Annotated in this window: 47 protein-coding genes; 26 read left to right on the forward strand and 21 right to left on the reverse strand. The window is 71.9% G+C overall.

Annotated features, from left to right (window positions below):
* The 14 genes from G495_RS0111615 to G495_RS18895 form a co-directional block, all read left to right on the forward strand.
* The coding region (locus tag G495_RS0111615; RefSeq protein ID WP_028587947.1) for a methyl-accepting chemotaxis protein at positions 1–752 on the forward strand (752 nt) is incomplete at its 5' end.
* A gap of 240 nt (positions 753–992) precedes the next feature.
* Complete coding sequence (locus G495_RS0111620; RefSeq protein ID WP_028587948.1) at positions 993–1871, forward strand: alpha-1,2-fucosyltransferase; 879 nt, start codon at positions 993–995, stop codon at positions 1869–1871.
* Positions 1868–2941 (forward strand): glycosyltransferase family 2 protein, encoded by a 1074-nt coding sequence (locus tag G495_RS20470; protein ID WP_051445322.1) that lies wholly within the window; start codon positions 1868–1870, stop codon positions 2939–2941. The genes G495_RS0111620 and G495_RS20470 overlap by 4 nt, the downstream gene beginning before the upstream one ends.
* Positions 2938–4143 (forward strand): glycosyltransferase family 4 protein, encoded by a 1206-nt coding sequence (locus G495_RS0111630; RefSeq protein ID WP_028587949.1) that lies wholly within the window; start codon positions 2938–2940, stop codon positions 4141–4143. The genes G495_RS20470 and G495_RS0111630 overlap by 4 nt, the downstream gene beginning before the upstream one ends.
* A 77-nt stretch (positions 4144–4220) precedes the next feature.
* Complete coding sequence (locus G495_RS18875) at positions 4221–5414, forward strand: glycosyltransferase family 4 protein (RefSeq protein ID WP_035251948.1); 1194 nt, start codon at positions 4221–4223, stop codon at positions 5412–5414.
* Positions 5411–7708, forward strand: coding sequence for a glycosyltransferase (locus G495_RS0111640; protein WP_028587950.1), 2298 nt, complete (start codon positions 5411–5413; stop codon positions 7706–7708). Before G495_RS18875 ends, G495_RS0111640 begins: the two co-directional genes overlap by 4 nt.
* A complete protein-coding gene (locus G495_RS0111645) occupies positions 7698–8732 on the forward strand; it encodes a glycosyltransferase family 9 protein (protein WP_028587951.1) in 1035 nt (344 codons plus the stop codon). The genes G495_RS0111640 and G495_RS0111645 overlap by 11 nt, the downstream gene beginning before the upstream one ends.
* 67 nt (positions 8733–8799) lie before the next feature.
* A complete protein-coding gene (locus G495_RS20475; protein WP_051445323.1) occupies positions 8800–9954 on the forward strand; it encodes a glycosyltransferase family 4 protein in 1155 nt (384 codons plus the stop codon).
* The gene (locus tag G495_RS18885) at positions 9951–11189 is read left to right on the forward strand and encodes an MraY family glycosyltransferase (RefSeq protein ID WP_051445324.1); all 1239 of its coding nucleotides are present in this window, start codon (positions 9951–9953) and stop codon (positions 11187–11189) included. Before G495_RS20475 ends, G495_RS18885 begins: the two co-directional genes overlap by 4 nt.
* Before the next feature lie 183 nt (positions 11190–11372).
* Complete coding sequence (locus G495_RS0111660; protein WP_028587952.1) at positions 11373–12269, forward strand: ExeA family protein; 897 nt, start codon at positions 11373–11375, stop codon at positions 12267–12269.
* A 107-nt stretch (positions 12270–12376) separates the two neighbouring features.
* Positions 12377–13435 (forward strand): HD-GYP domain-containing protein, encoded by a 1059-nt coding sequence (locus G495_RS0111665; RefSeq protein ID WP_028587953.1) that lies wholly within the window; start codon positions 12377–12379, stop codon positions 13433–13435.
* On the forward strand, positions 13432–14589 hold the full coding sequence (locus G495_RS0111670; RefSeq protein ID WP_028587954.1) for a polysaccharide biosynthesis/export family protein: 1158 nt from the start codon (positions 13432–13434) through the stop codon (positions 14587–14589). Before G495_RS0111665 ends, G495_RS0111670 begins: the two co-directional genes overlap by 4 nt.
* Positions 14590–14595: 6 nt before the next feature.
* Positions 14596–16737, forward strand: a complete 2142-nt coding sequence (locus G495_RS0111675) for a GumC family protein (protein ID WP_028587955.1) — start codon at positions 14596–14598, stop codon at positions 16735–16737.
* A gap of 33 nt (positions 16738–16770) precedes the next feature.
* Complete coding sequence (locus G495_RS18895) at positions 16771–18246, forward strand: O-antigen ligase family protein (protein WP_051445325.1); 1476 nt, start codon at positions 16771–16773, stop codon at positions 18244–18246.
* A gap of 133 nt (positions 18247–18379) precedes the next feature.
* Here G495_RS18895 and G495_RS20480 read toward each other — a convergent pair whose 3' ends face one another.
* Positions 18380–19120, reverse strand: a complete 741-nt coding sequence (locus G495_RS20480) for a lipid-binding SYLF domain-containing protein (protein ID WP_051445326.1) — start codon at positions 19118–19120, stop codon at positions 18380–18382.
* Between the two features lie 103 nt (positions 19121–19223).
* On the reverse strand, positions 19224–20144 hold the full coding sequence (locus tag G495_RS0111690) for a YceI family protein (RefSeq protein ID WP_028587956.1): 921 nt from the start codon (positions 20142–20144) through the stop codon (positions 19224–19226).
* 116 nt (positions 20145–20260) lie between these two features.
* Here G495_RS0111690 and G495_RS0111695 point away from each other — a divergent pair, with 116 nt between their 5' ends.
* Positions 20261–21091 carry an MBL fold metallo-hydrolase gene (locus G495_RS0111695; RefSeq protein WP_028587957.1) on the forward strand — a complete coding sequence of 277 codons (831 nt, stop codon included), beginning with the start codon at positions 20261–20263 and terminating at the stop codon, positions 21089–21091.
* A gap of 81 nt (positions 21092–21172) precedes the next feature.
* On the opposite strand, the gene G495_RS20485 is transcribed toward G495_RS0111695, so the two are convergent.
* Positions 21173–21592 (reverse strand): hypothetical protein, encoded by a 420-nt coding sequence (locus tag G495_RS20485; RefSeq protein WP_169734383.1) that lies wholly within the window; start codon positions 21590–21592, stop codon positions 21173–21175.
* Positions 21593–21761: 169 nt separating this feature from the next.
* Between G495_RS20485 and G495_RS18910 the strand changes: the two genes are divergently transcribed.
* Positions 21762–22439 (forward strand): YkgJ family cysteine cluster protein, encoded by a 678-nt coding sequence (locus G495_RS18910; RefSeq protein WP_051445328.1) that lies wholly within the window; start codon positions 21762–21764, stop codon positions 22437–22439.
* A 118-nt stretch (positions 22440–22557) separates the two neighbouring features.
* Here G495_RS18910 and G495_RS0111710 read toward each other — a convergent pair whose 3' ends face one another.
* The 4 genes from G495_RS0111710 to G495_RS0111725 all read right to left on the reverse strand — a co-directional run bounded on the left by G495_RS0111710 (position 22558) and on the right by G495_RS0111725 (position 28543).
* Positions 22558–23673 (reverse strand): AI-2E family transporter, encoded by a 1116-nt coding sequence (locus G495_RS0111710; protein ID WP_028587958.1) that lies wholly within the window; start codon positions 23671–23673, stop codon positions 22558–22560.
* A 22-nt stretch (positions 23674–23695) separates the two neighbouring features.
* A complete protein-coding gene (locus tag G495_RS0111715; RefSeq protein WP_028587959.1) occupies positions 23696–25111 on the reverse strand; it encodes a hypothetical protein in 1416 nt (471 codons plus the stop codon).
* Complete coding sequence (locus G495_RS0111720) at positions 25108–27096, reverse strand: DUF2339 domain-containing protein (protein ID WP_028587960.1); 1989 nt, start codon at positions 27094–27096, stop codon at positions 25108–25110. Before G495_RS0111720 ends, G495_RS0111715 begins: the two co-directional genes overlap by 4 nt.
* A gap of 187 nt (positions 27097–27283) precedes the next feature.
* The gene (locus tag G495_RS0111725; RefSeq protein WP_051445329.1) at positions 27284–28543 is read right to left on the reverse strand and encodes a BPL-N domain-containing protein; all 1260 of its coding nucleotides are present in this window, start codon (positions 28541–28543) and stop codon (positions 27284–27286) included.
* A 108-nt stretch (positions 28544–28651) separates the two neighbouring features.
* On the opposite strand from G495_RS0111725, the gene G495_RS0111730 reads away from it, so the two are divergent.
* The 5 genes from G495_RS0111730 to G495_RS0111750 all read left to right on the forward strand — a co-directional run bounded on the left by G495_RS0111730 (position 28652) and on the right by G495_RS0111750 (position 35621).
* Complete coding sequence (locus tag G495_RS0111730; RefSeq protein WP_028587962.1) at positions 28652–31309, forward strand: valine--tRNA ligase; 2658 nt, start codon at positions 28652–28654, stop codon at positions 31307–31309.
* A gap of 345 nt (positions 31310–31654) precedes the next feature.
* The gene (gene cobA / locus G495_RS0111735) at positions 31655–33166 is read left to right on the forward strand and encodes a uroporphyrinogen-III C-methyltransferase (protein WP_028587963.1); all 1512 of its coding nucleotides are present in this window, start codon (positions 31655–31657) and stop codon (positions 33164–33166) included.
* Positions 33167–33184: 18 nt separating this feature from the next.
* Positions 33185–33859 carry a phosphoribosylglycinamide formyltransferase gene (gene purN, locus G495_RS0111740; protein WP_028587964.1) on the forward strand — a complete coding sequence of 225 codons (675 nt, stop codon included), beginning with the start codon at positions 33185–33187 and terminating at the stop codon, positions 33857–33859.
* A gap of 295 nt (positions 33860–34154) precedes the next feature.
* Entirely contained in the window at positions 34155–34751 is a 597-nt protein-coding gene (gene amrA / locus G495_RS0111745; protein ID WP_051445330.1) for an AmmeMemoRadiSam system protein A, read from the forward strand.
* A gap of 588 nt (positions 34752–35339) precedes the next feature.
* Positions 35340–35621 carry an HU family DNA-binding protein gene (locus G495_RS0111750; protein WP_035251954.1) on the forward strand — a complete coding sequence of 94 codons (282 nt, stop codon included), beginning with the start codon at positions 35340–35342 and terminating at the stop codon, positions 35619–35621.
* A 58-nt stretch (positions 35622–35679) separates the two neighbouring features.
* Here the strand turns inward: G495_RS0111750 and G495_RS18915 are convergent, their stop codons facing one another.
* Entirely contained in the window at positions 35680–36471 is a 792-nt protein-coding gene (locus tag G495_RS18915; RefSeq protein WP_051445331.1) for an RNA methyltransferase, read from the reverse strand.
* Between the two features lie 17 nt (positions 36472–36488).
* Positions 36489–37499, reverse strand: a complete 1011-nt coding sequence (locus G495_RS0111765) for a DUF933 domain-containing protein (RefSeq protein WP_028587967.1) — start codon at positions 37497–37499, stop codon at positions 36489–36491.
* 341 nt (positions 37500–37840) lie between these two features.
* Between G495_RS0111765 and aroC the strand changes: the two genes are divergently transcribed.
* Entirely contained in the window at positions 37841–38893 is a 1053-nt protein-coding gene (gene aroC, locus G495_RS0111770; protein WP_028587968.1) for a chorismate synthase, read from the forward strand.
* Between the two features lie 171 nt (positions 38894–39064).
* Here aroC and jag read toward each other — a convergent pair whose 3' ends face one another.
* From jag to rpmH, 5 genes are all read right to left on the reverse strand, one after another.
* The gene (gene jag / locus G495_RS0111775) at positions 39065–40087 is read right to left on the reverse strand and encodes an RNA-binding cell elongation regulator Jag/EloR (RefSeq protein WP_028587969.1); all 1023 of its coding nucleotides are present in this window, start codon (positions 40085–40087) and stop codon (positions 39065–39067) included.
* A 63-nt stretch (positions 40088–40150) separates the two neighbouring features.
* Positions 40151–41785 (reverse strand): membrane protein insertase YidC, encoded by a 1635-nt coding sequence (yidC, locus tag G495_RS0111780; RefSeq protein WP_028587970.1) that lies wholly within the window; start codon positions 41783–41785, stop codon positions 40151–40153.
* Positions 41778–42053, reverse strand: a complete 276-nt coding sequence (gene yidD, locus G495_RS21155) for a membrane protein insertion efficiency factor YidD (RefSeq protein WP_084458192.1) — start codon at positions 42051–42053, stop codon at positions 41778–41780. The genes yidC and yidD overlap by 8 nt, the downstream gene beginning before the upstream one ends.
* An 11-nt stretch (positions 42054–42064) precedes the next feature.
* A complete protein-coding gene (rnpA, locus tag G495_RS20490) occupies positions 42065–42457 on the reverse strand; it encodes a ribonuclease P protein component (RefSeq protein WP_084458194.1) in 393 nt (130 codons plus the stop codon).
* Complete coding sequence (rpmH, locus tag G495_RS21160; protein ID WP_084458196.1) at positions 42445–42582, reverse strand: 50S ribosomal protein L34; 138 nt, start codon at positions 42580–42582, stop codon at positions 42445–42447. The genes rnpA and rpmH overlap by 13 nt, the downstream gene beginning before the upstream one ends.
* Before the next feature lie 417 nt (positions 42583–42999).
* On the opposite strand from rpmH, the gene G495_RS0111790 reads away from it, so the two are divergent.
* Complete coding sequence (locus tag G495_RS0111790) at positions 43000–43665, forward strand: lactate utilization protein (RefSeq protein ID WP_028587972.1); 666 nt, start codon at positions 43000–43002, stop codon at positions 43663–43665.
* Between the two features lie 18 nt (positions 43666–43683).
* Here the strand turns inward: G495_RS0111790 and G495_RS0111795 are convergent, their stop codons facing one another.
* From G495_RS0111795 to G495_RS0111820, 6 genes are read right to left on the reverse strand one after another with little or no spacing between them, the layout of a single operon-like run.
* A complete protein-coding gene (locus G495_RS0111795; protein WP_028587973.1) occupies positions 43684–44097 on the reverse strand; it encodes a hypothetical protein in 414 nt (137 codons plus the stop codon).
* Between the two features lie 29 nt (positions 44098–44126).
* The gene (locus G495_RS0111800; protein ID WP_028587974.1) at positions 44127–45200 is read right to left on the reverse strand and encodes a protein-tyrosine phosphatase family protein; all 1074 of its coding nucleotides are present in this window, start codon (positions 45198–45200) and stop codon (positions 44127–44129) included.
* Positions 45201–45207: 7 nt separating this feature from the next.
* A complete protein-coding gene (locus G495_RS0111805) occupies positions 45208–47700 on the reverse strand; it encodes a PEP/pyruvate-binding domain-containing protein (protein WP_028587975.1) in 2493 nt (830 codons plus the stop codon).
* A 28-nt stretch (positions 47701–47728) separates the two neighbouring features.
* Positions 47729–48088, reverse strand: coding sequence for a response regulator (locus G495_RS0111810; RefSeq protein ID WP_028587976.1), 360 nt, complete (start codon positions 48086–48088; stop codon positions 47729–47731).
* A gap of 1 nt (position 48089) precedes the next feature.
* Positions 48090–50210, reverse strand: coding sequence for an ATP-binding protein (locus tag G495_RS0111815; RefSeq protein ID WP_028587977.1), 2121 nt, complete (start codon positions 50208–50210; stop codon positions 48090–48092).
* Positions 50207–51199 (reverse strand): phosphate/phosphite/phosphonate ABC transporter substrate-binding protein, encoded by a 993-nt coding sequence (locus G495_RS0111820; RefSeq protein ID WP_084458197.1) that lies wholly within the window; start codon positions 51197–51199, stop codon positions 50207–50209. The genes G495_RS0111815 and G495_RS0111820 overlap by 4 nt, the downstream gene beginning before the upstream one ends.
* A gap of 282 nt (positions 51200–51481) precedes the next feature.
* Between G495_RS0111820 and groES the strand changes: the two genes are divergently transcribed.
* Entirely contained in the window at positions 51482–51772 is a 291-nt protein-coding gene (groES, locus tag G495_RS0111825) for a co-chaperone GroES (RefSeq protein WP_028587979.1), read from the forward strand.
* Between the two features lie 49 nt (positions 51773–51821).
* Positions 51822–53459 (forward strand): chaperonin GroEL, encoded by a 1638-nt coding sequence (groL, locus tag G495_RS0111830; RefSeq protein WP_028587980.1) that lies wholly within the window; start codon positions 51822–51824, stop codon positions 53457–53459.
* Between the two features lie 259 nt (positions 53460–53718).
* On the opposite strand, the gene G495_RS0111835 is transcribed toward groL, so the two are convergent.
* Entirely contained in the window at positions 53719–54213 is a 495-nt protein-coding gene (locus tag G495_RS0111835; protein WP_028587981.1) for a rubrerythrin family protein, read from the reverse strand.
* A 243-nt stretch (positions 54214–54456) separates the two neighbouring features.
* On the opposite strand from G495_RS0111835, the gene G495_RS18925 reads away from it, so the two are divergent.
* Positions 54457–56904 (forward strand): cyclic nucleotide-binding domain-containing protein, encoded by a 2448-nt coding sequence (locus G495_RS18925; protein ID WP_035251957.1) that lies wholly within the window; start codon positions 54457–54459, stop codon positions 56902–56904.
* The last annotated feature ends 43 nt before the right edge of the window (positions 56905–56947 follow it).

Consider the following 56947-nt stretch of genomic DNA (forward strand, 5'->3'; position numbering starts at 1 on the left):
TCTCCTCGTCCATGGAGCAGATGACGGCCAACATCCGCCAGAACGCCGAGAACGCGCGCCAGACCGGCAAGATGGCCCAGCAGGCCGCCGAGGACACGGCCCAGGGCGGCCAGGCGGTGACCCAGACCGTGCACGCCATGAAGGAAATAGCCACGAAGATTACCATCATCGAGGAGATCGCGCGCCAGACCAATTTGCTGGCGCTCAACGCCGCCATCGAGGCCGCGCGCGCGGGCGAGCACGGCAAGGGCTTCGCCGTGGTCGCCGCCGAGGTGCGCAAGCTGGCCGAGCGCAGCGGGTCCGCCGCCGCCGAGATCAGCGAGCTGTCCTCGGGCAGCGTGCGCGTGGCCGATGAGGCCGGGCAGATGCTTGCGCGCATCGTGCCCGACATCCGGCGCACCGCCGACCTGGTGCAGGAGATCGCCGCCGCCTGCGCCGAGCAGGACGCCGGGGCCGCGCAGATCAACAAGGCCATCCAGCAGCTCGACCAGGTCATCCAGCAGAACGCGGGGGCCTCGGAGGAAATGGCCTCCACCTCGGAGGAGTTGTCCAGCCAGGCCGAGCAGCTGCGGGTGACCATGGGCTTCTTCCGCATCGGCACCCAGGCCCCGGGGGCGCAGCGGGCCGTGGCGGGCCGCAGCCCGCGCAAGGCCCTGCCCGGCCCTGCGGCCCCGGCCCCGGCCAAACCCCGCGAGGGCGTGCGCATCGCCCTGGACCAGGGCCAGGACGACGACGGCTTCGAGCGTTTCTAGGTCAGGAGGGACCGGGAGGCCGGGCCGCGCCCGGGCGGGCGTGGCGCATCCGATGCCTTGGGCCGCCCTGCTGCGCCCTTCGCCCCGCGCGGGCGGGCCCGGTCGGCAGCGCCCTTCGGAGAGGCCCCGCGCCCGGTCGTGCCTGGGGTGTGGCTTCCCGGGGCGCGGTAGGGTAGTATCGCCCCCGGCGGGCCCGGGCCGGAGCTGTTCCGGCCCCCGGGGCCGCAGGGGCGGAGGGCCATGATCGCAGTCAGGCTCATGGGCGGGCTGGGCAACCAGATGTTCCAGTACGCCGCCGGGCGGGCGCTTGCCGCGCGCACCGGGGGCGAGCTGGTCTTCGACCTGTCGGCCCTGCGGGCGGACCCCCGGCGCGGCTACGCCCTGGGGCCGTATCCCGTGCGCGGGCGCGAGGCCGCCCCCGGGGAGCTGGAGCGCTTTCCGCCCCGGCCCCCGGCGCGCGGGCGGGCCTGGGCCCTGGCGGCGCGGCTGCGCGCGGCCCTGGCTCCGCGCGGGGCGGGCCCCGTGCGCTTTGACGAACCCCACTTCCACTACGCTCCGGCCTTCGCGGCCCTGGCGGGCGATGTGTACCTGGACGGCTACTGGCAGTCCGCGCGCTATTTCGCGCCCGTGGCCGAGGCCGTGCGCGCCGAGCTGACCCTGCCCGCCCTGAGCCCTGCGGCGGCGGAGCTGGCCGCGCGCATCGCTGCCGGGCCCTCGGTGGGTCTGCATGTGCGCCGGGGTGACTACGTGAGCGATCCGCGCATCGCCCGCACCCACGGCGCCCTGCCGCCGGACTACCACCGCCGCGCCTTGGCCCTGGCCGCCGAAGGCCTGGGGCGGCCCGAGGTCTTCGTGTTCACCGACGACCCCGGCTGGGTGGCCACGGGGCTGGACCTGGGCGCGCCCTTCACCCTGGTGCGTGGACTGTCGGCCCACGAGGACCTGCATCTGCTCTCCTTGTGCCGGGGCCGGGCCATCGCCAATTCGTCCTTCAGCTGGTGGGCCGCGTGGCTGGGCGGGCCGGGGCGCGTGGTGGCCCCGGCGCGCTGGTTCGGCCCCGAGCGCATGCGCACCCGGCGCCTGGACGACCTCTGCCCCCCGGGCTGGGTGCGGACGTGAGCGGCGCGCCCCGGGCCACGGTGCTCACCGCCGTGTACAACGGCGCGCCCTGGCTGGCGCAGTCCCTGGCCAGCGTGCTGACCCAGGATTTCGCGGATTTCGAGTTCGTGGTGGTGGACGACGCCAGCAGCGACGAGAGCCCGGCCATCCTCGCCGCCGTGGCCGACCCGCGCCTGCGCGTGGTGCGCAACCCGCGCAACCTGGGCCTGACCGCCAGCCTGAACCGGGGCCTAGAGCTGGCCCGGGGCGATGTGGTCCTGCGCCACGACGCCGACGACCTGTCGCTGCCCGGGCGCTTCGCGCGGCAGATGGCCCTGCTGGACGCCCGGCCCGAGGTGGGCGTGTGCGGCGGCTTCGCGGCCATGGTGGACGGGCAAGGTAGGTCCCTGGATATCTACCGCGTGCCCGTGGGCCACGGGCCCATCGCCTGGGCCGTGGGTTTCGGCCACGCCTTCGCCCACCCCGCCGTGGCCGTGCGCACCGGGCTGCTGCGCGCCGTGAGCGGCTACGACCCCGCCTGGCGCGTGGCCCAGGACCAGGAGCTGTGGACGCGCCTGGTCTGGACCACGCGCATGGCCAACATTCCCGAGCCGCTGGTGGAATACCGCCAGCATGCGGGCATGGCCTCGCGGGTGCGCGGGGCCGAGCAGCGCGACGGCGACCTGCGGGCGCGCGGCCGGTTCCTGGGCCGCCTGCTGGGCCGCGAGGTGCCGCCGGAGCTTTTGCGCTGGAACAGCGTGCCGCCCCTGCCCGGGGCCCCGGGGCGCCCGCCAGGGGCCGACGCCCGGGAGATTGCGGGCTTTGCGCGGGTCGTCGCGGGCGCCCTGGGCGCGTTGCGCCGCCAGTTCTGCGCCACGCGGGCCGAGGCCCGGGCCGTGGGGAGGCTGGCCGGGCGCAAGCTGCACGCCCTGGCCGCCGGAGCCGCCGGGGCGGGCGCGGCGCTGCTGGCCGCGCGGCTGCTGGCCCGGGCCGTGACCCTGGACCCGTCGCTGCTGGCCTCCGCCGAGCTGGCCCGGGCCGCGCGCGCGGCCCGGCGCGCCCTGGGCGCTCCGGGGAGAGGGCGGGCGTGAAAATCCTGCACGTGGCGCCGCAGCTGTCCGGCGGGGGGCTCGAAGTCTACCTGCACGAGGCCGTCCGCCGCCTGGCGGCCCTGGGCCATGCTTCGGCAGTGCTCCATGGCCGCGCGGGGGGCGCGCTGCCCGCCGGTCTCGCGGCCCGGGCGTACCATGTGCCCGGGGTCACGGACCTGGGCTGCCCCGGGCTGGCCGCGCGGCTGGCCGAGGTGCGCGAGGTGCTGCGCGCCGGGGCGCCGGACGTGATCCTGGTCCACGGCGCCACGCAGCACTGGCTGGTGCGCCTTTTGGCCGGGGCCGCGCCCCTGGTGCGCTTCGTCCACGACACCCACTGCCTCTGCCCCGGGGGCGGCAAGACCCTGCGCCGGAGCACGGCCTCGGGCGGGCCCGAGCCCTGCCCGCACCCTCTGGGCCTCGCCTGCCTAGGCCGGGCCTGGACCCGCCGCTGCACGGCGCGCGACCCGCGCGTGGCCCTGCCCCTGCTGGCCCACCTGCGGGCGAACCTGGCCCTGTACCGCCGCCGGGCGGCCATGGCCTGCCCCAGCGTCTTCATGCGCGGGCTGCTGGCGCACAACGGCTTCGACCCCGCGCGGGTCGCGGTGCTGCCGCATTTCACGACCCTGCCCGCCCAGGCCCCCCCGGCCCCGGGGGCCTGCGGGCCCGTGGTGCTCTATGCGGGGCGCGTGCATTGGGGCAAGGGCCTGGGGGAGCTGCTGCGGGCCCTGGCCCTGCTGCCGCCCGAAGCCAGCCTGGACCTGGCCGGGGACGGGCCGGACCTGGCGGGGGTCAAGGATTTGGCGCGCAGCCTGGGCCTGGAGGGCCGGGTGCGCTTCCACGGCTGGCTGGACCCCCCGGCCCTGGGCGCGCTGTATGCCCGGGCGGCGGTGGTGGCCGTGCCGTCCCTGGTGCCCGAGGCCTTCTGCATGGCGGGTATCGAGGCCATGGCCTACGGGCGGCCCGTGGTGGGGGCGGATTCCGGGGCCATCGGCGAATGGCTGGAGCACGGGGTCACGGGCTGGCTGGTGCCGCCGGGGGATACGGCGGCCCTGGCGGCCCGGCTGCGGGAAATTCTTTTCAGCACGGAACTTGCAGAAGAAATGGGCACAGCGGGGCGTGAGCGCGCGGAGCGCGATTTCACCCCTGGCGCGCACGTCTCCGGGTTGGTCCAGCTATTGGAGCGGACAGCCCGGGGCGGCTGATCCGCCCGCAACCGGCAGCGGGCCTCCCGCACCGGCAACCGGGGCCGACCGAAAAGGATTTTTGGACAGCCCGAACCATGCGCATTCTCGTCCTGACCCCCACCTTCCTGCCCGTGGTCGGCGGAGCGGAACTCCTGCTGCTGCACGTGTTCCGGCGTCTGGCCGCGCGGCATGACATCCTGCTGCTGACCCCGCACCTGGCCCCGGAGCTGCTGGCGGCCCACGGCAATCCCGAATACGACGCCCTGGTGAATTTCGAGGTCCGGCGCTACGCCGACCGCGTGAGCCTGATGCGCATCCCCGGCCACCGGGCCTCGCGGGGGGCCATCCCGCCGTTCTCCCTGTCCGCCGTGGGCGCCGTGGTGCGCGCGGCGCGCCAGTTTCGGCCCGAGGTGCTCAACGTGCACTACTGCATGCCCACGGGGCTGGCGGCCTGGGCCGCCCAGCGCCTGCTGGGCCTGCCCACGGTGCTCAGCCTGACCGGGCGCGACGTGCCCGGGCCGGGGGTGCCGCCGCTGTGGGGTGTCTGGCACCGCCTGGTGGGCCGGGCCTGCGCCGGGCGGACCTACGTCACCGACTACTGCCGCCGGGCGGTCTATGGGCCCGGGGCGGGTGCCGGGGCCGGGGTGGTCATCGCCAACGGGGTGGACGACGCCCCGCCCAGCCCGCCGGGAGCCGTGGCGGCCCTGCGCGCGGAGTTGGGCGTGCCGCCGGACGGGACGCTGGTCTTCGCCCTGCAACGCCTGGACGCGGTCAAGCGCGTGGACGTGCTGCTGCGGGCCCTGCCCCTGGTGCTGCGCGAGCACCCGCGCACGGTGCTGGCCGTGGGCGGCACGGGCCCCGAGGCGGGCGCCCTGCGCGCCCTGGCCCGCGGGCTGGGGGTCGCGGGCGCGGTGCGCTTCACGGGCTTTCTGCCCGCCGCCGCCGTGCCCCTGCACATGGACGCCGCCGATCTTTTCGCCTTCCATTCGACCTACGAGACCTTCGGCATCGTGCTGGCCGAGGCCATGATCCGGGGCCGGGCCGTGGTCTCCGTGGCCGACCCGGCCATCGCCGAGGTGGTGGACCACGGGCGCACCGGGCTGCTGACGCCCGTGGGCGACCACGAGGCCCTGGCCCGCGCCCTGGGCGACCTGCTGGCCGACCCCGCGCAGCGCGCGGCCATGGGCGAGGCCGGGCGGGCCAAGGCCCGGGCGCTCTACGGCTGGGACGCCCTGGCCGGGCAGTACGAGGCGGCCCTGGCCCGGGCGGCGGGCGGGGGCGGGCCATGAGCGCGGCCCCGGCTCCCGGGCTGCCGCTGCGCGTGGCCTATCTCTTCGGGCACGACCATTTCATGGGCGGCGGCGAGCGCAGCACCGCCGAGCTGATCCGGGCCCTGGACCCGGAGCTGGTGCGGCCCCTGGTGCTTGTGCCCGGCCCGGGGGAGCTGCGCGAGCATTTCGCGGCGGCGGGGGTGGACACGGCCCTGGCGGCCCTGCCGACCCTGCGCGCGCCGCTGTCGCCCGCGCCGTGGCGGGCCGTGGGCGCCCTGGCGCGGCTGCTGCGCCGCCAGGGGGTGGCCGTGGTCCATGCGGGCACGCCCCGGGCCGCGCTCTACGCGGGGCTGGCCGGACGGCTGGCCGGGGTGCCCGTGGTCTGGCATGTGCGCGAATCCCTGCGCGACCTGCCCTGGTACGACGCCCTGCTCGCCGGGCTGGCCTCGCGGGTCGTGTGCGTGTCGGCGGCGGTGCGCGAGGCGCGGGTGCGGCCCCTGGGGGCCTGGGCCGCAGCCCGGGCTGTGGTCATCCACAACGGCGTGGACACCGCGGCCCTGCGCCCCGATCCCCACGCCCGGACGGCCCTGCGCGTGCAGCTGGGCCTGGGGCCGGACGCGGTGCTTGTCGGGCTGGTGGGCAACGTCATCGCCCGCAAGGGCCACGACGTGTGCCTGGAGGCTCTGGCCCTGGCCCTGGAGGCTGCGCCGGGGCTGCCCGTGCGCCTGCTGCTGGCCGGGCGCCAGGAGCCCGAGCCGCAGTTCGCGGCCCGGGTGCGCGCCCTGGCGGCGGCCCCGGAGCTGGCCGGGCGGGTGCTGGTCATGCCCTTCACGACGGACGTGCGCGCCCTGTATTCCGCCCTGGACGCATTGGTGCTGCCCACGCGCAGCGAGGGCTTCAGCCGCGCGCTCATCGAGGCCATGAGCATGGGCCTGCCCGTGGCGGCCTCGGACCTGCCCGAGGTGCGCGAGGCCTTGCCCGGGCCGGAGCACGCCCTGCTGGCGCCCCCGGGCGACGCGCAGGCCCTGGCCGCGCACCTGCTGACCCTGGGCCGCGACGCGGCCCTGCGCGCGCGCCTGGGCGCGGCGGGCCGGGCCCGGGCCGAGGCGCATTTCGACCTGCACGGGCACGCCCGGGCCGTGCAGGACGAGTATTTCCGCCTGCTGGCCGGGCGCGGGCGCACCTTGCGCCGGGCGGCCAAGGGCGCCTGGCTGGGCGCGCGCGGGCTGCTCGTGCGCGCGGCGCCGCGCACCCGGCGGCCCCTGGGCCCCGGGCCGGTGCTGCTGCTGGCCCCGCCGCGCCTGGGCGACGCGGCCCTGGCCCTGGGGGTTCCGGCACTGCTGGTGGGCGCCGGGCGGCGGGTGGAGGTTCTGGGCCGGGGTCCGGCCCTGGACGTGCTGGCCCTGTCGCCCCATGTGGCCGCCGTCCACGGATGCGGGCCCGGGCCCGGCGGGCTGCTGCGCGCGGCGCGCGGGCTGCGCGGGGCGGGCTTCGGCGCCGTGCTGGACCTGGACCTGGACTGGCGGCTTTGGTCCGCCCTGGCCGCGCGGGCCACGGGCGCGCCCTGCGCGGGCTGCGCCGTGGCCGGGCGGGCCCCGCTTTACGACCTGGCCCTGCCCTGCCCGGGCGAAGAACCCATTGGCGACGTGTACGCGCGGTTGGCCCGGGCCCTGGCCGGGCCGCAGACTCCCGCGCCCGGCGGGCCGCTGCTGGCCGTGCCCGGGGCGGCGCAGGAGGCCGTGGCCCGGCGGCTGGCGGCGGCGGGCATCGGTCCGGACGAGCCGCTGGTGGTGCTGCATCCCGGGGCCACGCATCCCACCCAGCGCTGGGGGGAGGGGGCCTTCGCCGCCCTGGCCGGGGCCCTGGCCCGCCGGGGGGCGGCCCGGGTGGCCCTGGCGGGCGGGCCCGGCGACGCGGCCCTGGTGGCCGGGGTGCTGCGGGCCATGGCCCAGGCCGGGGACCCGCCGCCCGCCCTGGCGGCCACGGACCTCGCCCTGCCCGGGCTGGCCGCGCTGCTGGCGCGGGCCACGGTGTTTGTGGGCAACAATTCCGGGCCGCTGCATCTGGCGGCGGCCCTGGGGCGGCCCACGGTGTCCACCCTGGGCCCCACGGTGGCCGCGCGCTGGACCCCGCAGGGCCCGGGGCACACGGTGCTGCGCGCCCGGGGCCTGGGCTGCCTGGGCTGCGCCCTGGCGGCCTGCCCCCTGGGCCGGGCCGCGTGCATGGAGCGCATCGCCCCGCAGGCCATGCTGGAAGCCGTGCTGGCCGCCCTGGCCTGGGCGCGGACCACGGAGGGCGGCCATGACGCGTGAGGTGCGCGCGTGGGGCGCGGCGTTGCCGCCCGGGCCGGTGCTGGCCGTGCTGGTGGCGGGCATCGGCGATCTGGTGCTGGGCCGCGACGCCCTGCGAACCCTGCGGGCAGGTTTTCCGGCACGGGAAATGCATGTCCTTGTCAACGCCCAGGCCCTGCCCCTGGCCCGGGCCATGGACCTGGCCGATGGGCTGCACGGGTTCCCCATCCGCGAGCTGCGCGGCGGGCCCGGGGCCCTGGCCTGGGCGGCGCGCGCCGTGGCGGGCTTGCGGCGCCTGAAGCCGGCCCTGGCCGTGAATCTCTACCCGCCCGCGTCGCGGGCCGGGGCGTTGAAAATGGGCCTGCTGCTGCGCGCCACGGGCGCGCCCGCCCGGGCGGGCGTGGCGGCCCTGGGCCTGGGTCCGTGGCTGACCCGGGGCGTGCCCCCGGCGGAGCTGGCCGGGCTGCACGCGGCCCGGGCCATGGAGCGCGTGGCCCTGGCGGCCGGAGGCGCGGACCCCGGCCCCGCCGGCCCCCTGGACCTCGCCCTGCCTGGGGGCTGCGCCCACGACGCCCTGCTGGCCGGGCCCGGGCCCCTGGTGGGCCTGAACTCCGGCACGGACCAGCCGGGTAAGCGCTGGGCCCCGGAAGCCTTTGCCGCCGTGGCCGACGCCCTGGCCGCCTCCCACGGGGCGCGCGCGGTGATCCTGGGCGGCCCGGGCGAGGAGAGCGCGGGCCGGGCCGTGGCCGGGGCCATGGCCGCGCAGGCCACGGTGCTTACCGGGCGCATGACCTTGCCCGAGTTGGGGCATGTGCTGGCGCGGCTGGACCTCCTGGTGACCACCGATTCCGGGCCCATGCACATGGCGGCGGCGGCGGGGGTGCCCCTGGTGGCCGTGTTCCACGGGTCGGATCCCGCCCGCTTCGGGCCCCTGGGCGCGCCAGGGCGCTGCCGGGTGCTGGTGTCCGGACCCGGCAAGGCCGTGGGCCCGCAGGCCGTGATCGAGGCCTGCCACGAATTTTTGCCCGCAGGGGAGGAGAAATGAGAATTTTCGTTTCCCGGCCCCTGCAATTCGGTTATTATTATTGCTCCCGCAATGGGAGGCGCTGCCGGTGAAAAAACGGGTCCTGCACATCCACACCCTGCCCGTGGTCAGCGGGTCGGGCCTGAACACCTTCCTGTCCATGCGCGGGCTGGACCCCGCGCGCTGGGAGGCGGTGCTGGCCTGCGCCCCGGGCGGGCGGCTGGAGGACTTGGTGCGCGAGGCGGGCCTGGGCTTCGTGCCCGTGCCGGACCTGGTGCAGCCCGTGGACCCGCTGCGCGACGTGCGCGCGGTGCTGACCCTGGCGGCGCATCTGCGCCGCGAGCGCTACGACGTGGTGCACACCCACAACTCCAAGGCCGGGTTCGTGGGGCGGCTGGCGGCGCGACTGGCCGGGTTTCCCCGCGTGGTGCACACGGTGCACGGGTTCGCCTTCCACGACAGCGAGCCCGCCCACCGCAGGGCGCTGTTCCGGGCCCTGGAGCGGCGCGCGGCGCGCTGGTGCGCGCGGATGATCTTCATCTCGCGTCCGCTCATGGACTGGGCCGCGCGCGAGAACATCGCCTGCCCCGGCGGGCACGCGCTGATCCCCAGCGGCATCGAGCTGGAGCGCTTCCGGCCCGTGGCGCCCGGGGAGCGCGAGCGGCTGCGCGCGCGCTGGGGCATCGCGCCGGGCGCGCCCGTGGCGGGCATCGTGGCCAAGCTCTGGGAGGGCAAGGGCCACGACACGCTGCTGGACGCCTTCGCCGCCGTGCGCCGCGAGCTGCCCGGGGCGGTGCTCATGGTCGTCGGCGAGGGGCATCTGCGGCCCGGGCTCGAAGCCCGCGCGGCGGCCCTGGGCCTGGACGGGGCCGTGGTGTTCACGGGCTTTCTGGACGACGTGACCCCCGCAGTGGGGGCGATGGATGTTTCGGTGCTGCCCTCGCTGTTCGAGGGCCTGGGCCGGGTGCTGCTGGAGGCCATGGCCATGGGCCTGCCGGTGGTGGCCTCGCGGGTGGGGGGCATCCCCGACGCGGTGGCCGACGGCCAGACGGGGCTGCTGGTGCCCCCGGGCGACGCCGGGGCCCTGGCCTCGGCCCTGTTGGCCGTGCTTGGCGACCCGGCCCTGGCGGCGCGCATGGGCGCCGCCGGGCGGGCGCGGGTGGACGAACGGTTCGGGGCGCGGGCCATGGCCGCGTCCATCGAGCGGGAGTATCTGACCCTGCTCGGGGAGGTTCAGGCATGAAGAGCGTGACGGGCAAGATCATCCTGGCCGGGGCCCTTGTGGTCCAGGCCCTGCCGACGGTGCGCGGCTATTATTTCGACGCCGGAATGCGCTGGCAGTACATCCTGCTGTTCGCCTTCCTTGTGGCCTACCTGGCCTCGCCGCTGTGCGCGGCCCTGGCCCGGCGCCTCAACGTCATGGACCGCCCGGACCTGCGCAAGATCCACAACCGCGCCACGCCGCTCTTTGGCGGGGTGGCGGTGTTCGTGGCCCTCAACGCCGCCTTGTTGATGAACGGGGTGCTGCTGCCGGGCATGGGCGTGCTCATGGCCGCCGGGGCGGTGATTTTCGCCGTCGGGCTGGTGGACGACGTGCGCAGCCTTTCCCCGCGCGTGCGGCTGCTGATCCAGGTCGGCGTGTCGTTGCTGGTGATCGTCTGGGGCGGGCTGCACCTGACCGTGGCCGTGGGCGGGCCCTGGACGCTGTGGATCAACGTGCCGCTGACCCTGCTCTGGCTGGTGGGGCTGACCAACGCCATGAACTTCTTCGACGGCATCGACGGGCTGGCCGCTGGGTTGTCCATCATCACCTCGCTGTTCCTGGGCATCCTGGCCTTCAAGACCAACCAGCCCGCCCTGGGCTGGCTGGCCGTGGCCATTACCGGCTCCTGCCTGGGCTTCATGCCCTACAATTTCCTGCTCGGCCGCTCGGCGCTGCTGTTTCTGGGCGACGCGGGCAGCACCTATCTGGGCTTCATGCTCGCGGGGCTGGCCGTGCTGGGCGAGTGGTCCACCACCAGCCATTTCGTGTCCCTCACCGCGCCGGTGCTCATCTTCGGGGTGCTGATCTTCGACATGGTCTACATCACCCTGTCGCGGATCAAGAACCGCCGGGTGCGCAACGTGTTCGGCCCCCTGGCCACCCCGGGGCGCGACCACCTGCACCACCGGCTGCTGTTCATGGGCTTCGCGCGCAAGGAGGCGGCCTTTGCCATCTTCACCATCGCCGTGTGCTTCGGGGTCAGCGCGCTGATCATCATGGACGGCCAGCCCGAGGACGCCGTGCTCGGCCTGCTCCAGGCCGGGCTGATCCTGGCGGTCATCGTGGCGCTGATGTGGAAGGGCCGCGACGTGCCGGGGGCGCGGCGCAAGGCGGCCGAGGCGCCGCTGCCCGCGCCCTGGTGCGCGCCCCTGCGCCCGCTGGATGTGGACGGCGCCACCCAGGGGCTCCGGCGCCTGGGCGAGCGCACCCACTAGCCGCCCCGGGCAGCTTTTGCCGCCCTCGCCGGGCGCCTCGGGCGGGCGGCGGCACGAAAGCGCAGCGATGCCGGGGGCCTGGGGCGGGCGCCGCGCGCACGGGTTTGCTGGCCTGGACCTTGCAACGACGCCGGAAACCGGAACCGGGAGCCACCGCCGACCACGGAAACAAGGACGCCACGGATGAACAGCCTGGACTTCTTCGGACTTCGCACCAAGCCCTTCGAGGGCAATACCAACGTGCGGTTCTTCTACATGAGCCAGGGCCACGGCGAGGCCCTGGCGCGCCTGCGCTACCTGGTGCGCGACCGCAACATGGGCATCGGCGTGCTCACCGGCGAGATCGGCAGCGGCAAGACCATCACCCGCTGCGTGCTGGAGCGCATGCTGGCCGTGTCGTCCTTCACCACCGTCAGCCTGGAGAGCTCCAACCTGCCCTTCGGGCATCTGGTGGCCGAGTTCGTGCGCCAGCTCTCGGGCGCGCCTATGGAGCTTGCGGGGCTGACCAAGTACGAGCTGCTGTTCCGCTTCAAGAAGCTGGTCTGGGACAAGGTGGCCAGCAAGGGCGGGCATCTGGTGATCTTCCTGGACGAGGCCCAGCAGATGGCGCCGCGCACCCTGGACGAGCTCAAGAACCTGACCAACCTCTCCAGCGGCGGCGACAATTACCTGACCCTGATCCTGGTCGGCCAGCCCGAATTCCGCGATATCCTGAACGACCTGCCCCAGCTCGACCAGCGCGTGAGCCTGCGCTTCCACCTCAATTTCCTGGCCCGCGACGAGATGGGCCTCTACATCGCCCACCGCCTGCGCATGGCCGGGCTGCCCGAGGGCGCCACGCTTTTCGACGACGAGGCCTGCGCGCTGATCTACCGCGAGACCCAGGGCATCCCCCGGCTGGTGAACAGGATCTGCAAGCTGTCCCTGGATCAGGCATATTCGTTGCAGCGGCGGTTCATCGGGGCGGACCTCGTGACGGGGATCATCGAGGACGTGCACCTGCAAAAGGGCGAGGACGGCACCTCGCGCGGACGGAAATGGTACTGCGCCGCCGGGACGGACGGCGCGCAGCTGGCCTAGCCGGCTGCTGAAAAATCAAACTTCGCAGGTCGTCGAAGAACGGCCTGCGAGGCGGCCCGGCCCCGGGCGGCGGGCCCCCTCGCCACAGGACGTGCGAGCAGGGGAACATGGAAAGCAATTTCAGCATTTTCGACCTGGAGCGCAGGAAGCAGGAACTGGCCAGGGAGCAGGGCTCCCGGGCCGGTGCGCCCGCTGGCGTCCCGCAGCCGGGCCCCGCAGGGCCCGGGGCCGAGGCCGAGGGCGCCCTGTCCGTGGCCGGGCTGCCCGGTGCCCTGGGCCTGGCCCTGGAGGGCATCGTGCGTGCCGTGCGCGGCGGGCAGGAGCCCGACCCCGCGCCCCTGGTGGCCGCCCTGGCCCGGGCCGTGGACGCCGCCCAGCCCGACCGCCTCTACGAGCACGCGGCCCTGGCCTGCTCCGGCGCCGGGCATGTGGAGCGCGCCGTGTTCACGGCCCTGGCCGCCCTGAAGATCGGCGCGGGGCTGGCCTTCGGGCCTGAGCGGCTCATGCGCCTGGGCCTGACGGCCCTGTGGCACGACATCGGCCTGTGCCGCCTGCCCGAGCGCCTGGCCCTGGCCTCCGACCCCCAGGGCCCCCAAAGCCCGCAGGACAAGGCCAAGCTGCGCACCCTGCCCCAGGTCAGCGCCCAGATTGTCAGCCGCATGGGCCCGGAGTTCGCCCCCGTGGCCGAGGCCGTGGCCCAGGTCGGCGAGCGCGTGGACGGCAGCGGGCATCCTGCCGGGCTGCGCGACAAGCAGATTTCCGAGGCCGCGGCCATCGTCGGGCTGGTGGCGCACATCATCTCCCTGCGCCAGCCCCTGGCCCGGGCCAACCCCTACCTGCAGCCCGGGGCCATCCGCCAGGTGGTCAACGCCGAGAAGCAGCGCTTCCCGCGCCGGGTGCTCAAGGAATTCCTGGACCAGATCTCCCTGTTTCCCGTGGGCACCCTGGTGCGGCTGAACAACGACTCCATCGGGCGGGTCGTGGCCACCTTCAGGAGCCAGCCCATGCGCCCGACCATCGAGCTGCTCTACGACGGCCTGGGCAAGCGCAAGGACGCGCCCAAGGTCGTGCACCTGTCCAGCTTCCCCCTGCTGCACGTGGTGGGCGAGGTGGACGCCGCGCAGCTGGCCGGGGCCCGGGCCCAGGCGCCCCAGGAGGCCCCATGAGCCGCCGCGCGCCGCGTCGTCTGCCGTGGCTGGCCGCCGGGCTGGCCGCCCTGGCCTGGGCGCTGCTGGCCGCAGGCTGCGGCGGCACCCTGGCCGCCAAGGGCACCCCCGTGGCCGAGGTGCAGAGCCTGCACGTGGAGCGCCGGGCCCTGGCCGAGCGCTCCCAGGCCGAGCGCGAGGAGCTGGAGCGCATGAGCGCCGCCACGCAGAACAGCGTGTTCAAGACCGTGGACGGCCTGCCCGAGTACCGCATCGGGCCGCTGGACGTGCTGGAGATCGCCTCGCGCTTCGGCGAGGAGGTCCGCGTGGCCGAGGTGGTGGTCAACAACCGCGGGCTCATTTCCTATTCCTTCGTGGACGACCTGCCCGTGGCCGGGCTTACGGCCAGCGAGACCGACGAGCTTTTGACCCAGCGCCTGGGCGACTACCTGCGCAACCCGCGCATCGACGTGCTGGTCAAGGAGCACCGCAGCCGCAAGGCCTCGCTGCTGGGCGAGGTGGCCTCCCTGCGCCAGACCAATTCCAACGTGGCCCTGCCCAGCGGCAAGATCACCCTGACCGGGCGCACGACCCTGGTGGAACTCATCTCGCGCGCCAGCGGCTACACCCAGAGCGCCGACCTGCGCAACGTGCGCCTGATCCGGGACGGCAGGTCCTACGACATCAACGTCTACGACATCATCGAGCAGGGCAAGGACTGGCTGAACGTGGTCATCGACGATGGCGACGTGGTGGACATCCCCGAGCTGCCCGAGGGCGGGCGCAAGGTCTTCGTCATGGGCGAGGTGGCCTACCAGGGCGTGTACGACGTGAAGAAGGCCGACACCCTGCTGGCGGCCCTGGCCGTGGCGGGCATGCCCACCCGCCAGGGGCGCAAGGAGAGCACGCTGGTGGTGCGGCCCGACCCCGCCGGGGGCACCCCGCTGGTCATGTCCGCCAACGTGTCGCGGCTGCTGGAGCAGGGCGACCTGTCCCAGAACGTGACCCTGCGCGAGGGCGATATGGTCTACGTGCCGCGCGAGATCATCGGCGACATCAACGAGTGGATCGTCAACCACACCCCGCTGCTGGACTTCATCATCGAATACCCCAAGGGCGTGCAGGACGTGTACTTCTATCGCAACTACCTGAAGCTCGACAGCAAGAAGCAATAGGCCGCCGTGGAACAGTACGACGTGAACCTGCGCGAATACTGGCGCATCTTCCGCAAGCGCAAGATCACCGTGCTGCTGGCCACGGTGCTGCTGGGCGCGGCCAGCGCGGCGTTTGCCGTGTTCCTGGGGCCGCCGCCGCTGTTCGAGTCCATCTGCAGCGTGCAGTTCTCGCGCGAGCAGCCCGTGGAGGGCGTCTACGAGCAGACCGTCTCCTGGGGCGCCGAAACCAGCCTGCAGGCCCAGATATCGCTCATGACCAGCTACCAGGTCATGCAGGAGGTGGCCGAGCGCCTGGGGTCCGTACCCCCGGGGCTGACCGAGGCCGACCTCCAGCGCCAGCCCGGCCATGCCCAGGTCATCGACGCCCTGCGGGGCCGGGTCAGCGTCTTTCGCGAGCGCAACACCAACATCATCAACATCGCCGCCACGGACCCCGACCCGCGCATGGCCCAGCGCACGGCGGACACCGTGGCCCAGACCTACCAGGACTTCTACCTGCGCGACCAGGGCCGCCGCCAGCAGCGCGCCCTGGCCTACCTCGCCTCCGAGCTGGACAAGACCCGCGCCGAGCTGCGCACCGCCGAGGACGAGTTCAACGACTTCACCCGCGTGCACCAGCTGGTGTCCATCGACCTGCAAGGCGAAGGGCTGCTCACGCGCACCCGCGAGCTCCAGGCCGCCCGCCAGGAGGCCGAGACCGCCAGCGCCGAGCTGGGCGAGCTGCTGGTGCGCCTGGAGCGCTTCGTGGACGCGCCCACGGGCTACGGCGGCGACCTGTATTCCACCTACGCCAACGCCGAGTACGAGACCGTGCGCGCCCGGCTGGTGGAAGACCTGCTGGCCCGCGACAGCCTGCTGGAGGAGTACACCCCGAGCCACCCCACCGTGGTGGCCATGAACCGGCGCATCGTGGAGACCGCGCGCAAGATGGCCGTGGTCGCCCAGGCCCAGCGCGCCAGCCTGGCCAACCAGATGCAGCGCCAGGAGCGCGCCCTGGCCGAGGTCGAGGACAAGATCAACGTGCTCATGGAGCGCCGCCTGACCTACGAGCGCCATCAGCGCCGCGTGGAGTCGTACAACGCCAAGGTGGCCATGCTGGAGGAGAAGAACCGCGAGGCCGCCCTGCGCCAGGCCGAGAAGCCCGACGAGGTGCGCATCGTCAAGCCCGCGTTTCTGCCCTCCACGCCCGTCAACCCGCCCAAGGTGGCGGCCATCGCCTCCATCGGCGTGTTCGTGGGGCTCATCCTGGGCATGATCGCGGCCCTGGTGCGCGAGGCCTTCGACACCTCCGTCGGCGCCACCGACGAGGTGGAGGAGACCGTGGGCGCCAAGGTGGTGGGCGTCATCCCCGACGAGGGCATCCGCGAGATCCGCGAGCTGCTGCGCGAGGGGCGCATGCGCGCCGACGGCTCGCCCCTGCGCCAGACCATGCACCTGGTCTCGCATTTCGTGCCCAAGTCCATGGTCGCCGAGAGCTTCCGCGCGCTGCGCATCAACGTGCAGTTCCTGGGCAAGGAGCGCGGCATCAAGACCCTGGCCGTGACCAGCGCCACCCCCCAGGAGGGCAAGACCGTGGTCTCGGTCAACCTGGCCGTGAGCATGGCCCAGGCGGGCAAGCGCGTGCTGCTCGTGGGCGCGGACCTGCGCAAGCCCATGGTTTCCGAGGCCTTCGGGGTGGACCTGAGCCCCGGCTTGACGGACATCCTGCTGGGCAACTATTTCTGGCGCGACGCCATCAAGACCATCACCGACCTCATGCTCGGCGAGATGGGCATCGACGACGTGATGGCCAACCCCGGGCTGGACAACCTGCACCTGATCACCGCGGGCACGACCTACGCCAACCCCTCGGAACTCATCGAGTCCAAGCTGCTGGGCGAATTCCTGGCCGAGGTGCGCCGCGAGTACGACGTGGTGGTGCTCGACACGGCGCCCATCCTCTCCACGGCGGACCTTTCGGTGCTGGGCACCCTGGTGGACGGCGTGCTGCTGGTCTACCGCGTGGGCGGGGTCTCGCGCGAGCTGTTGCGCCGCGCGGCGGGCGAGCTGGTACGCGTGCGTTCCAACCTGCTGGGCGTTGTGCTCAATGGCATGAAGGCCGGGGCCACCCCCGACTTCGAGGACTTCAAGGCCTTCAAGTACTACTAGGCGCGCGGGCGCGCCGTGCCCCGGGGGCCGACCATGGCGCAGGACTTCATCGGGCCGGGCGGACGCGGCCCCTCCCTGGTGCAGCTGGCCCTGCCGCTGCTCATCCTGCTGCCGCTGGCCCTGGCCTTCGGCTGGTTTTTGCCGCACCTTTCGCCCACCCGGGCCATGGCCTTCGGCGGCGGGCTGGCCCTGCTGGCCGTGTGCCTGTTCAGCACGCGGGCGGCGCTGCTGATCGTCGTCTTCTCCATGCTCCTGGGCCCGGAGTTCAACGTGGGCGGGCTGTCCGCCCAGGGCACCCTGGGCCGCGGCGTGACCCTGCGCATCAACGATTTCGTGCTGCTGGTGGTGGGCTTCGGCTGGCTGGCCAAGATGGCCATCGACAAGCGCCTGGGCCTGTTCCTCAGGACGCCCCTGAACATGCCCATCGCCCTGTACACCCTGGTCTGCGTGCTCAGCTCCGCCCTGGGCACGGTCATGGACCGCGTGGTCATCAAGTCCACCTTCTTCTACGTTCTCAAGTACTTCGAGTACATGTTCGTCTACTTCATGGTCGTGAACCACCTGCGCACCCGGCGCGACATGGAGCTGTTCCTGTGGGCCCTGCTGGCCACCTGCGTGGCGGCCTCGCTGGTGGGCATCGCCCAGATTCCCGGCGGCGGGCGCATCACCGCGCCCTTCGAGGGCGACCAGGGCGAGCCCAACACCTTCGGCGGCTACCTGGTGTTCATGGTCGCCCTGGCCTCGGGGCTTCTGGCCAACACGGCCTCCCTGCGCCGCCGCCTGGGGCTGGGGCTGGTCATCGTGCTGGCCCTGGCGCCGCTGCTGCATACGGGCTCGCGCGGGTCGTACCTCGGGCTGGTGGGGGCCATGGGCATGCTCGTGCTGCTCACGCGGCGCAAGGCCCTGGCCCTGGGCGTGGCGGCCCTGGGGCTTTTTGCGGTGCTGCTGCTTGCGCCGGACATCGCGCGCGAGCGCGTGGAGTTCACCTTCGAGCAGGGCAAGGCCCGGGCCGACGTGGAGGAGGTCATGGGCGTGAAGCTCGACACGTCCTCGTCGGAGCGCATCAAGAGCTGGAAGGACGTGGCCGTGGACGTGCTGGAACACCCCATCCTGGGCTACGGGGTCACGGGCTACAAGTTCATCGACGGTCAGTATTTCCGGGTGGTCATCGAAACGGGGCTGGTGGGCCTGGCGCTGTTCGCGTTTTTGCTTGTCCGGGCCTGGGTGGTGGCCCAGGGGGTGTTCTCCCGGGCCCGCGACGAGCTGGAGCGCGGGCTGTGCATGGGCTTCCTGGCGGGCTTCGCCGGGCTGCTGGTCCACGCCCTGTCGGCCAACACCTTCATCATCGGTCGGATCATGGAGCCGTTCTGGTTCGTGCTGGGCATGGTGGTCATGATCCCCCGGCTGGTGGACGCCCGGGGGCGGCGCCTGTGGGCGGCAGCCCCGGAGCCCGCCCCGGTGTCCGCCCCGGACGCTGGTCCCGCACCCGGCCCCGCACCGCGCGGCTAGGGCCTGCGCCCGTGCGCCCTGGCGGCGCGGGGCGCAACGGGGCGTCGGATTTTCCCCGCCCAGCAAAAAATTCGGGGCTGCCCTCGCGCGCGAGGGCAGCCCCGTTTTCAGGCCGGTCGGACGCCGCAAGGCCCTAGCGCGCGGCGTTTTCCAGCACGCGCAGCAGCCGCGCCGCGCCCGGGGCCGGGGCGTGCCCGCGCTCCAGGGCCAGGGTCCGGGGCGTGGCCCCGGGGGCATAGAGCGCCGCGTTGGCCTCGGTGTCGGGGAAGATGCCCGTGCCGTCCAGGGCCACCCCGGCGAACAGGCCGTCCACCTGGGAGAAATAGGCCGCCCCGCCGTCGTAGGTCATGGACGAGGCCTGCCGCTCCAGGCCCTTGCCCGGGGCTGCGGCCAGCATTTCGGCGTCGAAGCTGAAGCCGTTCTGGAGCATGGCGACGAAGGTGGCGTCGTCCAGGGCCACCAGGGCGAAGGCCGTTTCGGACACCCCGGCCTGGAAGCCCGCGCTGCCCCCGGCCAGGCGCACCAGGGCCGGGGCGCTCCAGGTGCCGTCCGTGTCGCGGCCCACCAGCACGGCGTCGCCTCCGGCTCCGCCGAAGATGAACCCCGCCTTGATGAACCGCGGGGCCACCAGCACGCCGCGGCTTTGGGCCAGGGCCTGGCGCAGGGCCGGGCCCTGGGCGCCCTGCAGGAGCACGTCCAGGGTTCCGGCGGCCAGGTCCATGGTCCGCTGGCCGCGCACGGCGGCCCCGGGAGAGGGGTCGGTGGCGGCGGAGTTCCCGCCGCTGGTGACGCAGGCGGCCAGGGTCAGGGTCAGGGCCAGGGCCAGGATCAGGCCCGGGATGGCGCCCGGGGCCGGGCGGAGGGTGCGGGGCATGGCGAGGGGCTCCCTGTGGAGGTTGCGGTTGCGGGTTTGGTTCCTTGCAGCCGTCCGGGCCGGGGGGGGCGGACGGCCCCGGCGCGCCCGGCGCTGCTTCTGCCTAGCGGGCCACCAGGGTCACGTCCAGGCTGATCATGTCGTGCACCAGGTGCATCCCCAGGCGGCGGAAGAGCTTGCCCGAGCCGTAGTCCATGCCCCAGCGGGTGCGGTCCAGGTCGAAGTGGGCCTTGAGGCTGACCCCGCCGTCCAGCGGCGCGAGGGTCAGGGGCAGGGCCAGGGGCTCGATGCGCCCGCGCAGCAGCAGTTCGCCGCGCACGTGGTAGTTCGCCGCGCCGGGGCTGGCCCCGTCCAGGAATTCCGACTGCACCACCGTGAACTCCGCCCGGGGGTGGCGCTGGGCAAAGAGGAAATCGTCGGACAGCAGGTGGCGCACCAGCATGGCCCGCAGGCCGGGGTCTGTCAGGTCGTCGTCGGCCAGCGAATCCAGGGGCATGCTGAAGCCCCCGCCGACCTTGCCGTCCACCACGCGGATGGTGCCCTGGTCCACGGCCAGGGTGCCGGTGTGCCGGGAGGTGGCGCTGCGCCCGGTCCAGACCACCACGCTCTGGCCGGGCACCACGGTCCATGAGCCGTCGGGCGGCAGGGCCCGGTGGTCCTCGGGCAGCGCGCCGTGGCCCTCCACGGGCAGGCCCAGGCGCATCCAGTCCGCAATGCCCCCGGCCAGCATGTAGACGCGGGTGAAGCCCATGCGCACGAGCTTGGCGGCAGCGGCGGGCGCGTCGCGGGTCTGGTTGTCCTCGCCGTAGACCACCACGGGCACGTCGCTGCCGGGGTCGGCCCCGGCGGCGGCCACGCGCTCGGGGAAGGCCACCTCGAAGACGCAGGCCGGGTGCGCCCCGGGCAGGCGGCGCGCGGCGTGGACCTCGGGCGGCAGCACGTCGAGCAGGACCATGGGGCGGCCCTGGTCCTGCCACTGCTTGAGTTCCTGGGAGGCGATGCGGGTGAAATTGGTATCCTGCATGGGGGCGTTCCTTGGCTGGTTGCGGGGGGCGGCGGCGCGGGGCCGGGGCTTGCTTTCGTTGGCGTCCAGTGTAAGCATTCGCCCGGCGTTTGACCAGCGCCGCAGCGGAGGGTCCCGTGAAACTGTGCGTGCTCGTGGACAATCAGGCCGTCATCGACAGGTACCTGCTGGCCGAACCGGCCCTGGCCGTGCTCGTGGAGCACGGCGGGACGCGGGTGCTCTTCGACGCCGGATATTCCGACGTGCTCACGCGCAACGCCCGGGCCCTGGGCGAGGACCTGGGCCGCCTGGACTGGGTGGCCCTGTCCCACGGGCACCAGGACCACACCTGGGGCCTGCACGCCCTGATCCGCGCCCAGGGCGATGCCGCCGCGCGCACGGGGCGCCTGCCCCGGCCCCGGCTGGTGGCCCATCCCGGGGTCTTCGACTCGCGCAGCGCCGACGGCCTGCCCGAGATCGGCGCCCTGCTGACCTGGGACAAGGCCGCCCGGCATTTCGAGCCCGTGCCCGAGGCCGGGCCGCGCGAACTGGCCCCGGGGCTGTTCTTCCTGGGCGAGGTGCCCCGGGTGCTGGGCTTCGAGCCGCCCGTGGCCCTGGGCCGGCGCGAGGACGGCGCCCCCGACCTGGTGCCCGACGACACGGCCCTGGCCTGCGTTACGCGGCGCGGGCTGGTGGTGCTGACGGGCTGCGCCCATGCCGGGGTCTGCAACACCGTGCGGCACGCCCAGGCCGTGACGGGCAAGCGCAAGGTCCGCGCCGTGGTCGGCGGGATGCACCTGCTGGGTGCACCTGCCGCGCGCCTGGAGGCCACGGCGGACTTTCTGGCCGGGCTGGAGCTCGAAGTCCTGTGCCCCTGCCACTGCACGGACCTGGCGGCCCGGGCGGCCCTGGCCCGGCGCTGCCCGGTGCGCGAGGTGGGCGTGGGCGAGCGGCTGGAATTTTCCTGAGCGCCGGGCTTGGTTTTACGGATTCTCGAAAGGTGACACCGAACCGGAAACAGGCTAGGATGGGGCGGACAGGTTCCCACTTCAGCCCTTCCCAGCCAGGAGAGAGCCATGTGCCAGAATTGCGGGTGCGGCCCCAAAAAGCCGAGCAAGTACGAGCAGCTTATGAATAAGCACGACCATGACCACGAGCATGAGCACGACCACGGGCACGACCATGCCCACACCCACGCCCATCCCCACGCCCACGCCCACACCCATGAGCACGAGCACGGCGGCGAGGCCCACGCCCACGAGCACGTCCACGAGCATGCCCACGACCACGAGCACCACCATCACCACGAGCACGACCACGGCCACAGCCACGGGCATCACCACGGGCACGACGAGGACCATGGCCACCACCATCACCATGGCCACGACCACGAAGACCATCACCACCATCACCACCACGATCACGACCACGACCACGACGCGGACCACGCCCACCAGGGCTCGGACCACGACCACAAGCACTAGCCCGCGCCCGGCGCGGACCAGGGCCCCCCGAGGCGCGCGGCGCCCCGGGGGGCCTTCGCGTTGGGCCTTGCCCGGGGCGCCGGGTTGATGTAACCCCCTTCGGGACGCCGCCGCGCGCGGCCCCCGACGCTCAACCGCAGGCCCAGGAGGACACGTGGACGAACTCGAACGCATCAAGAAGCGCACCTACTGCGAGCGCTGCGGCCACTGCTGCGACAAGGGCGGCCCCGCCCTGCACCACGAGGACCTGGCGCTGTTCGAGCGCGGGGTGCTGGGCTACGCCCAGGTGTTTACCCTGCGCCGGGGCGAGCTGGTGGAGGAGTCCGTGGAGGGCGGCCTGCTGCCCCTGGACGCCGATCTGGTCAAGGTGCGCGGCCAGGGCAACCGCTGGACCTGCCTGTTCTACGACGACGACGGCAAGCAGTGCACCATCTACGACGACCGGCCCGCCGAGTGCCGGGCCTTCAACTGCTGGGCGCCCGACGAGCTCAAGGCCATGTACCGCGCCGGGCGCATCGGCCGGGCCGATCTGGTGCCTGCGGGCAGCGCCCTGCGCGAGATCATCGACGAGCACGAGGCGCGCTGCTCCTGCCTGCGCGTGCAGGAGCTGGCCCTGGCCTTTTTGGGCGGCGACGCCGGGGCCGGGCGCGAGCTGGTGGACACCATCACCTACGACGCGGCCTTCCGCGCGGCGTTCGCCGAGCGCGCCGGGGTCGGCGACGAGGAGATGAACTTCCTTTTCGGCCGCCCGCTGCATGTGGCCGTGGGCCAGTACGGCCTGGAGGTCGGCCGCGAGAACGACCGCTACTTCGTGCGCAAGGCCCCGCAGTGACGCCCGGCCGGTGAGGGCAGGGGCGCGGGGCCGCGCCGCAAGGCCGGGCCTGCCAAACGCCAGGGGGCGTCCGCACACCGTGCGGGCGCCCCCTGTGTGTTGGCTGCCCGGGCGGAGATCAGGGCGCGGGCGGCGGGGCCTCCCCGCCGGTGATCAGCCGCTGGTACCACGCCCAGCACAGGCAGGTCATGGGGATGGCGATGAGCAGCCCGAGCATGCCCAGCAGCTGGCCCCACACCGACAGCGACAGCAGGATGAACGCGGGCGACAGCCCCGTGGCGTTGCCCATGATGCGCGGCACGAGCACCGCGTCCTGGATGAGCTGAACCACGGCGAACACCGCCAGGATCAGCAGCATGACCGTCCACAGGTTCGTGCCCGTTTCCAGGGCGTGGACCGCGCCCAGGAAGAAGGCGGGGATGAACCCCGCGATCTGCAGGTAGGGCACCATGTTCAGCAGGCCGATGAACAGCCCGAGCAGGATGCCCAGGGGCAGGCCGATGAGCGCGAAGCCCACGGCGAACAGCACGCCCACCAGCGCCGCCACCAGGGCCTGGGCCCGGAAGTAGAGGCCCATGGCGAGGCGGAAGTCCTCCACCAGGGCCGTGATCCAGCCCCGGTGCCGGGGCGGCAGGGCCCGGGTCCACTGCCCGCTCAGGCGCTCGTAGTCCAGCAGCAGGAAGATCAGGTAGAGCAGTACCACCACCAGCCCGGCCAGGGCCCCGGCCAGCCCTGCCGCCCCGCGCAGCACCCCGCGCACCCCGGGCAGCACCTTGGCCAGCATGGCCTGGGCCAGGGCCAGGGGGTCGCCGCCCAGGAACATCTCCTGCACCTCGGGCCGCGCGGCCAGGTCGCGCACGGCCTGCCACACGTCGGGCGGCAGGCGGTCCGCCGCGCGGGCGGCCAGCTCCGAACCCTGCACCAGCTCGCGCAGCAGCGCGCCCATGTGGCGCACCTCGGCGCCCACCAGCGGCGCCACAACCAGCACCAGCAGCACCCCGGCCAGCCCCACCAGGGCCAGGGCCGCGAACACGGCGGGCCCCCGGCGGCGCAGCAGCCGCGCAAGCCGCTCCACCAGCGGGTTGATCAGGTAGGCCGCCAGCAGGGCGGCGGCAAAGGGCACCAGCACGTCGGCCAGGGTCCCGGCCAGCCAGACCAGGGCCCACACGGCCCCGGCCCCCAGGGCCAGGCGCACCAGCCGGTCGAGGGTGTAGGGGGTCTGGTCGTTGATCATGGCGTCTGGCTCCTTGGGTTCATTACCGTGGTGTGTCCTGGTCGCCCCGGCGCAGCAGCAGGACCAGCCAGCCCAGCAGTGCCGCGCCCAGCACGGCGCAGACCGCGTACAGCAGGAGCGTGTAGTCGCGGGGGGCGGGGGGCGCGGGCGGGGCCAGGGTGTCGGGGGCGTCGGGGTTGGGCGTGGCCTCGGCCAGGGTCAGCTCCGTGCAGAGCATCTCGTCCCAGCGGTCGGGGCTGATGAGCCGTCTCGTGTCGTAGTCGGGCTGGGGCAGGCTGGACACGCCGGGCAGGCCGAAGTGCAGGGTGTAGGGCGCGGCGCCCTCGGTGGCGTAGAAGAAGAGGTTGCGCCCGGTGTGGGTCAGCTCCACGGCCTCCACGGCCAGGGGCGGGCTGTCCCCGTTGTGGATGACGAAGTGTACTTCGGCGTAGTGCCCGGAGGGCAGCGGGACGCTGGTCTGCTCGCCGCCACCGGGAACGCGCCAGATTTCCGCCCTGGCAATGGTGCTGGGCGCCCCGCCGCCGCGCTGGGCCCGGACCTCCACCTGGCGCCGGAAGGCCGGGTCCTGGACCAGCAGGCGCGCAGCCTCCAGGCGGCGCGGCCCGGCCAGGGTCAGCGTGGTGGCGCCCGCGTCCGTTTCGACGCTGAAGTCCGTGACGCGGGAGGATGCAGTGGCCCGCCAGGCCTCGTTGCCGGGCAGCACGGCGCGCAAGGCGTCGATGCGGAAGGGCTGCTTGCCCTCGCCCAGGATCAGGGCCCGCAGCTGCTCCGCCGCCAGCCCCAGGCTGCGCAGCTCGTCGGGAACGTGATCGGCGATGCTCAGGCGCAGGCGGTAGGCCGTGTGGTGCGAGGGCGGCAGGGCGATGCGCGTGCGCCGCAGGTCCACCCGGCTGGAGAAGTCGTACACCGGGCCTTCGGCCAGGGGTTCCCAGGCGCCTTCGGCCTGGCCTTCCACGGCGGCCCAGTAGGCGAAGTCGCGGTTGGCGCTGGCGATGTCCAGGGCGATGATGCCGTCCGGCCCGGGGCCGTGCCCCGGGGGCAGCGCGCCCACCACCGTGAAGGACCGCCCGTATTCCACGAAGGACTGGACGACCAGCGGCACGGCGCGCTCCGGGCGCCGGGGCACGGCGGCGGGCAGCAGGGCGAAGGGCGTCTCGCGGCCCTGGGCGTCGAAGAGGCGCAGCGCGCCCAGGTCCGGATGCAGCCCGCCGTCCAGGAAGGCCTCGGGAAAGGCCGCCCGGTAGAGCCCCCCGGGCAGGAAGCCCCCGGGCGGCGGGTTGACGGCGGCGGTGTACAGGAAGTCGCCGGGGACGGGGCGCAGCGGCTGGGCCGGGGCGGGCGCGGCCTGCGAGGCCTGGGCCGGGGCGGGTGTGGCGGGCAGGGCCAGGGCCAGGGCCAGCAGCGCCAGCCGGGCCAGATGGGCCAGTGGTGTGCTCATGCGGCCTCCCGGGCGCCGTCCTCGTTCTCCGGCGCGGGCAGGATGCGGTCCTTGTAGCGGTAGTAGAGGAACGAGGCCCCGATGAGCAGCAGGCCGAGGGCGATGAAGGACACGATCCGGTAGGGCGTGGAGAAGTTCCAGACATCCGAGCCGAAGACCTTGAGCAGGGTTATTCCGAACAGCAGCAGCGAGAGCGTGCGCATTCCGGCGTGGCGCAGCCGGAAGCCGCCGACCATGAGCGCCACGGCGAACAGCGCCCAGAGCACGGAGATGGCCGTGGCCCTGGCCCCTGGCAGCATATCCCAGAACAGGGCCGAGACCTCGATGTGCAGCACCGCGAACAGGTAGACGCCCAGCACCCCGGCGTACAGGGGCAGGGCCTGTGCGGGCCGGACCGGGGAGGCCGGGGCCTGCCGCGCATGGGCCGCGAGGGTGCGCACCACGAACCACAGCGCCAGGCCCACCAGGGCCTCCGTCACCGAACGTTCCGGCCAGGTTTCGAAGAATCCGTGGCGGAAGAACGTGAAATGCATGTTCAGGAAGAGCACGGGGTGGTCGTACCAGAAGAGCTTGACCAGGGCGGCCCCCAGGGGCAGCCCGGCCCAGACCGTCAGGCGCCTGTCTTCCAGGCGCAGCCCGGCCCACAGCAGCCCCGCGCCGATGACGGCCCAGGCCGAAGTGACCCAGCCGCCGGAGAGCAGCAGCGGCGGGGTCAGGGCCAGGAACAGCGCGGCGCTGACCAGGGCCAGGGGGAAGGAGGGCGTGTCACGCCTGCTGCGCCGGTGCAGGGCCGTGCCCAGCAGCAGGAACAGGGTGCAGTAGGCCAGGCTGGCTATGGCCGCGTATTCCCTGCCGAATTCCTGCCACAGGAGCATGGCCGTGAAGCCGAACCCGGCCAGGGCGTTGAGCGGGGACAGCAGGGAGACCTTGCGGTTCGGGTTGTCCAGCCCCCGCAGGTCGCTCAGGGCCGGGGCCATGGCCAGCAGCAGCATGTAGCCCTGGATGAAGGGCAGGGCCAGGGCCACGGGGCCCAGGCCCCAGTGGGCGGCGTACAGCCAGGTGCCGATGGAGGCTATGGTCAGGGGCTCGGTCCAGCGTTTGCGCGCGGCCAGGGCCGGCGCCGTGGCGGCCAGCAGCAGGATGTAGGTGTTCATGGTCAGGCGGTCCATGTCGTGCAGGCCCAGCATGACCGGGCTGAGGAAGCCGCCCCCCAGCCCCAGGGTGGCCAGGCCCATGGAATTGTAGACCAGGGCCAGGGCCACGGCCAGGGCTGTGGTCAGCACCGCGAGCCCGAACGCTGCGGCCTCGGGCAGCAGCGCGTAGATGCCCACGCTGGCGAAGCAGGCGAAGTAGAGCACGCCGATGCCGCCGCCCGCCAGCCACAGCCCGTAGCGCCGGTAGCCCCGGCGCCGGGCCAGCTCGCCGCCGCCCAGCAGGGCCATGCCCCACAGGAAGGCCCCGGCCACGCGCCCGGCGGGCCCGACCCAGCCCTGGTCAAAGGAATACTTGAGGAAGAAGCCCACGCCCAGGAGCATGACCAGGATGCCCATGGCCAGGAGCAGCTTCTGGCCCAGGCGGATTTCCAGGGCGCTGTCGGCGTGGGCCTTTTTTACGCCCCAGGGCGACGCGGTGATTTCCTCCTCCAGGGACCGGGCCGGGCCGCCGGGCCCGGGCGGAGCAGGGGCCGCAGCCGCGCGGGGCGCCTCGGGGCGGGCGGCCTTTTGCGCGGGGGGTGCCGTGGGCAGGGGAGCCTCCTGCGCGGGGGGCGTCTCGAAGAGGAAGGTCCCTTCCTGCGGCTGCGCCGGGGCGGGGGCGCCCGCCGGGGGCGCGGCCACCGGGGCCGCAGCCGCAGCCTGGGCCGCAGCCTGGGCCGTGCCGCCCTGGCCCAGGGCCGTGGCGAAGTCCGTCAGCTGGGCGTCCAGCGCGGCGAAGCGGTCGAGGATATCCCACTGCGCGGCCCTGAGGGCGCGCAGGGTGTCGTGCATGGCCGCCAGGCGTGCCCCGGGGTCAGCCCCCAGGCCCTTGCCGCAGTTCGGGCAGAGGTCGGCCCCCGGGTCCGGGAGCGGTGTTGCGCAGTGCGGGCAGTTCAAGGTTCCCCCCTCTTTGTGCATGCTCCGGCGCAAAGGTTGTGTGCGTTCTGTCCCCCGGAGCGGGGCGGACGCAGGCGGCGGTCTACCCGCCGCCCTCGGTGATGGTCGCGGCGAACAATTCGTCCATGGTCTCCAGCAGCGGGGCGAAGAGTCCGCCGAAGTCCATGTGCGCCCCGAACAGCGCCAGGCGCTGGCCCGTGAGCACCTCTTCGGGGATGGCGTTGATGGTGCCCGACATGGTCATGGCCAGCCTCTCGGCCAGCAGGTAGCCCGCCAGCCCGTGGCGGAACAGCTCCAATTGCTCCAGGAAATCCGCCTGGCCCTCGTGCCACAGCCGCGCGGCCCCGGGCCCGGGTTCCAGATTCTGCACCTGGCAGACCAGCGAATACAGCGCGTTGAGCGCGCCGCCCGGGATGCCCCGGCGCCAGCCGAACAGCCAGGCGTTGCGCCGGAAGAACAGCAGCTGGTCCAGCCCCTGGCGGAAGCTGGCCTCCAGCCCGGCCTTGGCCGCGGCCAGGGCCTCGCCGCCCGCCTCGTCGGGCCAGCGCCGGGTCAGGGCTTCCAGGTCCCAGGCCGGGGTGGGTCCGCCGTGGGCCGGGGCCAGCCCCGTGAGCGTGCGCACCAGATGCGCCAGCCAAGCGTTGGCCTGGGGCGAGGCCGGGGTTTCCAGGTGTGAATAGCTGAGCACGTAGCGCCCGGCCCCGAAGGAACCCTCCACCAGGCAGGGCTGCCCCTCCATGTAGCGCGGCCAGATGGCCAGCCCGTACTGGGTCTCCAGGTCTTCCAGCGGGCCCCGGGGGATGCTCGCCAGGGGCAGGTCCGCCGTCCAGAAGTCCGGCCCGGGCCCGGTGTAGGCCGCCAGCACGCGCACGTCGTCGCGCGGCTCGTACTCGAAGCGCGCGGGCCACCACACGGGCAGCAGCGGCGCCGGGCCCAGCCCCGGCGGCACCAGCGGATTGTCCTGGGCCGGGCGCACGTGCATGTGCCCGGAGTTGGTGTGCTGGATGCGGTCGGAAAACGCCCGGCGCTTCCAGGGGCACAGGCCCAGCCCGTCGCGCCCCGTCAGCCCCAGCCCCGCGCCGCCGCAAAAGCCCAGGTACACCCCGCCCCCGCGCACGTAGTCGCGCACGGCGGCCACGCCTTCGGGCCCCAGGGCCGTGAACTTGCGCCGCGCCGTGCCCCCCGGCACCACCAGCGCCGCCGGAGGGTTGCGGGAAAGCGCGCCCTGGGCTATCTCCCTTGCGCGCAGCAGGCGGTGCGGCAGGCCCAGCGCGCGCAGCGCGCGCCACACCAGCAGCCCCCAGATGTGCGACTCGTCCCAGTAGATGTGGATGCTTGACATTGCTCCCGTGCTCATTAGGCTGTTGGTCCGCCCGGCGCCGGGCCCGGCGCGCGTGCATCCATGCTTCCTAAGGAAATTTTCGCGCAAAGTGAAGGAGAGGAACGCCCCATGGCCGTGAAGACCCTGCCCAAAGGATACGAGCCCGCCGAGGTCGAGGCCAGGTGGCGCGAGCACTGGATCGAGAACAGGACCTTCACCCCCGACCCCGCCGCCTCCGGCGAGTCCTACTCCATCGTCATTCCCCCGCCCAACGTCACCGGGCAGCTGCACATCGGCCATGCCCTGAACCTGACCATCCAGGATATCCTGTGCCGCCACGCCCGCCAGCAGGGCAAGAGCGTGCTCTGGGTGCCGGGCATGGACCACGCAGGCATCGCCACCCAGAACGTCGTCGAGCGCCGCCTGGCCACCCAGGGCCTGACCCGCGAGGACCTGGGCCGCGAGGAGTTCGTGCGCCGCGTCTGGGAGTGGAAGGAGGAATACGGCGGCAAGATCCTCAATCAGATCCGCCGCATGGGCGCCTCCGTGGACTGGACCCGCGAGCGCTTCACCATGGACGAAGGCCTGTCGCGCGCCGTGCGCGAGGTCTTTGTCGATCTCTACGAGCAGGGCCTGATCTACAAGGGCAACTACATCATCAACTGGTGCAACCGCTGCCACACCGCCCTGGCCGACGACGAGGTCGAGCACGCCCCGCACAAGGGCCACCTCTACCACGTCCGCTACCCCCTGGCCGACGGCTCCGGCGACCTGGTCGTGGCCACCACCCGCCCCGAAACCATGCTCGCCGACACCGCCGTGGCCGTGCACCCCGAAGACGAGCGCTACAGCGACCACATCGGCAAGTACGCCGTGCTGCCCGTGGTCGGCCGCAAGCTCATCGTCATCGGCGACAAGTACGTGGAGCGCGAATTCGGCACCGGCTGCCTCAAGGTCACCCCCGCCCACGACATGAACGACTGGGAGCTGGGCCGCCGCCACGGCCTGGACGTGATCTCCGTGTTCGACGACACCGGCCACGTCTGCGGCGACGTGCCCGAGGGCTACGCGGGGCTGACCATCGTCCAGGCCCGCGAGAAGATCGTCGCCGACCTGCGCGCCAGCGGCCACCTCGTGGAGATCGTCGAGCACGAGCACAACGTGGGCGAGTGCTACCGCTGCAAGAACGTGGTCGAGCCCCACGTCTCCACCCAGTGGTTCGTGGCCGTCAAGCCCCTGGCCGAAAAGGCCCGCGCCGCCGTGGCCGACGGCTCCACGCGCATCTATCCCGGCTCCTGGGACAAGACCTATTTCCACTGGCTGGACAACATCCGCGACTGGTGCATCTCGCGCCAGCTCTGGTGGGGCCACCGCATCCCGGCCTGGACCTGCGAGGCCTGCGGCCAGCTCATCGTCGCCAAGACCGACCCCACGGCCTGCCCCAAGTGCGGTGCAGGCGCCCTGACCCGCGACGAGGACGTGCTCGACACCTGGTTCTCCTCGGCCCTGTGGCCCTTCTCCACCATGGGCTGGCCCGAGAAGACCCCCGAGCTGGCGCGCTATTACCCGACCTCCTGCCTGGTCACCGCCTTCGACATCCTCTTCTTCTGGGTCGCGCGGATGATGATGATGGGCATCCATTTCATGGACAAGGTGCCCTTCAACGACGTGTACATCCACGCTCTGGTGCGCGACGCCGAGGGCAAGAAGATGTCCAAGTCCACCGGCAACGTCATCGACCCCCTGGAAATGTGCGACCGCTACGGCACCGACAGCCTGCGCTTCACCCTGGCCGCCTTCGCCGCCATGGGCCGCGACATCCGCCTGAGCGAGGAGCGCATCGAGGGCTACCGCCACTTCATGAACAAGCTGTGGAACGCCGCGCGCTTCGCCCTGATGTACCTGCCCGACCAGGCCCCCGCCGCCGACCCCGCAGCAGCCCGGGCCCTGCCCCACCGCTGGATCATGGACCGCCTGGAGCGCGTGAAGACCGAGGTGGACACCGCCATCGGCGAATACCGCTTCAACGACGCGGCCCAGGCCGTGTACCGCTTCACCTGGAACGAATTCTGCGACTGGTACCTGGAGCTCATCAAGGGCGACCTGAACGGCGAGGACGCCGCCGCGCGCGACGCGGCCCACGCCGTGCTGCACACCGTGCTGCGCGAAATCCTGACCCTGGCCCACCCGATCATCCCCTTCATCACCCAGGAAATCTATCAGACCCTGCCGGGCATGGAAGGCCGCGACCTGGCCACCGAGCCTCTGCCGCCCGCGCGGCCCGCCTGCCGCGACGAGGCCGTGGGCCCGCAGATGGACCAGCTCCAGGGCGTCATCACCAGCGTGCGCACCATCCGCGCCGAGCTGAACATCAAGCCCTCCCTGGACCTGGACTGCATCGTGCGCCCCGCCGACGCGTCCGCCGCCGCCGTGCTGGCCGACAACGCCGCCCTGGTGCGCTCCCTGACGCGCCTGGGCACCCTGACCGTGGACCCCGGCGCCACCCCGCCCAAGGCCTCGGCCTCCGCCGTGGTCGCAGGCTCGGAACTCTTCGTGCCCCTGTCCGGCGCCGTGGACTTCGACGCCGAACTGGCGCGCCTGGACAAGGACATCGCCAAGATCGACAAGGTGCTCACCGGCGTGGAAAAAAAGCTGGCCACCCCCGGCTTCGTCAACAACGCCCCCGCCGACGTGGTGGACAAGGAACGCGCCAAGGCCCAGGCCATGCGCGACGACATGACCAAGCTCGCCGACCTGCGCACCCGCCTGCGCGAGGCGCTGGGGTAGCGGGCTGGCGGGATAAGGCGAGGCGGGGGAGGGGGGAACCCCTTTTCTTGAGGAGAAAAGGGGTTCCCCCCTCCCCCGCGCCCCCTCCCCCTTCCCCCAAAGACCTTTTTCTTTGGGGGGAAGGGCGGTCTCGGGGCGGGTTTTTCGGGCGGGGCTTCAGGGCCGGGTGGCCCGGCTGCGTAATTTTTCCGGGGAGCGCTGCTCCCCCAGGTTTCATCAACAATCCTGGCCGTCTTCCGAAAACCCCAAAGAAAGGTTTTTGGGAGGGGGGATGGGGTCCGGGACGGGGGGAGCCCCGTTTCCCACAAGGGCCCCCCCGTCCCGGCCGCCGGAGGCAACACGCATATGGCTGACGTCTACCTCATCGGAGCGGGCCCGGGCGACCCGGGGCTGCTCACTGTCCGGGGCCGCGAGCTGATCGAGACCTGCGACGTGCTGGTCTACGACTATCTGGCCAACGCCGAGTTCCTGGACTACGCCAAGCCCGGCGCCGAGATCGTCTATGTGGGCAAGAAGGGTGGCGACCACACCCTGCCCCAGGACAAGATCAACGAGCTGCTGGTGGCCAAGGCCCGCGAGGGCAAGACCATCGCCCGGCTCAAGGGTGGCGACCCCTACGTCTTCGGGCGCGGCGGCGAGGAGGCCGAGGAGCTGGTGGCCGCCGGGCTGACCTTCGAGGTCGTGCCCGGGGTCACGGCGGGCGTGGCCGCGGCGGCCTACGCGGGTATCCCCGTGACCCACCGCGACCACACCACCAGCGTCTGCTTCATCACCGGCCACGAGGACCCCACCAAGGAGGCCACCGGCCACAATTGGGAGGTCTACGCCAAGAGCACCTCGACCCTGGTCTTCTACATGGGCGTGGGCAACCTGCCCATGATTGTCGAGCGCCTCATCGCGGGCGGGCGCGACCCCAAGACCCCGGCGGCCCTGGTGCGCTGGGGCACGCGCTGCAACCAGCGCTCCATGGTCGCCACCCTGGACACCGTGGCCGACGAGGCCGCGCGCCAGGGCTTCAAGGCCCCGAGCATCATCATCGTCGGCGGCGTCTGCGCCCTGCACGACACCCTGGGCTGGTTCGAGCGCCGCCCGCTGCTGGGCAAGGGCGTGGTCGTCACCCGCGCCCGCGAGCAGGCCAGCGGCTTCGCCGATATCCTGCGCGATATGGGCGCCTGCGTGCACCAGTTCCCGACCATCCGCATCGACCCGCTGCCGGACTACGCCCCGGTGCGCGAGGCCGTGGCCGGGCTGGCCGGGTGGGACTGGCTGGTGTTCACCTCCGTCAACGGGGTGCGCTGGTTCTGGACGATTCTGGAAGAGCAGGGGCTGGACGCCCGGGCCCTGGGCGGGCGCAAGGTCGCGGCCATCGGCCCGGCCACGGCGGACGCCCTGCGCGAGCGCGGCATCGTGGCCGACTTCGTGCCCGAGAAGTACGTGGCCGAGGGCGTGGTCGAGGGCCTGCGGGCCCTGGGCGTGGGCGCGGGCACGCGCGTGCTCGTGCCGCGCGCCGAGGTCGCCCGCGAGGTGCTGCCCGAGGAGCTGGCCCGCGCCGGGGCCGAGGTCCGCGTGCTGCCCGTGTACCGCACGGGGCTCAACGAGGACGGCCCCCAGGCCCTGCTGGAGCGCCTGGAGGCCGGGGCCATCCACTGCGTGACCTTCACCAGCTCCTCCACGGTGGAGAACTTCTTCACCCTGGTCGCGCCCGACGATTTCCGCAGGTATCTGCCCCAGGTCAAGCTGGCCTCCATCGGCCCCGTGACCTCGCGGACCCTGGCCCGCTTCGGCTTCACGGCGGACGTGGAGCCCGCCGACTACACCATCCCGGCGCTGGCGGCGGCGCTGGCCAAGGCCCTGTAGCCAGGGCGGGAGCGCGACATGGCCCTCAAACTGGCGGTGCTCGTTTCCGGCGGAGGCTCCAACCTCCAGTCCATCATCGACAAGAGCGAGGCCGGGGTGCTGGACGCCCGGGTGGTGCTTGTGCTGTCCAACAAGCCCGGGGCGGGGGGGCTGGAGCGCGCCCGCAGGCATGGCCTCCCCCACGCCGTGGTGGACCACACGGAGTTCCCCGCGCGCGAGGCCTTCGACGCGGCCATGGTCGCGCGCATCCGCGAGAGCGGGGCGGACCTCGTGGTCCTGGCGGGCTTCATGCGCATGCTGACCCCCGCATTCCTGGACGCGTTTGCCGGGCGCATCGTGAACATCCACCCGGCGCTGCTGCCGAGCTTCCCGGGCTGCCACGGCCAGCGCGACGCGGCGGACTACGGCGTGAAGCTGGCGGGCTGCACCGTGCATTTCGTGGACGAGATCATGGACCACGGCCAGGTCATCATCCAGGCGGCGGTGCCCGTGGTGCCCGGCGAGGGCGGCGACACCCTGGGCGCGCGCATCCTGGAGCTGGAACACCGCATCTACCCCCAGGCCATCCAGTGGCTGGCCGAGGGCCGGGTACGCGTGCAGGGCCGCCATGTGCTGGTGGCCGACGCGGGCAGGCTCCTGGCGGAGCTGGGCCGTCCGGCCCTGGTCAACCCGCCCCTGGAGCGGGGCTTCTAGGCCCGCGTCCCGGGTTGCGTCCCTGGGGCGCAGTGCGGGGGGGCTCCGGCAGCGCGTCCGCGCGCGGCGGTGCGTCTCGCCCCCGTCCTTGGCCGCACCCCCTCCTGGCCGCGCGCCTGTGAGCGGCAGGCGGCTGCCCCTTGCGCCGCGCTTGCCTTCTCCCGAAGCGCGTGGTCATACTCCGGGAATACGGCGCGGGCGCCCCTGGGCTGCGCACGGTGGCGCGGCCTGTCCCGGCGCATCTGCCGGGCGCTGCCCGCCGCCCCCCAGCGGCCCAGGCCGCAAGGAGGCATCCATGTCCGAGCATCCCGGAACCCCCGACCCCTGCGGCCCGCACAGCCAGGGCCTGCGCTTTAGCCTGTCCCCGCAGGAAAAGGACGCCCTGCGCACCCTGGCCCGGCTGGCCATCGCCAACCGTCTGTTCCCCGAGCAGGCCGTGGCCCTGCCCGAGGCTCCGGGTGGAGCGCTTTCCCGGCCCTGTGGCGCGTTCGTGACCCTCAAGGCCGGGGAACGTCTGCGCGGCTGCATCGGCAACGTGGTGGGCGACGGGCCGCTGTGGGACACCGTGGTGGCCATGGCCCGGGCTGCGGCCTTCCAGGACCCGCGCTTCGCCCCTGTGGCCCCTGGGGAGTTCGAGGACCTGGACCTGGAAATCTCCGTGCTCTCGCCCCTGACGCCCTGCCCGGACCCGGCGCTGGTCGAGGTGGGCCGCCACGGGCTGCTCATCCGCCATGCGGGCCGCTCGGGCCTGCTGCTGCCCCAGGTGCCCGTGGAATGGGGCTGGGACCGCGAGACCTTCCTGGCCCAGACCTGCCGCAAGGCGGGCCTGCCCGCCAGCGCCTGGCGCGACCCGCAGGCCGCGTTGTTCTGGTTCGAGGCCGAGGTCTTCTAGCGACCCGGGCGCCCGGCGCGCCCGGCCTGCCTGTCCGTTTGCGGCGGCCTCCCGTCCGGCTCCGGCCTTGGCCTGCGCTGTCCTGCCCTGGCCCCTGGCCCCGCACCCGTCTTCCTCCCCCTTGAGCCCGGGCTCTCGACCCGCGCCTTTTTCCTTCGGTGGTCCGGCCCTCAGGGTCGGGAAGCGTGGGGATTTATAAACATGTTGAAAAATATTTTGCATTTTTTCTTTTTCCACATGGGCAGAAGGGGCAGGAGGGCGGGGAATGAAAACCCTGCAAGGCCTGGGAGCCTTTTTGCGGTTTCAACAGGCCGGGCGCGGCGCTGACGGCGCGAAAACATTGCCCAAAACAGGCAGGTCCGGGCGGGGGTGGCGGCTTGGGGGCGCCGGGGGTGGCGCGCCAGGGCGGCGGCGGCGGCGCGGCGCGGTTTTCAAGAGGTTGTGAATAAGCGGGAAGGGCCGTGGGCCGGGGTTTGACAAGCCAACTGGTCCTGAGCATAGGGTTGCCTGGATCGTTGGACGCAGCGCCTGCGGGTCCGCGCCCGCGAGTGCCCTCAGGCAACTTCAACCGCACGAGGAGGAAACCGCATGTTCACCAAGGCCCAGTTCATCGAAACCCTGAAGGACGAGCTCCCCGAGATCTTCACCACCAAGGCTGCCGCCGAGAAGGCCTTCGACACCTTCTGCGCCATCATCTCCACCAAGCTCAACGACGGCGAGCGCCTGCGCCTGCCCGGCGTCGGCTCCTTCACCGTCTCCGAGCGCGCCGCCCGCACGGGCCGCAACCCGCAGACCGGCGCCGCCATCAAGATTCCGGCCCGCAAGGTCGTGAAGTTCTCCGTGTCCAAGGGCCTCAAGGAAGAGCTCTAGGACGCCCAGGGGCCCTTCGAGGGTGGCCGCCGACTCCGGCGGCCCCTTCGCCCCCCGGCTACGCTTCGCCCTTTCCCGACCCGGGTTCCCGGCCCGGGTCCGCAGCGGGCTCCAGCAGCCCCGCCCGCTCCGCCACCCAGCGCATCTGGCGGCACACGCCCATCAACATGTTGAATTCCGCGCGCCGCAAGGGCGTGCGCTGCACGAAGCGGCGCACCGGCAGCATCCAGTAGTCGGTGTTCTGGTCCTTGAGCACGCCGATGGCCAAAAGCGCTTCGCGCAGGGCCGCAAAAAGCAGCTCCTGCTCGGCGTGGGAGGCCAGGTTGCGCGCGGCGGGCGCGCGCGGGGTGCCCCGGGGCGCGTCCTGGTCCGCCAGCAGGCATTCGTAGAGCAGCAGCAGCACGGCCTGGGCCAGGTTCAGCGAGCTGGCCTCGGCGGTGGGGATGGTCACCAGCTGGCCGCAAACCTCGGTCTGCTCGTTGGTCAGGCCCCGGTCCTCCGGCCCGAAAAGCAGGGCCACCCGCGCCCCGCCCCGGCACTGCTCCACCACCCGCGCCGCCGCCGCGCGCGGCGCCAGCAGCCCCTTGCGCCAGCCGCCCGTGCGCGCCGTGGTGCCGTACACGTGGGCAAAGCCCGCCAGGGCCTCGCCCAGGTCGCCCACCACCCGCGCCGCGCGCAGCACCGGCTCGCCCTTGGCCGTGGCCATGGGCAGGGCCAGCTCCAGGCTCCAGTCGCGCGGGGCCACCAGCACCAACTCGGCGCAGCCCATGTTCGCACAGGCCCGGGCCGCCGCGCCAACGTTCTGGGCGAACTTGGGCTGGAACAGGACCACCGCCAGGCCGTCAAGCACCGCGCGCGCTCCCCGGCCTAGACGTTGAAGCGGAATTCCACGATGTCGCCGTCCTTGACCACATAGGTCTTGCCCTCCAGGCGGTGCAGGCCCATTTCCTTGGCCCGCTTGAAGTCCCCGGCCTTCAGGAAGTCCTCCCAGCCCAGCACCTCGGCGCGGATGAAGCCCTTCTGGATGTCCGAATGGATGGCCCCGGCGGCTTCGGGCGCCGTGCTGCCGCCGCGAATGGCCCAGGCGCGCACTTCCTTGTCGCCCGCCGTGAGGAAGGTGATCAGCCCCAACAGGCGGTAGGTGCCCGCGATGACGCGGTCCAGCGCCGAGTCCGCGATGCCCAGGTCGTCCAGGAACATGCGCTTCTCCTCGGGGTCCGCGATCTCCGCCAGCTCGGCCTCCAGGCGCGCCGACACCGCCACATGCACCACCCCCGGCCCGTCCGCAGGCACCGCAAAGCCCGCCAACTCGGCCTCGGGCAGGTTCCAGGCGTAGACAATGGGCTTGGCCGTCAGGAATTTGTAGCCGCGCAGCTCCTGCGCCCCGGCCACCTCCGCGTCCTCGCGCAAGGGCCGCTCGGCCTCCAGCAGCTCCTGGGCCCGCAGCAGCAGGGCCTCCTCCTTGGCGTCCACCAGGTCCTTGTTCTTGCGCTTGTCCTGGCCCATGCGCTCCAGGCGCTTCTCGATCACCGCCATGTCCGACACCAGGAAATCGGCCTCGATGCCCCCCAACTGGTGCCGGGGGTCCACCAGCCCCGAAAAGGCGTCCAGCACTGCCAGCACGCAGTCGCAGGGCCGGATCTCCGAGAGCACGCGCTCGCCCAGGCCGTCGCCCTTGCCGCCGCCGCCCGGGATGTCCACATACTCGATCTCGCTCAGGGTCACCTTGCGCGGGTTGAACAGCTTGACCAGCGGCTCAAGCCGGGGCTCCGGCACCTTGACCATCGCCCGCGCATTGCCCACCGCCCCCGGCCCGGCCAGCGCCCCGAACAAACTCGTCTTCCCCGACCCCGCAAAACCAAATATCGCCGTCTTCATCGCGTGTGCTCCTTGCTCGTTTCGTTGGCGCCCCCATACCCTGTTTCCCGCCGCCTGCCAACCAGCCAGGGGGCGGGCGGAAGCCTGGGGACGGTGCGCGTATCCTCCGGGTTGATGAGCCTCCGGCGGCTCAAGGGGCACGCCCCTTGAGAATCCCGCATTGGGTGGGCGTGGCGGCGCTCCGCCACGCCCACCCCGAATGGGATTCTTAAGGGCCCACGGCCCTTAAGCCGCCGGAGGCCAATCAATCCCCGGGAGCACGCACCGTCCCCAGGCTTCCACTCCCCACCGGGCTGGCGGGGTCGGGGGGTGGTGTGGTAGGGGGCTGGTTGGAGGCGCGTATGAGTGGCAGCACGTTCGGGACGGTGTTCCGGTTGACGACGTTTGGGGAGTCGCATGGCGCGGGGTTGGGCGGTGTGGTGGACGGCTGCCCGGCTGGGGTGGCGTTGACGGCGGAGCTGGTCCAGCGCGAGGTGGATTTGCGGCGTCCGGGGCAGGGGCTGGCGGCCACGGCGCGGCGCGAGGCGGACCGGGTGGAGTTGTTGTCGGGCCTGTTCGAGGGCCGGACCACGGGCACGCCCATCGGCTTTGTGATCCGCAACGAGGACCAGCGTTCGCGGGATTATTCGCAGGTCAGCCAGGTGTACCGGCCGGGCCATGCGGACGTGACCTACGACGCCAAGTATGGCCTGCGGGACTACCGGGGCGGCGGGCGCAGCTCGGGCCGCGAGACAGTGAGCCGCGTGGTGGGCGGCGCGGTGGCCGGGGCGTTGTTGTCCGGACTGGGCGTGGAGGTGGCGGCGTACACGGTGGAGCTGGGCGGCGTGCCCGCCGAGGTGCGCGACCCGTGGGGCGCGCGGGGCCGCGAGTTCGGCGCGCCGTGCGACGAGGTGGTGCCGCTGTGGGCCGAGCGGGTCCAGGCCGCGCGCGCGGCGGGCGACAGCCTGGGCGGCGTGGTGGAGGTCGTGGCGCGGGGGGTGCCTGCGGGCCTGGGCGAGCCGGTCTTCGACAAGCTGGACGCGCGCCTGGCCTATGCGCTGATGGGCGTGGGCGCGGTGAAGGCGGTGGAGGTCGGCGCGGGCTGCGCGGCGGCCCGGGCCCTGGGCAGCGCAAACAACGATCCGCTGGTGCCGGGCGGGTTTGCGTCCAACAATGCGGGCGGCATCCTGGGCGGCATATCCAGCGGGCAGGACATCGTGGTGCGTGCGCACGTCAAGCCCATCCCCTCCATCGGGCGCGAGCAGGACACGGTGACGACCGACGGCCAGCCGACCCGGCTGCGCGTGGGCGGGCGGCACGACGTGGCGGCCATCGCGCGCATCAACCCGGTGCTGCGGGCCATGGTCCTGTTGACCCTGGCCGACATGTGGCTGCTCCAGAAGCGCATGGGCTAGGAGGGTTCACGTTATTTCGTTATATTGACGAAAACTGCGTTTTCGCGCGCCCTGGTTCACAGGGCCACGGGGGCAAGCGAAGCGGGCAGGCACGGTGGTGTGCCTGCCCGCTTCGTTTGTGCCGGGAGGGGTGCGCGGGGCGGTGCCGGGCCCGGGCTCCGGGCGGGGGGCTCAGGCCGGGTGGCGCTGCTGCCCGCCCTTGCGGGGGTGGATGAGCACGCGCTTGAGGGGGCCGTCGCCCTTGGAGGAGGTCACGATGCTCTCGTCGTCCTGCAGGGCGAGGTGGACCAGCCTGCGGTGGTAGGACGACAGGGGCTTGGTGCTCTGGGTGCGGTTCTGGTTCTTGGCCTTGTCGGCCAGGTACAGGGCCATGCGCTGGAGGTTGTCGTCCTGGCGCTGGCGGTAGTCCCCGGCGTCGAGGTGCACGCGGGCCGAGGTCGGCAGCCTGCGGGCCACGATGCGGTTGACGATGTATTGCAGGGCGGCGATGGTCTGGCCCTCGCGGCCGATGATCAGCCCGGAGTTCTCCTCGTCGTGGATGAGCACCTTCACGCGCCCGGGTTCGGCACTGACTTCCAGCTCCGTGGGCCCGATGATGGGCGTGAGCACGCTTTGGACCACCTCGCGCACCACGGCGGCCAGGGTCGCGGGGTCGGGCTCGTCCTCGGGGGCCACGCGCGGGGCGCCTGCGCCCTGGTCCATGAGGTCGTCGTCGAAGGCGTCGTCGAGGTCGGGCTCGGGCTGCTGCCGGGGCGCGGGCCGCGCCTGGGGCCGCGCCGCAGGCTCGGGCCGCGCGACGCGTGCGGGAGCGGGCAGGGGCCGCCCGGGCGCCTGGCCCGGCCCGGCGGCGGGGGCCGCCGGGGGCTCGGGCGGGGCGGACTGGGCCTTGGCCTGGGGCGCCGGAGCCTGGACCGGAGCCTGGGGCTGCGCGGGCCGGGGCTCGGGCCGGGCGGCGGGCTCCTGGGGGGCCTTGGGGGGCGCCGCGTTTCCGGCCCCGTCCAGGGCGTGGTCCGTGAGCCTGGGGCGCAGCCGGGCCTTGACCACGGCCTTTTTGCTCATCAGCCCGAAGATGCCGTTGGAGCCTCCGGAGACGATCTCGATTTCCAGCTTTTCGCGCGGCACGCCGAAGGCGGCCAGGGCGTTCTCTATGGCTTCATCCAGGGTTTTCCCTGTGAAATCCTTGAACCTTGTCATCGGTACTCCTTTTGAAAGCCGGTCGCGGGGGAGTTGCCGCGTTGGTCCGGGTCCGGCGCCGGCCTAGGCCTTGCGCAGGAGCCACCACTGCTGGGCGATGGACAGGACGTTGTTCACCAGCCAGTAGACCACCAGCCCCGAAGGGAAGTTCAGGAACATGAAGGTGAAGATGACCGGCATGAAGAGCATGATCTTGGCCTGGGTCGGGTCGCCGGGGGCCGGGGTCATCTTCTGCTGCAGGAACATGGTGGCGCCCATGACCAGGGGCGTGATGTAGAACGGGTCCTTGGCGGAGAGGTCGGCCAGCCAGACGATGTCGGTGAAGGGCAGGTGGGCGATGAAGGCCGCGTGGCGCAGCTCCACGGCGCCGATGAGCGCCTGGTACAGCGCCAGGAACACGGGGATCTGCAGCAGCATGGGCAGGCAGCCGCCCGCCGGGTTGACCTTGTAGGTCTTGTACAGCCGCATCATCTCCTCGTTCATCTTCTGGCGGTCGTCCTTGTACTGCTCGCGGACCTTGGCCATCAGCGGCTGGATCTTCTTCATCTTGTTCATGGACTGGTAGCTCTTTTGCGAGAGCGGCCAGAACGCGAGCTTGATGATGATGGTCAGGATGATGATGGCCACGCCCCAGTTGCCCACCACGGAGTGGATGTAGAGCAGGCCCTTCATCAGCGGCACGGAAATGACGTCGAAGAAGCCGTAGGTGACCAGGGAGTCCAGGCCGTGGGGCGCCAGGCTCAGGTACTTGGACATGACCGGACCCAGGTAGTAGCTGGCCTTGACCTCGCGGCTGGTGCCCGGGGCCACGCTCAGGCCGTCCTTGTCCACGACCATGCGGAACAGCTCGTCGGTGAACTTGCTCTTGAGGGTCAGGTCGCCGTCTTCGGGGGCCAGGGCCACGGTGAAGTAGTTGCTCTGGATGGCGCCCCACTTCACGCCCTCGGCCCGGCGCAGCCCGGCGGCCAGGTCCTCGCGGTCGGACTCGTCGTCAACGCCCTTGGCGTCCAGAAAGGAGACGCGCGTGGGGTTGTAGGTGTCGTCCTTGGCGGTGAGCGGCGCCACGCCGATGTTGAAGCCCAGGCGCCCGGTCACGGGCGCGCCCGTGGCGTTGGCCAGGGTGACGGTCTCCTCGATGAGGTAGGTGTCGGGGGCGAAGCGCATGGTGCGCGTGATGGCCAGGCCGCCGAAGGAGCCCTGGAAGGTCAGCTCGGCCCCGGCCTCGCCCACGGTCAGCGCCTCGGTGGCCGGGGCGGCCCACTGGCTGGACTCGGGGCGCCAGGTGCCCTGGTCCTGCCAGAGCAGGCCCAGGGGGCCGACGCCCACGGCCCGGGGGGCGATGAGGTTCACGGGGCTGGCGCCTGCGTCGATGGAGTCCAGGTGCTTCTTCAGCTCGAAAGAGGTCAGGATGCCGCCTGCGGAGTTGAACACCGCGCGGTAGAGCGGGGTGTCCACCACCACGTCGCGCCCGGCGCTGGGGGCGAAGGCCGGGGCCTGGGCCGGAGCGGCCTGGGCCGCCTGGGCGGGGTCGCCGGGGATGGCGGCGTCCACCTGGGCTGCGGCGTCGGGCTGGGCCGTGGCCGCCGGGGCGGGCGCCTGGGGCGCGGGCTGCGGCGGGAAGAGATAGCCCCAGGCCACGATCACGAGGGTGGAGAGGACGACGGCCAGAAGCGTGCGTTTGGTGTTGTCGTTATCCATGGTGCGTTCCTGTCGCAATGGGCGTGCGGCTTTGGTCGGGCCCGGGGCCCGGTGATTTCGGGGGGACGGGGTCGAGCCCGCCCTGGCACAGGGGATGGCAGCGCAGGATGCGCCGCAGGGCGAGCAGCGAGCCCTTCAGGGCGCCGTGCACGGCGATGGCCTCGGCTGCGTAGGCCGAGCACGTGGGCAGGAACCGGCACGAGGGCGGGAACAGGGGGGAAACGGCGCGCTGGTAGACGCGGATGAGAGCGATGAGTAGGGTGCGCATGCTCTTCAGTGTCAGCCGCCGGGCCGGGGTTGCGCCCCGGGGGGCGAGGCCTGGCAGGCCTTGGCCACCAGGGCGGCGAGTTCGGGCTCCACGTCGCCAAGGCCCAGGGCGCTGGCGTCCACATGGCGCTTGGGGACGACAACGAAGTCCATGCCTGCGGGCAGGGTGTTCTGATGCAGGCGGAAAAATTCGCGCAGCAGCCGCTTGATACGGTTGCGCGACACTGCCGACCCCAGCTTCCGGCTTACGGCCACGCCCAGCCGCCAGGGGGCGCCGGGCGTGGCGTCGTGAAGCGCGAAAAGAATGAAGTGCCTGGAGAAATGCTTCCTGCCCCGGTCGTAGCACGCAAGGAACTGGGAGCGGTTCAGCAGGCGGTGCCGGCGCGCGAAGGTCAGACCGCTAATCTTTTACGTCCCTTGGCACGGCGGCGGCGCAGCACGGCCCGGCCATTCTTGGTTCTGGAGCGGACCAGGAAACCGTGGGTCCGCTTGCGGCGCAGCTTGCTGGGCTGGTATGTTCTCTTGCTCATTGCAGTTCTCCTTGGGGTGGTCGTAAACGCGAGTACCTAACCCCTCGCCCCGGCCCTGTCAAGGCCGATGGCAAGGCACCCCGGGCGGGGCTCCGGGTGGATGCGCGCGACCGGAAAACGCGCGGGGCGCGACGGTGCGCGCCCCGGATGCATCTGATCGCGGGCGGTCTAAGTGCCCCAGGCGCGCCCCAAAGTCAAGCCCCGGGGTGCGCGGCCACGCGCGGAGCCTCCGCCAGCCGCAGGGCCGGGGCCGCGCCGTGCATCCGGCGCTGGGCGGCCGGGAAAAGGCCCGCCCGGCAGGGGAAAGCCGCGCAGCCCGCCCGGGCCCGCGCCGTGCGCCCTGCCCGCGCCCGCTTGACCGGTGGCCCGGGGTTTGGCAGTGCTGGAACATACCCCACCGCAACCCCCGGAGGTCGCATGGACAATCCCCTGGCCGCCTACCACGAAGGGCGCCTGGCCCAGGCCAAGAAGGCCCTGGTGCGCAACGGGTTCGACGCCTACCTGGTGTCCGGGGCCGGGGCGGCGCGGGCCCTGGTGGAAAAGGACATCCTCGTCCGGCTCATGGTCGAGGAGAACTGCCGCACGGCCTCCTTCGGAGGCTCCATGACCCTGATGGAGACCGGCGTCTACGAGGCCGTGAAGGCCACGGCCGGGCTGGCGGTGCTCGACCCCTTCGACCCCGGGCTGGCGCGCTTCGAATCCCTGCGCGTGCGCCGCGAGGCGCTCACCGCCGACATCTTCTTCACCGGCGCCAACGCCATCACCGCCGACGGCAGGCTGGTGAACCTCGACGCCACGGGCAACCGCGTGGCGGCCCTGGCCTTCGGGCCGCGCTTCGTGGTCGTGGTGGCCGGGCGCAACAAGCTGGCGGGCGGGCTGGACGAGGCCATGCGCCGCGTCAAGGAGCTGGCCGCCCCGGTCAACGCCATGCGCCTGGGCCGCAAGACCCCCTGCACGCGCAGCATGCGCTGCGAGGACTGCGCGAGCCCCGAGCGCATCTGCAACACCTGGTCGATCACCGAACGCTGCTGGCCCAAGAACCGGATCAAGGTCGTGCTGGTGGACCAGGAGCTGGGCTTCTAGGGCGCGGGCGGCCCGGGGTCAGCGCCGGGTCCAGACCTCGCCGCCCGGGGCGTCCTGGAGCTGCCCGCGCGCGACCCACGAGCCGCGCAGGGCGTCGCCCTCCACGTGCAGCACGGTCACGCCCAGGCTGTGGGCGTCGTCGCCCTCCAGGAAGGACAGGGCCAGCACCCCGGCCTGCGGGTCGTGCAGGCCCAGGCCCGCGTAGCGCACCCCGTCGATCTCGGCCTCGAACAGGTAGGCCGCGCCCTGGCGCGTCAGCACGGCGCTGCCGTGGTAGGGGGCCGCGCCGCCGGGGTCGGTGCCGGTGATGGCGTAGGCGCCCGACAGGTCGGGGCCGGGGGCCTGGGCGCGGGCCGGGCCGGGGGCCCACAGCAGGGCCGCCGCCAGGGCCAGGGCCGCCAGCGCGGCCAGGGTCGTGCGTTTCGTGGTCATGGCCGGTCCTTTGGGTCTGCCCCGTGCGCCTAGTCGCCTAGGCGCATCAGGGAGTGGAAGAAGGTCTGCACGAACTTGCCCGAGACGACCTCGGGCAGGGTGAAGACCATGGGCTCGCCTTCGGGGAAGCGCGAGGTGTAGGCGAAGAACAGGTTGGCGCTGATGCTTTTCAGGGCCGCAGGCAGCAGGGTGGCCACCGCCGGGTGGGCCAGGCTTTCGGGGGCCAGGTCCCCCAGGCGGCAGGCCAGGGGGCGGCTGTCGAAGACCAGGCATTCCCCCAGCTCGGACAGCGGGCAGAGCACCCCGGCCTCGCGGTAGGATGTCCACAGGCTGGCCGTGCGCGTGGCGGGCTCCTGGGGGTCGTAGCCCAGGCGGCGCAGCACGCGCAGGGCCTCCACCGCGCGCAGGACCATGGCCTCGCGGTCGGTGCGCGACAGGGCCATGGTCACGGCGTGGTTCAGGTACACGGCCTCGATGAGCGGCATGGTCACCAGGGAGCGGCAGCAGCGGTCGTGGTCGCGCCCGCACAGGGCCGAGGGCCGGGCCCCGTCGCCCAGCAGCACGTCCACGTCCTCCACGGCGCGCTCGTAGTCGGCGAAGAACGGGTAGAGGTCCACGAGGTTCTTGGACTCCAGGCTGGGCTCGCGCACGGACAGCCGCCCGGCCTGCTTGCCGTAGCGGCGCACGAAGCGCCACTGCGAGAAGTTCTGCGGCTTGGCCCGCAGGGGCCGCAGGGCGCGCCCGGCCAGCTTGTGGCCCAGGCCCTTGCGCAGCAGGTAGGCGTTGAGCACCGTGCCCGTGCGCCCGATGCCGTGGCGGCAGTGGATGAGCACGCGCTTGCCCAGGTAGATGGCCTCGTCCAGCCAGTCCAGGGCCTTTTCCAGGCCTTCCAGGTCCGGGGCCTGCTCGTCGGGGATGGGGAAATAATAGACCTCGAAGCCCTGGTCGGCCTCGATCCAGTGCAGGTCGCAGAACTCGTCGCACAGGTTCAGCACGCAGTCGATGCCCTGGGCGCGCAGGTCGGCCAGGGCCTCGTAGGACATGGGCGCCCCGCCCACGGCGAGGCTGTCGGTGACCCAGTCGATGGAGTAGCCGGAAGCCATGGCGCGCCTAGAGGGATTCCAGGAACTGGTCCACCAGTTCCTGGACCTGATCGTCGCCGGTGAGCGCCATGTCCATGAGCCGGGTGCGTCCGAGCAGGGTGCCCACCAGGGTCAGGGTCAGCTCGATCTTGGGCGCCGGGGCGCGGTCCAGGCGGGCGTCGAGCATGTCGCCGGTGACCTTGACGCGGAAGCCCGCGCTGGCCAGGACCTTCTTCACGAAATCCAGGCGCAGCAGGCGCTGGCCCACGCCCGCGCCCCCGCCCTTGAAGCGGAAGTTTACGTAGTTGGCCTCGGGGTGTTCGCCGCACATGGCGTCCACCACCGCGAAGTGGTAGCCGAAGCGCATGAGCAGGTGCATGTATTCGCGGGCCACCACCACGTAGCTGGACAGGATTTTTGACTTCAGGCTGAACACGCCGCCGGACATCTGGTCGAAGCGCTCCCAGTCGAAGGCCAGCAGGCTGCCGTCCCACTGCACGTCGGGGTGGTTCAGCCCTTCCCACAGGGCGATGAGCGAGCCGCTGGCGAAGTGGCAGGGGTCCACGGTTTTTTCCGCCGCCGCCGCCGGGGTCAGGCCACCGCCCAGGTCCAGCACGTGCAGCACCACGGGCAGCGGGGTCTGGAGCAGCTTGGCCTGGGTCAGGCCGCGCCCGTCCTTGCCCACCAGGGAGAACATCTCGCCCACCCCGCGCTCGTGGCAGAAGCGCACGATGTCGTGGATGGTGCGGCAGCCGTGGGGCGCGAAGTTCTCGTCCTCGGGGTCGGTGAGGTTCAGGGGCGAAATGCGGCTCATGACCTCGGCCATGCGCCTGCGGAACGGCGTGTCGCGCTGGGGCCGGGGGCGGCCCGCGCGCTCCTTCAGCGCCGCCACCGCGCCGTCGTAGACCCGGCCATGGGTGGCGTCCACGGTGACCTGGCGGCCTTCTTCCAGGGTGCGGGTGGCGAACTTGGCGTTGACCACCACCGGCAGGCCGAATTCGCGGGCCACGGAGGCGAAGTGGCTGGCCTTGGAGCCGGTGTCGGTGACCACGGCGGCCAGGCGCTCCAGCACGCTGACATAGGCCGGGGAGAGGGTATCGGCCACCAGCACGCAGCCCTCGGCCACGCTGTCGAGGTCGGTGATCCGCTGGGGCTTGCACACCGGGCCCATGCCCACCCCGGGGCTGGCGGGCACCCCGCGCAGCAGCGGCTCGTCGGGCAGGGGGGCGTCGCGGTCCGGCTCCGGCTCGCCGTCCGCCGCCTCCAGGCCCAGGGGCCGGGCCTGGAGGATGTACAGCGAGCCGTTGCGGTCCATGCACCATTCGATGTCCTGCGGGGCGCGGAACAGCCGCTCCAGGTGCAGCCCGACCCGGGCCAGGGACAGGGCGTGGGCCTCGGGCAGGCAGGGGCCCTCGTCGGGCGTGTCGCCGCAGACCACCTGCGGCGCGCCGCCGCCGGAGGCGTGGGCCACGATGGCGGGGGCCTCGCCGCGCGAGATGGTCAGGGTTTCGGGCGAGGCGCTGCCGTCCACCAGGGCGCGGCCCATGCCGGGCACGGCGTACACGGCCAGGGTGTCGCCGTCCGGGTCGGCGGGGTCGCGGGTGTAGACCACGCCGCTGGCTGCGGGGTCGATCATCTCGGTGACCAGCACGGCCATGGGCGTCTGCTGGTCGGGCAGGCCGTAGCGGATGCGGTAGGTCACGGCCTTGGCGCTGTACTTGCTCGCCAGCACCTTCTTGTAGGCCGGGGTGATGTCCGACAGCGACACGCCGAGCACGGACTCGTACTGCCCGGCGAAGGAGGCCTCGGAGTCCTCGCCGCGCGCGCTGGAGCGCAGGGCCAGGCGCACGCGCCCGCCGCGCGCCCCGGCCAGCAGCATGGCCCGGTGGCGGTACTCCTGCTCCACCGCCGGAGGCACCTCGCCCGCCAGGATCAGGCGTTGGATCTCCTCGCAGATGTCGCCCACGAACCCCGGGGCGTCGAGGTTGACCTTGGCCAGCAGGGTGTCGATGCGCGGGCGCAGCTCGTTGTATTCGATGAAATAATGGAAGGCCCGGCAGGTGATGACGAAGCCCTCGGGCACGGGCAGCTCGGCCAGGGCGGCCGCCTGGGCCAGGTTGTGGGCCTTGCCCCCGGCGCAGGCCGGGCGGCCCAGGGCCTCCTCGTAGCTCATGGCGAAGGGCGGGGCGAACTCGAAGTCCTGCGGCTCGGAGGCCATGGTCAGGTAGAAGGCGATCTTGTTGCGGTAGTCGGGCAGGTCCAGGTAGTTGCCCGGGGTCATGGCCAGCAGCTCGCGCACCAAAAAGTCGGACTGCGAAAGCAGCTCGCGCACCAGCTGGTTGACGCGGGCCCAGTCCACGGGCGTGCCGCCGTAGTGGATGTCCTCCAGTTCGGCGATGCGCTCCAGGCAGGCGCGGTCGATCTCCAGCAGGTTCTTGAACGACTCGTACTTGCGCCGCAAGACGGTGCCGGGGGCGAAGACCTGGTAGGTCCAGTGCTTGAACAGCTCCTTGAAGTCCATGGGACGCGGGGCTCCTTGCCTGGGGGTTCTAGCTGGCCAGGACCTTGCCGACCTTGTCTTCCAGCTCGTCCTTGTCGATGGGCTTGACGCAGTAGTCCGCCGCGCCCAGGCGCTGGCACTGGCGCGCGGTCTCGATGGTCGGATAGCCGGTGAGCATGATGACCCGCGTGCCCGGAGAGACCTTCTTGAGCTCTTCGAGCACCTCGACGCCGGTCATCTTCTTGAGCTTGATGTCCAGGATGGCCAGGTCCGGGGCGTGGGCCTTGGCGTGGGCCAGGGCCTCCTCCTCCTCGGTGAAGGCCTCCACGCTGTGCCCCTTGCGTTCCAGGATGCGCTTGATGAGCACGCCTGCGTCCATCACATCGTCGAGCACGATGATCGTGGCCATGTCAGTCTCCTTGGGGTGCTGCGGTCTGTAGCTCGCCCCGGATCACGGCGACCTCGGGGCAATCCTCGTCGGGCAGGCCTTCCTTGGTCAGGGGCAGCTCCACGAAGAACACCGTGCCGGGGCCGGGGGGCTTGGTCTCGTTCTTGTCGCCTTCGCTGGCCAGATACTCCACGGGCGCGGGGCTGGTCACCGAAATTTTTCCGCCGTGGTCGGCCACGATGCCGAAGGACACGGACAGGCCCAGGCCCGTGCCCTCGCCCACGGGCTTGGTGGTGAAGAAGGGGTCGAAGACCTGGGGCAGGTCGCCCCCGGTGATGCCCGAGCCCGTGTCGGCCACGGTGACCACCACCCGGCGGCGGTGGCTGCACAGCTTGGTGCCCACCAGGATGTGCCCGTCGGAGCCGATGGCGTCGAAGGCGTTGGAGAGCAGGTTCATCCAGACCTGCTTGAGCCGCGCGGCGTCGCCCACGATGGGCGGCACCGTGGGGTCGAAGTCCGTCTGCACGATGACGCGCTCCTGGCGGAAGATCTGGGCCACCAGGTCCACCACCTCCTGGATGGAGGTGTTCAGGTCCATGGGTTCCATGGCGGTCTGGGTGCTGCGCGAAAAGCCCAGCAGGTCGGCCACGATGCGTCGGCAGACCTTGGTCTGGCGCTCGATGGTCTTCAGGTCCTTGTGCAGCTGGCTGTCGGCGGCGGCGTCTTCGAGCAGGAGCTGGGCGTAGCCCAGGATGATGCCCAGCGGGGTGTTGATCTCGTGGGCCACGCCTCCGGCCATCTTGCCCAGGTCGTGCATCTTCTGGGAGTGGATGAGCCGCTCCTGGTACTGCTTGATGACGGTGATGTCGCGCGCGGTGAGCAGCAGGCCGATGATCTTCTCCCCGCTGCGCACGGGCACCTTGAGGATGTGGAACCAGCGCTTGTCGCCCTTGCGCCCGGTGAGGATCTGCTTGGACAGCGGCGCGCCGCTCATGAGGATCTGGCGGTCCTCGTGGTAGTTGGCGTCGGCCTGGCCCTCGCTGAAGAGGTCGAAGTCCGTGCGGCCGAGGATGTCCTTCTCGTTGCGGTGGAAATAGGTGCAGAAGGCCTTGTTCACGGCCATGTAGCGCAGCTCGTCGTCCTGCAGCGAGACCAGGTCGGGGGTCACGTCGAGGATGGTCTGCATGAGCTGGCGCTGGCGCTCCAGGTCGCTGTGGGTCTGCTTGAGCTCGTCGATGTAGGCGTTGAGCGTCAGGGCCATGATGTCGAAGGTCTCGGCCAGGGCCTGGATCTCGTCGCCCTGGTTCTCGAGGAAGACCTTGCACGAGCGGCAGGTGCGCAGCTTTTCGGGCAGGGCCACATCGGCGCAGTGCGGGCACAGGGTGCCCGCCAGGTACCAGCAGCGGTGGCGGTCGTCGCGGTAGGCCGGGCAGTCCTGGTTGGTGCAGTTCATGACCTCCCAGCAGTCGCGCGACAGGGGCGGGGCGGTCTGCACGTCGAGGTTGCCGCGCACCACCTCCTCGGCGCTCTCGCGCAGGATGTCCAGGCGGCGGGTTATGCCCCGGGCAAACAGGGTGGAGAGCAGGATGGCCGCCACGGCCACGGCGGCGGTGATGCCGAAGATGGTGACCATGATCTGGCTTTTGGCGCTCTGCACGCGCACCTGGCTGATGCCCAGGCGCACGGTGCCGAAGCTGTCGGTGCCGATGATCACCGGGGCCGCGAAGTCGTAGATGCGCATGGATCCGGCGTCGAGCAGCTGCACGTGCACGTCGCGCCCCCTGGCGGCGTTGGCCTCGCGCAGGTCCACGGGGAAGTCGGTCTTGAAGGAGTGGACCACCACGTCGCCCTGGCGGTCCTGCACGAAGGCGTAGGTGATGTAGGGCGAGAGCCCGGCCACCTCGTCCACCAGGGTCTTCAGGCGCAGGAAGTCCTGGCCGAGCATGGGGTCCAGGGCGCGCAGGGCCAGGTTTCTGGCCATGCTGGTGCCCCGGTCGCGGTTCTCCTCGATGATGGCGTTCACGCTGACGCGCGACACGCCGATGGACACCAGCACGCCGAAGAAGATGACGATGAGCGCGGTGCCCAGGTTGATCTTGTCCTGGAACTTCAGGCGGTCGAGGAAGCGGGGGGTGCGGGTCACCGCAGCAGTTCCTCCCCGACCATCTCGGCCAGGCGGCGCACGGGGTCGAAGTCCGCGTCCTGCGAGGGAATGATGGCCGTGAGCCCGGCGTTTTCCAGGATCGGCCTGTGGGTGGGCCTGCTGATGTCCAGGGCGATCATGGCGTCGCGGATCTTGCGCACGATTTCGGGGTCCAGGCCCTTGCGCGCGGCGTAGACCCAGCCCGGATACCAGCGCGACACGTCCAGCACGCGGATCTGCGACACGTCGATGGTGTTGGCCACGATGGCCAGGGTGCCCTCGCGGATGGAACCCACGCCGTACTTGCCGGAATACACGCCCAGCACGACCTTTTCCTGCTTGCCGCCGGGGCCGGGGGCGAAGGCGATCTCGGTGAAGTCTTCCTTGTGGATGCCGTTTTCAATGAAATGGCCCAGGGGGTAGAGATAGCCGCCGGCGCTGGAGGGGTCCACGGCCAGCCAGCGCTCGCCGCGCACGTCCTGGAGGGTCTTGATGCGCGGGTTGTCGGCGCGGGTGATGATCTGGCCGCGGAAGTTGCGGCCCTCGGGCTCCACCACGCGGGCGAAAGCCCAGGCGCCCTGGCGCTCGGCCATCTTAATGTAGATGAAGGGGTTGGAGAAGGAGATGTCGATGAGCCCCTGATCGACCATGTTCATGTGCTCGCCGAAGGTGTCGGGGAAGACCTGGCGCATCCTGAGCCCCGTGGCCTCGGCCAGGTACTCCACCAGCAGGTGGTGGCGCTGGTAGGAGGTGGCGTGGGAGTACTGGGGCGCGTAGGCGTAGGTGAGCTCCTCCTGGCGCTGGTGGAAGGTGATGGGCTCGCGTTTGGTCAGGTCCACCTGGCGCACGGGCTCGTTGTCGTTGCAGCTGGACAGGGGCACGGCCAGCAGCAGCGCCAGCAGCACCACCAGCACGAGGCCCGGCAGGTCGTGGGGCAGCTTGCGCAAGAGCGTCCTGTACAGCGGCGAGGAGGGCATGCGGGAACTCATATCCCGAAAATCCGGCAATTGGTACCCCAAAACGGAGGGCGGTCCGTCGCCCGTGGCTCGCGGTGCGTGGCCTCCGGGCGCGGCCCCGGGCGGGTGCGCAGAAAAATGCGCCCCCGGGTGTTGACACCCGCCCTAGGTGTCTTATCACTCTCCCCGAAGCCCGTCGCCGGTTGGCATGAGCCTTTCCGGTCGCGGGCGATCAGGTGCCATGGGCTGGCACTCGCAACCCGGGAGTGCCAAAGCCGCAACCAGCCACTCCTTAAAATCATTCGGAGGATAGTCATGAAACTGAAACCGTTGAACGACCGCGTCCTGGTCAAGCGTCTGGAGAGCGAAGAAGTCACCGCCGGGGGCATCATCATCCCCGACACCGCCAAGGAAAAGCCCATCAAGGGCCAGATCGTGGCCGCCGGGCCCGGCAAGCGCGACGACGCGGGCAAGGCCATTCCCATGTCCGTCAAGGCTGGCGACTTCGTGCTGTTCAACAAGTACGCCGGAACCGAGGTCAAGATCGACGGCGTGGAGCACCTCGTCATGCGCGAGGATGACATCCTGGCTATCATCGAGAAGTAACCCGCCCGTTCCCGATTTTTCCCACTTTGCATGAACAAGGAGAAACGACATGTCCGCTAAAGAGATCCTTTTCGACGCCAAGGCGCGCGAGAAACTGAAGAAGGGCGTTGACAAGCTGGCCAACGCCGTCAAGGTCACCCTGGGCCCCAAGGGCCGCAACGTGGTCATCGAGAAGTCCTTCGGCTCCCCGATCATCACCAAGGACGGCGTGACCGTGGCCAAGGAGATCGAGCTGGCCGACAAGTTCGAGAACATGGGCGCCCAGATGGTCAAGGAAGTGGCCTCCAAGACCTCCGACGTGGCCGGTGACGGCACCACCACGGCCACCATCCTGGCCCAGTCCATCTTCACCGAGGGCGTGAAGCTCGCCGCCGCCGGGCGCAACCCCATGGCCGTGAAGCGCGGCATCGACAAGGCCGTGCTGGCCCTGGCCGAAGAGCTCTCCAAGATCGCCAAGCCCACCCGCGACCAGAAAGAGATCGCCCAGGTCGGCACCATCTCCGCCAACAACGACGCCACCATCGGCAACATCATCGCCGAGGCCATGAACAAGGTCGGCAAGGAAGGCGTCATCACGGTGGAGGAGGCCAAGGGCCTGGACACCACCCTGGACGTGGTCGAGGGCATGCAGTTCGACCGCGGCTACCTCTCCCCCTATTTCGTCACCGATCCCGAGAAGATGACCTGCGAGATGGAGGAGCCGCTGATCCTCATCCACGAGAAGAAGGTCTCCAACATGAAGGACCTGCTGCCCGTGCTGGAGCAGACCGCCAAGATGTCCCGCCCGCTGGTGATCATCGCCGAGGACGTGGACGGCGAGGCCCTGGCCACCCTGGTGGTCAACAAGCTGCGCGGCACGCTCCAGGTCTCCGCCGTCAAGGCCCCGGGCTTTGGCGAGCGCCGCAAGGAGATGCTCAAGGACATCGCCATCCTCACCGGCGGCCAGGTCGTTTCCGAGGACCTGGGCATCAAGCTGGAGAACATGACCGTGGCCGACCTGGGCACCGCCAAGCGCGTGGTCATCGACAAGGAGAACACCACCATCGTTGACGGCGCCGGCAAGAGCGAGGACATCAAGGCCCGCGTGAAGCAGCTGCGCGCCCAGATCGACGAGACCACCTCCGACTACGACCGCGAGAAGCTCCAGGAGCGCCTGGCCAAGATCGTGGGCGGCGTGGCGGTGATCAACGTCGGCGCGGCCACCGAGACCGAGATGAAGGAGAAGAAGGCCCGCGTCGAGGACGCCCTCAACGCCACCCGCGCCGCCGTGGAAGAGGGCATCGTGCCCGGCGGCGGCGTCGCCCTGGTGCGCTGCGCCAAGGTGCTCTCCAAGATCAAGCCCGCCGACGACGACGAGCTGGCCGGCGTGAACATCATCGCCCGCGCCATCGAAGAGCCCCTGCGCATGATCGCCAACAACGCGGGCATGGAAGGCTCCGTGGTGGTGGAGAAGGTGCGCGGCGGCAAGGACGGCTTCGGCTTCAACGCCGCCACCGGCGAATACGAAGACCTGATCAAGGCCGGTGTCATCGACCCCAAGAAGGTCACCCGCACCGCCCTGCAGAACGCGGCCTCCGTGTCCGGCCTGCTGCTGACCACCGAGTGCGCCATCGCCGAGAAGCCCGAAGACAAGCCCGCTGCCCCGGCCATGCCCGGCGGCATGGGCGGCATGGGCGGCATGTACTAGGCCCCCGCGCGCCTTACCCCGGATGATCAAAGGCCGACCCGCAAGGGTCGGCCTTTTTGTTTGCCTGCGGGGGAGGGAGCTGCGGCGGGCTTTCCCCGCCGCGCCGTCCGGGCCGCGCGGCGAAGGGCCCCCGGGGCGGGCGCACGGGGCCGGAGCAGGCCCCGGCGGAGCGCCCCGGGGGCCTTCCCGGGCCGAAAAATGGGGCTGCCTTCGCCAGCGAAGACAGCCCCGTTTCCAGGCAAAGCGGAAGCCGGAACGCCTAGTCCACCTTGAAGAAGGCCTTCTTGGCGGCCTTGCACACGGGGCAGGCGTCCGGGGCTTCGTGCTCGACGGTGTGGCCGCACACGGAGCAGACGTAGTATTCGGCGGGCTCGGGGTTGTCCAGGGTGTCCAGGGCCTTGCGGTAGAGCTTGGCGTGCACGGCCTCGACCACGTTGGCGAACTCGAAGGAGCGCAGGGCGGCCTTGTGGCCTTCGGCCTTGGCGTCCTCGATCATGGGCGGGTACATCTCCTTGAACTCGTGGGTCTCGCCCTCGATGGCGGCCTTGAGGTTCTCGGCGGTGGTGCGGATGGCGCCCAGGGCCCGCAGGTGGGCGTGGGCGTGCACGGTCTCGGCGGCGGCGGCGGCGCGGAACAGGCGCGCGGCCTGGGGGTGGCCTTCCTTGTCGGCCTTCTCGGCGAAGGCCAGGTATTTGCGGTTGGCCTGGGATTCGCCGGCAAAGGCCTCCATCAGGTTCTTCTCGGTCTTGCTCATGGTCGCTCCTTGCGGGTACTAATTGTTATTAGGAATATTTACTGACAGGAAGGAATGTACAGCATTTCCAGGGGGAGTCAAGGGCCAAATGCGAGGAAATTCCCCCCGGGGCCCGCCAGGCCCCGCAAACGGGTCCGGGCCTATTCAAATCCCTGAAACAACCGATGAAACAGCCAGGGCGGTTGCCATCGGCCGGGCAAGGCGTGTACAGGATACGAAACTCAGGCCTTCAGGGGAAGAGCAGTGGCTGTTTTCAAGTGCCCGTCCTGCGGGCTGGACAGGAAGCTCCCGGACAAATACGCGGACCGCAGGGTCCGCTGCCCCAGGTGTGGCGAGAGCTCGCTGGTGGCGGCCGACGCGGGCGACCTGCACCTGGACGATGTGATCGAAGCCGAGCCCGCGGCCCGGCCCCAGGCGGCGGGGCGCACCGGGGGCAAGGCCATCAGCGAGGCCGAGCTGTCCCGCGCCATGGAGGCGGAGCTGCGGCCCCGGTTCATCGAGGGCGGGGCGCTGGGCAACCTGGCGGGCGGGCTGGTGGCCGGGGTCCTGGGCGTGCTCTTCGCCCTGGCCGTGGCCACGCTGGTTTCTTCCCAGGGCGCGCTGCTGGAGCACTTTCCCCACGCGGTGACCATGGCCCTTTTGGGCGCCACGGTGCTGGGCCTGGCGGTGGCCCTGCGCAGCCGCATCGCCTTTGCCGCCGCCGGGCCGGAAACCATGACCGGCGTGGTGCTTTTCCTGCTCGCGGGCTTCGTGCAGGAGCGCATGACGGGCGCGCCCGCCGAGGCGGTACTGGCCACCACCCTGGCGGCCCTGGCCGTGTGCGGCCTGTTCACGGGCGCCCTGCTGCTGGCGGCGGGCCTGTCGCGCAGCAGCGACCATGTGCGCTACGTGCCCATCCAGGCCCTGGGCGGCGTGCTGGCGGCGGTGGGCTTCATGCTGGTGGTCCAGGCCTTCGGGGTGGCCCTGGGGCGCAGCGTGTGCCTGGGCGACATCATGGCCCGCTATTTCGATGCCGAATTGTGCCTGCGCTGGGCTCCGGCCATCGGGCTGGGGGTCGCGCTGTTCGTGGTCCTGCGCTGGGTCCGCAACGCCTATGCCGTGGCGGCGCTGCTGGCCCTGGCCGTGGGCGCCTGCCACGGCTACCTGCACTGGCAGGGCATCGGGCTGGAGCAGGCCCGGGAGCTGGGCTGGCTGTTCGGCCCCCTGGCCGCCCGGGCGCCCTGGGCCCATGTCCAGGACGCGGGCTTCCTGGACAGCATCGACTGGATGGTCATCGCCGACTGCGCGGGCTACGTGCTGGCCCTGGGCGGGCTGGTGGCGGGCTCGGCCATGATCCGCATCTCGGAGATGGAGGTCGTCACCGGCAAGCCCGTGGACCTGGACGGCGAATTCCGCGTGCTGGGGGTGGGCAACATGCTGTGCGCCCTGGGCGGCGGCCTGCCGGGCACCCTGTCGCTGGACCGCAGCCTGGGCAACCGCCTGGCCGGGGCCTCGGGCATGCTGGCGGGGCTCACAGGCACGGCGGTGTGCGCCCTGGCCCTGGTGCTGGCCGACCGCTGGCTGCCGCTGCTGCCGCGCTTCGTCCCGGCGGGCATCCTGGCCGGGCTGGGCCTGTCGCTGCTGTGGCGCTGGCTGGGCGAGACGCGCACCCGCTTCACCCACAAGGGCGACTACGCCCTGCTGGTGCTGGTGTTCCTGGTCACGGTCTGCCTGGGGCTGCTGCCGGGGCTGGCCATCGGGGCGGCCCTGGCCATGCTGGTCACCGCCGTGCGCTACGGCTCGGTGAGCGTGGTGCGCCTGGAGATGTCCGGCGCCAACTTCCACAGCCACGCCGACCGCGCCCCGGCCCAGCAGGCCGTGCTGCGCGCCAAGGGCGACCAGATCCACGTTTTGACCCTGCAGGGCTTCATCTTCCTGGGCACCACCAACCGCCTGATCGAGATGATCACCGCGCGGCTGCACGACCAGGGGCGCGAGCCGCTGCGCTTCGTGCTGCTGGACTTCACCTTCACCAGCGGTCTGGACTCGTCGGTGGCCATCTCCTTCATCCGCATGAAGCAGATCGCCAAGACCGGCGGGTTCCTGCTGGTGTTCACCAACGTGCCCTTCGAGCTGGAGACGCAGCTGGCCCGGGCGGGCTGCGTGCTCTCCGACCAGGACGGCGGCTCCATCACCGTGACCTCGCTGGACTACGCCCTGGAATGGGCCGAGGACCATATCCTCGACGAGGCCGACGAGCTGCACCAGGAGCACAAGAACCTGGCCGAGCTGCTGGCGCCGGTGTTTCCCGACCGGCAGCTCATCCCGCTGCTGCTGCGCGTGCTGACGCGGGTCGAGGTGGCCCGGGGGCGGGTGGTCTTCCGCCAGGGCGACGCCCCGGACAGCATGTACTTCATCGAACGCGGCACGGTGAACGTGGAAATGGCCCTGGAGGGGGAAAAGCACCTGCGGCTGAAGAAGATGGGCCCGGGCACGGTGTTCGGCGAGATGGGCCTGTACACCTCGGCCCCGCGCTCGGCCACCGTGACCGCCGCCGAGGACTGCGTGTTGCACCGCCTGCCCGCCAAGGCCCTGCCCCTGCTTCAGCACAAGCGCCCCGACCTGGCGGCGGCCATCCACCACTTCGTGGTCGGGCTGCTGGCCGACCGGGTGGCGGCCTCCAACGCCGCCCTGCGCGAGGTCCTGCGCTAGCGGGGTCGGCGCCCGCCCCCCGGCGGGCCCGCGCGCGGACCGC

The organism is Desulfocurvus vexinensis DSM 17965 (assembly GCF_000519125.1).
Taxonomy (GTDB): Bacteria; Desulfobacterota; Desulfovibrionia; order Desulfovibrionales; family Desulfovibrionaceae; genus Desulfocurvus; species Desulfocurvus vexinensis.

What these genes read in the sequence shown, in the direction of transcription:
- G495_RS0111805 (WP_028587975.1), bottom strand. Translation starts at nt 47,700, where the DNA reads ATGGACTTCAAGGAGCTGTTCAAGCACTGGACCTACCAGGTCTTCGCC.
- G495_RS0111665 (WP_028587953.1), top strand. Translation starts at nt 12,377, where the DNA reads ATGGAAAGCAATTTCAGCATTTTCGACCTGGAGCGCAGGAAGCAGGAA.
- G495_RS20480 (WP_051445326.1), bottom strand. Translation starts at nt 19,120, where the DNA reads ATGCCCCGCACCCTCCGCCCGGCCCCGGGCGCCATCCCGGGCCTGATC.
- cobA (WP_028587963.1), top strand. Translation starts at nt 31,655, where the DNA reads ATGGCTGACGTCTACCTCATCGGAGCGGGCCCGGGCGACCCGGGGCTG.
- G495_RS0111670 (WP_028587954.1), top strand. Translation starts at nt 13,432, where the DNA reads ATGAGCCGCCGCGCGCCGCGTCGTCTGCCGTGGCTGGCCGCCGGGCTG.
- G495_RS18875 (WP_035251948.1), top strand. Translation starts at nt 4,221, where the DNA reads ATGCGCATTCTCGTCCTGACCCCCACCTTCCTGCCCGTGGTCGGCGGA.
- G495_RS0111835 (WP_028587981.1), bottom strand. Translation starts at nt 54,213, where the DNA reads ATGAGCAAGACCGAGAAGAACCTGATGGAGGCCTTTGCCGGCGAATCC.
- groL (WP_028587980.1), top strand. Translation starts at nt 51,822, where the DNA reads ATGTCCGCTAAAGAGATCCTTTTCGACGCCAAGGCGCGCGAGAAACTG.
- rpmH (WP_084458196.1), bottom strand. Translation starts at nt 42,582, where the DNA reads ATGAGCAAGAGAACATACCAGCCCAGCAAGCTGCGCCGCAAGCGGACC.
- G495_RS0111790 (WP_028587972.1), top strand. Translation starts at nt 43,000, where the DNA reads ATGGACAATCCCCTGGCCGCCTACCACGAAGGGCGCCTGGCCCAGGCC.
- G495_RS0111800 (WP_028587974.1), bottom strand. Translation starts at nt 45,200, where the DNA reads ATGGCTTCCGGCTACTCCATCGACTGGGTCACCGACAGCCTCGCCGTG.
- G495_RS0111765 (WP_028587967.1), bottom strand. Translation starts at nt 37,499, where the DNA reads ATGAAGACGGCGATATTTGGTTTTGCGGGGTCGGGGAAGACGAGTTTG.
- G495_RS0111690 (WP_028587956.1), bottom strand. Translation starts at nt 20,144, where the DNA reads ATGCAGGATACCAATTTCACCCGCATCGCCTCCCAGGAACTCAAGCAG.
- G495_RS0111720 (WP_028587960.1), bottom strand. Translation starts at nt 27,096, where the DNA reads ATGCACGACACCCTGCGCGCCCTCAGGGCCGCGCAGTGGGATATCCTC.
- G495_RS0111820 (WP_084458197.1), bottom strand. Translation starts at nt 51,199, where the DNA reads ATGAGTTCCCGCATGCCCTCCTCGCCGCTGTACAGGACGCTCTTGCGC.
- G495_RS18895 (WP_051445325.1), top strand. Translation starts at nt 16,771, where the DNA reads ATGGCGCAGGACTTCATCGGGCCGGGCGGACGCGGCCCCTCCCTGGTG.
- G495_RS0111645 (WP_028587951.1), top strand. Translation starts at nt 7,698, where the DNA reads ATGACGCGTGAGGTGCGCGCGTGGGGCGCGGCGTTGCCGCCCGGGCCG.
- G495_RS0111730 (WP_028587962.1), top strand. Translation starts at nt 28,652, where the DNA reads ATGGCCGTGAAGACCCTGCCCAAAGGATACGAGCCCGCCGAGGTCGAG.
- G495_RS0111725 (WP_051445329.1), bottom strand. Translation starts at nt 28,543, where the DNA reads ATGTCAAGCATCCACATCTACTGGGACGAGTCGCACATCTGGGGGCTG.
- purN (WP_028587964.1), top strand. Translation starts at nt 33,185, where the DNA reads ATGGCCCTCAAACTGGCGGTGCTCGTTTCCGGCGGAGGCTCCAACCTC.
- G495_RS0111710 (WP_028587958.1), bottom strand. Translation starts at nt 23,673, where the DNA reads ATGATCAACGACCAGACCCCCTACACCCTCGACCGGCTGGTGCGCCTG.
- groES (WP_028587979.1), top strand. Translation starts at nt 51,482, where the DNA reads ATGAAACTGAAACCGTTGAACGACCGCGTCCTGGTCAAGCGTCTGGAG.
- aroC (WP_028587968.1), top strand. Translation starts at nt 37,841, where the DNA reads ATGAGTGGCAGCACGTTCGGGACGGTGTTCCGGTTGACGACGTTTGGG.
- amrA (WP_051445330.1), top strand. Translation starts at nt 34,155, where the DNA reads ATGTCCGAGCATCCCGGAACCCCCGACCCCTGCGGCCCGCACAGCCAG.
- G495_RS0111795 (WP_028587973.1), bottom strand. Translation starts at nt 44,097, where the DNA reads ATGACCACGAAACGCACGACCCTGGCCGCGCTGGCGGCCCTGGCCCTG.
- G495_RS0111620 (WP_028587948.1), top strand. Translation starts at nt 993, where the DNA reads ATGATCGCAGTCAGGCTCATGGGCGGGCTGGGCAACCAGATGTTCCAG.
- G495_RS0111715 (WP_028587959.1), bottom strand. Translation starts at nt 25,111, where the DNA reads ATGAGCACACCACTGGCCCATCTGGCCCGGCTGGCGCTGCTGGCCCTG.
- G495_RS0111810 (WP_028587976.1), bottom strand. Translation starts at nt 48,088, where the DNA reads ATGGCCACGATCATCGTGCTCGACGATGTGATGGACGCAGGCGTGCTC.
- yidD (WP_084458192.1), bottom strand. Translation starts at nt 42,053, where the DNA reads ATGCGCACCCTACTCATCGCTCTCATCCGCGTCTACCAGCGCGCCGTT.
- yidC (WP_028587970.1), bottom strand. Translation starts at nt 41,785, where the DNA reads ATGGATAACGACAACACCAAACGCACGCTTCTGGCCGTCGTCCTCTCC.
- G495_RS0111660 (WP_028587952.1), top strand. Translation starts at nt 11,373, where the DNA reads ATGAACAGCCTGGACTTCTTCGGACTTCGCACCAAGCCCTTCGAGGGC.
- G495_RS18885 (WP_051445324.1), top strand. Translation starts at nt 9,951, where the DNA reads ATGAAGAGCGTGACGGGCAAGATCATCCTGGCCGGGGCCCTTGTGGTC.
- G495_RS0111750 (WP_035251954.1), top strand. Translation starts at nt 35,340, where the DNA reads ATGTTCACCAAGGCCCAGTTCATCGAAACCCTGAAGGACGAGCTCCCC.
- G495_RS0111640 (WP_028587950.1), top strand. Translation starts at nt 5,411, where the DNA reads ATGAGCGCGGCCCCGGCTCCCGGGCTGCCGCTGCGCGTGGCCTATCTC.
- jag (WP_028587969.1), bottom strand. Translation starts at nt 40,087, where the DNA reads ATGACAAGGTTCAAGGATTTCACAGGGAAAACCCTGGATGAAGCCATA.